This is a genomic window from Xanthomonas sp. NCPPB 3442, from assembly GCF_056725145.1.
Map to the genome: position 1 here is coordinate 3268919 of NZ_CM161514.1, position 57671 is coordinate 3326589.

General features: G+C 64.9%; 47 protein-coding genes (2 of these 47 running past the window's edge). 24 read left to right on the forward strand and 23 right to left on the reverse strand.

The genetic code is table 11. From position 1 onward, the window contains the following. The 3 genes in view from AC1POX_RS14155 to prmB are tightly spaced (at most 10 nt apart) and all read right to left on the reverse strand, a layout consistent with a single transcriptional unit that may run on beyond the window. On the reverse strand, positions 1-815 hold the 5' portion of the coding sequence (locus AC1POX_RS14155; protein ID WP_039417773.1) for a 2-hydroxyacid dehydrogenase. It extends 259 nt beyond the left edge of the window; 815 of the gene's 1074 nt are visible here — the first part of the coding sequence; it begins with the start codon at positions 813-815; its stop codon lies beyond the left edge, outside the window. Continuing rightward, complete coding sequence (aroC, locus tag AC1POX_RS14160; RefSeq protein WP_008577522.1) at positions 808-1911, reverse strand: chorismate synthase; 1104 nt, start codon at positions 1909-1911, stop codon at positions 808-810. The genes AC1POX_RS14155 and aroC overlap by 8 nt, the downstream gene beginning before the upstream one ends. A gap of 10 nt (positions 1912-1921) precedes the next feature. Then, positions 1922-2848, reverse strand: a complete 927-nt coding sequence (gene prmB / locus AC1POX_RS14165) for a 50S ribosomal protein L3 N(5)-glutamine methyltransferase (RefSeq protein ID WP_008577520.1) — start codon at positions 2846-2848, stop codon at positions 1922-1924. An 80-nt stretch (positions 2849-2928) separates the two neighbouring features. Here prmB and AC1POX_RS14170 point away from each other — a divergent pair, with 80 nt between their 5' ends. Next, positions 2929-3579: an SCO family protein gene (locus tag AC1POX_RS14170; RefSeq protein ID WP_008577518.1), complete on the forward strand. Its 651-nt coding sequence runs from the start codon at positions 2929-2931 to the stop codon at positions 3577-3579. Next, the gene (gene asd, locus AC1POX_RS14175; protein WP_046935101.1) at positions 3576-4418 is read left to right on the forward strand and encodes an archaetidylserine decarboxylase; all 843 of its coding nucleotides are present in this window, start codon (positions 3576-3578) and stop codon (positions 4416-4418) included. Before AC1POX_RS14170 ends, asd begins: the two co-directional genes overlap by 4 nt. Positions 4419-4829: 411 nt before the next feature. Here asd and AC1POX_RS14180 read toward each other — a convergent pair whose 3' ends face one another. Continuing rightward, positions 4830-6413, reverse strand: a complete 1584-nt coding sequence (locus AC1POX_RS14180; RefSeq protein ID WP_218505865.1) for a transglycosylase SLT domain-containing protein — start codon at positions 6411-6413, stop codon at positions 4830-4832. A gap of 292 nt (positions 6414-6705) precedes the next feature. Between AC1POX_RS14180 and AC1POX_RS14185 the strand changes: the two genes are divergently transcribed. Next, a complete protein-coding gene (locus AC1POX_RS14185; protein ID WP_209261205.1) occupies positions 6706-8211 on the forward strand; it encodes a helicase HerA-like domain-containing protein in 1506 nt (501 codons plus the stop codon). A gap of 50 nt (positions 8212-8261) precedes the next feature. On the opposite strand, the gene AC1POX_RS14190 is transcribed toward AC1POX_RS14185, so the two are convergent. After that, complete coding sequence (locus tag AC1POX_RS14190) at positions 8262-8882, reverse strand: NUDIX domain-containing protein (RefSeq protein ID WP_057681394.1); 621 nt, start codon at positions 8880-8882, stop codon at positions 8262-8264. 352 nt (positions 8883-9234) lie between these two features. Here AC1POX_RS14190 and AC1POX_RS14195 point away from each other — a divergent pair, with 352 nt between their 5' ends. Further along, complete coding sequence (locus AC1POX_RS14195) at positions 9235-10509, forward strand: hypothetical protein (protein WP_372356301.1); 1275 nt, start codon at positions 9235-9237, stop codon at positions 10507-10509. Positions 10510-10646: 137 nt separating this feature from the next. On the opposite strand, the gene AC1POX_RS14200 is transcribed toward AC1POX_RS14195, so the two are convergent. Next, a complete protein-coding gene (locus tag AC1POX_RS14200; RefSeq protein ID WP_029819763.1) occupies positions 10647-12113 on the reverse strand; it encodes a rhomboid family intramembrane serine protease in 1467 nt (488 codons plus the stop codon). Positions 12114-12224: 111 nt separating this feature from the next. Between AC1POX_RS14200 and greB the strand changes: the two genes are divergently transcribed. Continuing rightward, the gene (gene greB / locus AC1POX_RS14205) at positions 12225-12731 is read left to right on the forward strand and encodes a transcription elongation factor GreB (RefSeq protein ID WP_011347962.1); all 507 of its coding nucleotides are present in this window, start codon (positions 12225-12227) and stop codon (positions 12729-12731) included. 323 nt (positions 12732-13054) lie between these two features. Here the strand turns inward: greB and rimO are convergent, their stop codons facing one another. Then, positions 13055-14431, reverse strand: a complete 1377-nt coding sequence (gene rimO / locus AC1POX_RS14210) for a 30S ribosomal protein S12 methylthiotransferase RimO (RefSeq protein ID WP_011347963.1) — start codon at positions 14429-14431, stop codon at positions 13055-13057. Between the two features lie 180 nt (positions 14432-14611). Here rimO and AC1POX_RS14215 point away from each other — a divergent pair, with 180 nt between their 5' ends. From AC1POX_RS14215 to AC1POX_RS14230, 4 genes are all read left to right on the forward strand, one after another. Beyond that, complete coding sequence (locus AC1POX_RS14215; protein ID WP_011347964.1) at positions 14612-15274, forward strand: dienelactone hydrolase family protein; 663 nt, start codon at positions 14612-14614, stop codon at positions 15272-15274. Beyond that, positions 15271-15705 (forward strand): HIT domain-containing protein, encoded by a 435-nt coding sequence (locus AC1POX_RS14220; protein ID WP_008577500.1) that lies wholly within the window; start codon positions 15271-15273, stop codon positions 15703-15705. Before AC1POX_RS14215 ends, AC1POX_RS14220 begins: the two co-directional genes overlap by 4 nt. Positions 15706-15732: 27 nt before the next feature. Continuing rightward, on the forward strand, positions 15733-15900 hold the full coding sequence (locus tag AC1POX_RS14225; protein ID WP_008577498.1) for a LiaI-LiaF-like domain-containing protein: 168 nt from the start codon (positions 15733-15735) through the stop codon (positions 15898-15900). 410 nt (positions 15901-16310) lie between these two features. Next, positions 16311-16496, forward strand: a complete 186-nt coding sequence (locus tag AC1POX_RS14230) for a LiaI-LiaF-like domain-containing protein (RefSeq protein WP_029819764.1) — start codon at positions 16311-16313, stop codon at positions 16494-16496. A 22-nt stretch (positions 16497-16518) separates the two neighbouring features. Here AC1POX_RS14230 and dcd read toward each other — a convergent pair whose 3' ends face one another. Together dcd and apbC are read right to left on the reverse strand one after the other, a co-directional pair. Beyond that, positions 16519-17088, reverse strand: coding sequence for a dCTP deaminase (dcd, locus tag AC1POX_RS14235; RefSeq protein WP_008577495.1), 570 nt, complete (start codon positions 17086-17088; stop codon positions 16519-16521). Positions 17089-17179: 91 nt separating this feature from the next. Further along, positions 17180-18031: an iron-sulfur cluster carrier protein ApbC gene (gene apbC / locus AC1POX_RS14240; protein WP_372356302.1), complete on the reverse strand. Its 852-nt coding sequence runs from the start codon at positions 18029-18031 to the stop codon at positions 17180-17182. Between the two features lie 335 nt (positions 18032-18366). On the opposite strand from apbC, the gene AC1POX_RS14245 reads away from it, so the two are divergent. The 3 genes from AC1POX_RS14245 (at position 18367) to AC1POX_RS14255 (ending at position 25419) form a co-directional block, all read left to right on the forward strand. Next, positions 18367-21357, forward strand: coding sequence for a TonB-dependent receptor plug domain-containing protein (locus AC1POX_RS14245; RefSeq protein WP_338334138.1), 2991 nt, complete (start codon positions 18367-18369; stop codon positions 21355-21357). Between the two features lie 359 nt (positions 21358-21716). Continuing rightward, the gene (locus tag AC1POX_RS14250) at positions 21717-24803 is read left to right on the forward strand and encodes a TonB-dependent receptor (RefSeq protein WP_184419978.1); all 3087 of its coding nucleotides are present in this window, start codon (positions 21717-21719) and stop codon (positions 24801-24803) included. A gap of 250 nt (positions 24804-25053) precedes the next feature. Further along, positions 25054-25419, forward strand: coding sequence for a DUF6289 family protein (locus AC1POX_RS14255; protein WP_184419977.1), 366 nt, complete (start codon positions 25054-25056; stop codon positions 25417-25419). A 264-nt stretch (positions 25420-25683) separates the two neighbouring features. Here the strand turns inward: AC1POX_RS14255 and AC1POX_RS14260 are convergent, their stop codons facing one another. Further along, complete coding sequence (locus AC1POX_RS14260) at positions 25684-27279, reverse strand: phytoene desaturase family protein (protein WP_338334139.1); 1596 nt, start codon at positions 27277-27279, stop codon at positions 25684-25686. Between the two features lie 448 nt (positions 27280-27727). Here AC1POX_RS14260 and AC1POX_RS14265 point away from each other — a divergent pair, with 448 nt between their 5' ends. From AC1POX_RS14265 to AC1POX_RS14275, 3 genes are all read left to right on the forward strand, one after another. Next, the gene (locus AC1POX_RS14265; protein ID WP_338334353.1) at positions 27728-29830 is read left to right on the forward strand and encodes a M13 family metallopeptidase; all 2103 of its coding nucleotides are present in this window, start codon (positions 27728-27730) and stop codon (positions 29828-29830) included. A gap of 351 nt (positions 29831-30181) precedes the next feature. Continuing rightward, positions 30182-32278: a M13 family metallopeptidase gene (locus tag AC1POX_RS14270; RefSeq protein WP_218555120.1), complete on the forward strand. Its 2097-nt coding sequence runs from the start codon at positions 30182-30184 to the stop codon at positions 32276-32278. Between the two features lie 184 nt (positions 32279-32462). Further along, the gene (locus AC1POX_RS14275; protein WP_014090552.1) at positions 32463-34478 is read left to right on the forward strand and encodes a M13 family metallopeptidase; all 2016 of its coding nucleotides are present in this window, start codon (positions 32463-32465) and stop codon (positions 34476-34478) included. A 208-nt stretch (positions 34479-34686) separates the two neighbouring features. On the opposite strand, the gene AC1POX_RS14280 is transcribed toward AC1POX_RS14275, so the two are convergent. The 6 genes from AC1POX_RS14280 to AC1POX_RS14305 all read right to left on the reverse strand — a co-directional run bounded on the left by AC1POX_RS14280 (position 34687) and on the right by AC1POX_RS14305 (position 40816). Beyond that, entirely contained in the window at positions 34687-35382 is a 696-nt protein-coding gene (locus AC1POX_RS14280) for a rhomboid family intramembrane serine protease (RefSeq protein ID WP_014090553.1), read from the reverse strand. Positions 35383-35422: 40 nt separating this feature from the next. Continuing rightward, positions 35423-35830 (reverse strand): MGMT family protein, encoded by a 408-nt coding sequence (locus tag AC1POX_RS14285; RefSeq protein ID WP_011347973.1) that lies wholly within the window; start codon positions 35828-35830, stop codon positions 35423-35425. Between the two features lie 408 nt (positions 35831-36238). Further along, positions 36239-37609, reverse strand: coding sequence for a glutathione-disulfide reductase (gene gorA, locus AC1POX_RS14290; RefSeq protein WP_029819774.1), 1371 nt, complete (start codon positions 37607-37609; stop codon positions 36239-36241). Next, positions 37606-38886 carry an NAD(P)/FAD-dependent oxidoreductase gene (locus tag AC1POX_RS14295; protein ID WP_029819775.1) on the reverse strand — a complete coding sequence of 427 codons (1281 nt, stop codon included), beginning with the start codon at positions 38884-38886 and terminating at the stop codon, positions 37606-37608. Before AC1POX_RS14295 ends, gorA begins: the two co-directional genes overlap by 4 nt. After that, complete coding sequence (locus AC1POX_RS14300; protein WP_057681403.1) at positions 38864-40108, reverse strand: DUF418 domain-containing protein; 1245 nt, start codon at positions 40106-40108, stop codon at positions 38864-38866. The genes AC1POX_RS14295 and AC1POX_RS14300 overlap by 23 nt, the downstream gene beginning before the upstream one ends. A 228-nt stretch (positions 40109-40336) precedes the next feature. Beyond that, the gene (locus AC1POX_RS14305; protein ID WP_014090558.1) at positions 40337-40816 is read right to left on the reverse strand and encodes an FKBP-type peptidyl-prolyl cis-trans isomerase; all 480 of its coding nucleotides are present in this window, start codon (positions 40814-40816) and stop codon (positions 40337-40339) included. A 109-nt stretch (positions 40817-40925) separates the two neighbouring features. Here AC1POX_RS14305 and AC1POX_RS14310 point away from each other — a divergent pair, with 109 nt between their 5' ends. Both AC1POX_RS14310 and AC1POX_RS14315 read left to right on the forward strand, forming a co-directional pair. After that, complete coding sequence (locus tag AC1POX_RS14310; RefSeq protein WP_011347978.1) at positions 40926-41468, forward strand: C40 family peptidase; 543 nt, start codon at positions 40926-40928, stop codon at positions 41466-41468. Positions 41469-41577: 109 nt separating this feature from the next. Further along, complete coding sequence (locus tag AC1POX_RS14315; protein ID WP_011347979.1) at positions 41578-42327, forward strand: C40 family peptidase; 750 nt, start codon at positions 41578-41580, stop codon at positions 42325-42327. Between the two features lie 198 nt (positions 42328-42525). Here the strand turns inward: AC1POX_RS14315 and AC1POX_RS14320 are convergent, their stop codons facing one another. From AC1POX_RS14320 to AC1POX_RS14330, 3 genes are all read right to left on the reverse strand, one after another. After that, complete coding sequence (locus AC1POX_RS14320; RefSeq protein WP_014090559.1) at positions 42526-43017, reverse strand: acyl-CoA thioesterase; 492 nt, start codon at positions 43015-43017, stop codon at positions 42526-42528. Positions 43018-43265: 248 nt separating this feature from the next. Next, positions 43266-44102 (reverse strand): class I SAM-dependent methyltransferase, encoded by an 837-nt coding sequence (locus AC1POX_RS14325; RefSeq protein ID WP_011347982.1) that lies wholly within the window; start codon positions 44100-44102, stop codon positions 43266-43268. A gap of 9 nt (positions 44103-44111) precedes the next feature. After that, complete coding sequence (locus AC1POX_RS14330; RefSeq protein WP_014090560.1) at positions 44112-45452, reverse strand: dicarboxylate/amino acid:cation symporter; 1341 nt, start codon at positions 45450-45452, stop codon at positions 44112-44114. A gap of 143 nt (positions 45453-45595) precedes the next feature. Here AC1POX_RS14330 and AC1POX_RS14335 point away from each other — a divergent pair, with 143 nt between their 5' ends. From AC1POX_RS14335 to AC1POX_RS14355, 5 genes are all read left to right on the forward strand, one after another. After that, entirely contained in the window at positions 45596-47302 is a 1707-nt protein-coding gene (locus tag AC1POX_RS14335; protein ID WP_071117675.1) for an alkaline phosphatase family protein, read from the forward strand. 369 nt (positions 47303-47671) lie between these two features. After that, positions 47672-48976, forward strand: coding sequence for a tRNA lysidine(34) synthetase TilS (gene tilS, locus AC1POX_RS14340; RefSeq protein WP_372356303.1), 1305 nt, complete (start codon positions 47672-47674; stop codon positions 48974-48976). A 31-nt stretch (positions 48977-49007) separates the two neighbouring features. After that, the gene (locus tag AC1POX_RS14345; protein WP_003486852.1) at positions 49008-49268 is read left to right on the forward strand and encodes an exodeoxyribonuclease VII small subunit; all 261 of its coding nucleotides are present in this window, start codon (positions 49008-49010) and stop codon (positions 49266-49268) included. A gap of 1 nt (position 49269) precedes the next feature. Beyond that, entirely contained in the window at positions 49270-50145 is an 876-nt protein-coding gene (locus AC1POX_RS14350; protein WP_014090564.1) for a polyprenyl synthetase family protein, read from the forward strand. Positions 50146-50606: 461 nt separating this feature from the next. Further along, the gene (locus AC1POX_RS14355) at positions 50607-51695 is read left to right on the forward strand and encodes a M35 family metalloendopeptidase (protein ID WP_372356304.1); all 1089 of its coding nucleotides are present in this window, start codon (positions 50607-50609) and stop codon (positions 51693-51695) included. Between the two features lie 69 nt (positions 51696-51764). Here AC1POX_RS14355 and AC1POX_RS14360 read toward each other — a convergent pair whose 3' ends face one another. Both AC1POX_RS14360 and pmbA read right to left on the reverse strand, forming a co-directional pair. Further along, complete coding sequence (locus AC1POX_RS14360) at positions 51765-52226, reverse strand: DUF4870 domain-containing protein (protein ID WP_031423388.1); 462 nt, start codon at positions 52224-52226, stop codon at positions 51765-51767. A gap of 326 nt (positions 52227-52552) precedes the next feature. Continuing rightward, the gene (gene pmbA, locus AC1POX_RS14365; protein ID WP_218503247.1) at positions 52553-53920 is read right to left on the reverse strand and encodes a metalloprotease PmbA; all 1368 of its coding nucleotides are present in this window, start codon (positions 53918-53920) and stop codon (positions 52553-52555) included. 147 nt (positions 53921-54067) lie between these two features. Between pmbA and yjgA the strand changes: the two genes are divergently transcribed. Then, positions 54068-54649 (forward strand): ribosome biogenesis factor YjgA, encoded by a 582-nt coding sequence (yjgA, locus tag AC1POX_RS14370; protein WP_008573162.1) that lies wholly within the window; start codon positions 54068-54070, stop codon positions 54647-54649. Between the two features lie 256 nt (positions 54650-54905). On the opposite strand, the gene tldD is transcribed toward yjgA, so the two are convergent. Beyond that, a complete protein-coding gene (tldD, locus tag AC1POX_RS14375; protein WP_011347993.1) occupies positions 54906-56351 on the reverse strand; it encodes a metalloprotease TldD in 1446 nt (481 codons plus the stop codon). A gap of 98 nt (positions 56352-56449) precedes the next feature. On the opposite strand from tldD, the gene AC1POX_RS14380 reads away from it, so the two are divergent. Next, positions 56450-57202: a DUF6065 family protein gene (locus tag AC1POX_RS14380; protein ID WP_218504588.1), complete on the forward strand. Its 753-nt coding sequence runs from the start codon at positions 56450-56452 to the stop codon at positions 57200-57202. A gap of 15 nt (positions 57203-57217) precedes the next feature. Here the strand turns inward: AC1POX_RS14380 and AC1POX_RS14385 are convergent, their stop codons facing one another. Continuing rightward, positions 57218-57671, reverse strand: the 3' end of a protein-coding gene (locus AC1POX_RS14385) for a YhdP family protein (RefSeq protein ID WP_372356305.1). It continues 3467 nt past the right edge of the window; 454 of the gene's 3921 nt are visible here — the last part of the coding sequence; its start codon lies off the right edge, out of view; it ends in the stop codon at positions 57218-57220.

Here is a 57671-nt window from a genome sequence, read left to right on the forward strand (position 1 = left end):
TCGCCTTCGTAGACATCCAGGCCGGCACCGGCCAGGCGGCCGTTGGCCAGCGCATCGGCCAATGCCAGCTCATCGACGATGCCACCGCGGGCGATGTTCACCAGCGTGGCGGTGGCGCGCATCTTGCCCAACGCCGCGGCATCGATGATGTGGTGAGAGTCCCTGGTGTACGGCAATACCAGCACCAGGTGATCGGACTGCGCCAGCAATGTCTCGAAATCCACATACCGTGCGCCCAGCGCCTGTTCGGTAGCGGCCGGCAACGGGCTGCGGTTGTGGTACAGCACGCGCATGCCGAAACCGTGCGCACCGCGCCGGGCGATGCCTTGGCCAATGCGGCCCATGCCCAGGATGCCGAGCGTGCTGCCGTGGATATCGGCGCCGAGCATGGTCTTGAACGACCATTGCCCCCACTGCCCGTCGCGCAGCCAGCGCTCGGATTCGGTGATGCGGCGCGCGGTGGCCATCAGCAACGCAAAGCCGAGATCGGCCGTGGTTTCGGTAAGCACGTCCGGCGTGTTGCTGGCCAGGATGCCGGCCGCGCTTAAGGCGTCGATGTCGAGATTGTTGTAGCCCACGCCGACATTGGCGATGGCGCGCAGCTGCGGCGCGGCGGCGATTTCGGCCGCGCCGATGCGCTCGTTGAGGGTGATCAGGGCGCCGTCCAACGGTGCCAGTTGCGCGGCCAGCTCGGCCGGCGAATATGCGCTGACGCGCTGCGTGGTGGTCAGCTCGAAATGCTCGCCCAGCTGCGCGACGACATCGTCGAACAGCGGCTGGCTCACCCACACCCTGGGACGACGTCCGTCAGACATCGACCTGACCGGGAATGCGTGGCGACACCTCGCCCACATCGCCGCACTGCGCACGATGTCGCAACGCCTGGTCCATCAGCACCAGTGCCATCATCGCCTCGGCGATCGGGGTGGCGCGGATGCCCACGCACGGGTCGTGCCGGCCGGTGGTGATGACATCGACCACGCTGCCATCGGCATCCACCGTCGCGCCGGGCAGGCGCAGGCTGGAGGTGGGCTTGAGCACCATCGAGGCGGTGACCGCCTGGCCGGTGGAGATTCCGCCCAGGATGCCGCCGGCATGGTTGCTGAGAAAGCCTTCCGGGGTGATCAGGTCGCGGTGTTCGGTACCCTTCTGCGCCGCGCTGGCGAAGCCGTCGCCGATCTCCACGCCCTTGACCGCATTGATGCTCATCAACGCCGCCGCAAGTTCGGCATCGAGCTTGCCGTAGATCGGCTCGCCCCAGCCTGCCGGAACGCCGCCGGCCACCACGTCCACGCGCGCACCGACCGAGTCGCCGGATTTGCGCAGCGCGTCCATGTAGGTTTCCAGCTCCGGCACCTGCGCCGCATGCGGCCAGAAGAACGGGTTGTCTTCCACCGCATCCCAATCGAAACCAGCGGGACGGATCTGGCCCAGCTGCGACAGGAAACCGCGCACCAGCACGCCATAGCGCTGCTTGAGCCACTTCTTGGCGATCACGCCGGCGGCCACGCGCATGGTGGTTTCGCGCGCCGACGAACGCCCGCCGCCGCGCGGATCGCGAATGCCGTACTTCTGCCAGTAGGTGTAATCGGCATGGCCGGGACGGAACTGCTGGGCGATGTTGCTGTAGTCCTTGCTGCGCTGATCGGTATTGCGGATCAGCAAGCCGATCGGCGTGCCGGTGGTACGGCCTTCGTACACGCCGGACAGGATCTCGATCTCGTCGGCCTCGCGGCGCGCCGAGGTGTGCCGGCTCTTGCCGCTGGCGCGGCGCTGCAGATCGTGGGTGAACTCTTCCGGCGCGAGCTCCAGGCCGGGAGGGCAGCCGTCGACGACGCAACCGATCGCCGGCCCGTGCGACTCGCCGAAGGTGGTGACAGTGAACAGCTTGCCGAACGAATTGGCACTCATGCGCGCAGGCTCATCGCTGCGCGGCCAGCTCGGCGATGCGGGCACCGTGGGCGATCAATTCGCGGCATTCCACCGCGAAGATGCCCATCTGCCCGACCTTGAACTCGACCCAGGCCAGATCCACTTCCGGCAGCAGCTTGACCAGGTGCTGCTCGGACTCGCCCACTTCGCAGATCAGCAAGCCGTCTTCGCTTAGGTGCTGCGGCGCATCGCGCAGGATCTTCAACACCAGGTCCAGGCCATCGTCGCCGGCGCGCAGGCCGAGTTCGGGCTCGTAGGAATACTCCTGCGGCAGCGCGTCGGTTTCCTCGTTGGTGACGTACGGCGGGTTGGTGACGATCAGGTCGTACTGGCGACCGCCCAGACCGTTGAACAGGTCCGACTTGAGCAAGGTGACATTGTCGGCATGCAGGCGCGCCTTGTTTTCGGCGGCCAGCGCCAGCGCATCGTCGCTGATGTCCACGCCATCCACATCCCACTGCGGGTTGTAGTGGCCCATCGCGATGGCAATGCAGCCCGAGCCGGTGCACAGGTCCAGCGCGCGAGTCACTTCGCGCCCGCCCAGCCAGGGCTCGAAGCCGGCTTCGATCAATTCGGCGATCGGCGAACGCGGCACCAGGGCGCGCGCATCGCTCTTGAAACTCAGGCCTGCAAACCAGGCCTCGCCGGTGAGGTAAGCGGCCGGCACGCGCTCGGTGATGCGGCGCTCGAACAGACCAAGCACCTGCTCTTTTTCCGAGCGCAGCAAGCGCGCCTGGCCGTAGGCCGGGCCCAGATCGTGCGGCAGATGCAGGCTGTGCAGGACCAGCTGGGTGGCTTCGTCCAACGCATTGTCGTAGCTGTGGCCGAAGGTCAGACCGGCTGCGTTGAAACGGCTGGTGCCGTAGCGGATCAGGTCGATGATGGTGTGCAGTTCGTCGGCCGCGGCGGCAGTCATGGCAACAACTAAAGAGGAATCGGCCCCCGATTATAGAGGTCGGATCGGTATCATGAGCGTCCGTTGCACTGGAAACCGCCATGTTCAATCGCAATACCGGCATCGTGCTGCTGGTGGCCCTGGCCGCTGGCCTGGGGATGTTGCTGGGCCAGAAGTTCCTTGGCGGCGCGCCCAGTTCGCCATGGCCGCCCACCAAGACCATCACCTTTTATCCGCAGCCGCGCCCGCTGCCGCAATTCAGCCTGCGCCAGTCCGACGGCACCCAGCTGGTGCCCGGCGAACTCAAGGGGCATTGGACGCTGGTGTTTCTGGGCTTCACGTTCTGCCCCGATGTCTGCCCCACCACCTTGACCGATCTGGCAGTGGCGCAACAGCAATGGGAAAGCATTCCCGATGGCCTGCGCCCGCGCGTGCTGTTCGTGTCGGTGGACCCGCAGCGCGATCCGCCCGCGCGCCTGGGCGAGTACGCACATGCCTTCCACAAGGACACCCTGGCCGCCACGGCGGACGTGCCGGCGTTGGAGCGCTTCGCCACCGCGCTGGGCTTCGTGTTCCAGAAGGTCCCGGGCAAAGGCTATGCGCAAAATCCCAACGACTACAGCATGGACCACTCCGCCGGCATTGCCGTGCTCGATCCGCAAGGCCGCCTGGCCGGGCTGATCCGCCCCCCGCTCGATCCGAAGGCGATTGCCGCCGACCTCCAACAGCTGACCAAGGTAACCGCTCCGTGAGTCTTGTCACTTCCCTGACCTACGTGCTGCCGCACCGGTTGCTGTCCTCGCTGGCGCGCGCGCTGGCCTACTCGGATAGACCCGCCACCAAGCAGTGGTTGATCGACACGGTCACACGCAAGTTCGGCGTGGACCTGAGCGAGGCACAGGAGCCGGATCCGCGCGCCTATCCCACCTTCAATGCGTTCTTTACCCGCGCCTTGAAGCCCGGCGCACGCGTGCCGGATGCCGACCCGGCTGCGTTGCTGATGCCCGCCGACGGCCGCATCAGCCAGCTCGGCCCGATCGAGAACGGCCGCATTTTCCAGGCCAAGGGGCAGTCGTTCACTGCTGCAGAATTGCTTGGCGACGAGGCCGCGGCGGCGCCGTTCAACGACGGCCTGTTCGCCACCGTGTATCTGTCGCCCAAGGACTACCACCGCGTGCATATGCCGTGGACCGGCACCCTGCGCGAGACCGTGCACGTGCCAGGGCGGCTGTTCAGCGTGGGCCCGGACGCCGTACGCAACGTGCCGCGCCTGTTCGCGCGCAACGAGCGGCTGGTCTGCCACTTCGACACCGATTTCGGCCCGATGGCCTCGGTGATGGTAGGTGCGCTGCTGGTGTCCGGCGTGGAGACGGTCTGGAGCGGCGTGGAGATTCCGCGCTATGGCGACCGCATCACGCGCAAGGACTACCGCGGCAAGGGCATCGTGCTGGAGAAGTTCGCGGAGATGGCCAGGTTCAATTACGGCTCGACCGTCATCGTGTTGCTGCCGCCGGGTGTGACCACGCTCGATGGCAGACTTGCGGCCGAAACATCGGTTCGTCTTGGCCAGGCACTCGCGCGTCGTCAGTGAAGTGCAACGCTGCCCTCGTAGGAGCGGACCTGGCCGCGACCAGGCGTTTCCGGTGATACGCCGCCCCTACGCGCACGCCATCCTGCTCAGCCTCGGATGAAGAACATCCGGCATAAAACGGGCTGTTTGGATGGTTTGGTTGCGACCGGGTCCGCTCCCACGGCAACCACCAGGCTTGTCGTGCGCTCGCTGCCAACGTAGCAGCGAACCTGGCCGCGACGAGGCCTTCCCCACAAGGCCTCGCACCCCCGCGCACCGTTTTCCAACCTTCGACTGACGACACGCTGCGCGTGCCGGGGCTACCGGAACGGCTTTGGCACAGCCTGGCCTGCCCCACGCCAGCGGGTTCAGGCCGATGCGCACCGCCGTTTGAAGGGTGCGGACATCAGCAACGCTCCACCAGCGCCCGGTTCAGCGATCGCACCCCGCCAACCTGATGCTCTGCCCCGGCTTGAGCGCATACGACGGCGCTTTCAAGCCGTTGGCCTTGGCCAGCTCCTTGATCTCGCATTGGTACTTCTGCGCGACGCGACCGAGCGTGTCGCCCTTGGCGATGGTGTAGCTGCGCACCTGCTTTGCCTTGGGCTTGGCCACTGCCGGCTGTCCGGTGGCGACGGTGGTCGGGACGCCGGCCATCTGGCTGACATCGCCCACCGCCACGCTGGGCACGTACTCGGGCGCGCTGCTGCTGCGCACGATTGCGCTGTTGAGATCGGCAGTGATCAGGGTGCGCGCCAGATCCGCACGCGGGCCATTGACGCAGTAACGGGTGTAGAGGTTGACGATGCGGTTGGTGGCATTGATGACCGTGCCGGCCGGAATCCAGCCATCGGATTCGTAACGTGGGTTGAGATTGCGCAACGCACGCATGTAGCCGTCGCGTGTGCCCATGCTGCCTAGGCAGATGGTGAGTTCGTAGATGGTGGTCGACTTGGCCAGCTTGAGCGTGGCCGGCTGCGCATCGAGCTTGGGAAAGTCCACCCCGTATTGACGCGGGTGCAGGAAGATCCACGCCGCCGCGATCACCATTGGCACGTAGTCCTTGGTTTCGGCCGGGAACTGGTTATAGACGTCCTGGTCCCAGAAGCCGCGCCCGCCGCTCTGCGCGAACACGCGCGCGGCACGGCCTTCGCCACCGTTGTAGGCGGCCAGTGCCAGTTCGATGCTGCGGTTGAGTCCGGCCATGCGTTCGTTGAGGTAGGCGGCGCTGGCTTCGGCGGCGCTGCGTGCATCGAAGCGGGTGTCGAAGCCGGTGCCGTCCGGGCCCAGCCCGAAGCGACGTCCGGTGGCGGGCATGAACTGCATCAACCCGGCGGCACCAGCGCGCGAGCTGGCATGCACCTTGCCGTTGGATTCCTTGGCCATGATGCCGAACAGCAGCGCTTCTGGAAGGCCGCGCTTCTGCCATTCCGGCCACATCACGCCGCGCAGGTTGCTGTAGTTCTCGTAGCTGGTCAGCAGCGCCGGGCGCATATCGGTGAGCCAGCGCCGGATACCGGCCTGCACGGCCGGGTTGTACTGCACCATCTTGTCGAATTCGTGGCGCTGGTCGTTGAGCAGCGTGGCGGCACGCGCGGCCTCGGGCACGCCGTTCGACGCCGGGCCCAGATGGTCCGGGTCGGCTTGCAGCAGCGTGTCGTCGTCTTCCGGATCTTCGGCGGCCGGCGCCTCGGCATCGGCGCGCGCCTTGAGCAGGCGCTTGTAGGTGGCCAACTGATTGGACACCAGGCAACCACGCTGCTTGATGCAGGCGTCGATGATGTCTTCCATGTCCTCCAGCGCAGCATCGCCTTCGGCAGTGCCCTTGGGGTCGGAGTTGTTCACCAGCACCAGCGCATCGCGATAGCGCCTTTCGGCGGCGGCCATGCGCGCATCGAGCGCGGCGGCCTTCTCCGTGTCGCGTTTGGAGATGGCGTGGGCGGCGGGGACGACAGACATCAGCGCCACCACAGCCAGGACAGGCCATGGGCGCAAACCAAAATGAGCGAGCGGCATCGTAGGCAGTACAGCGGAAAGGCAGGCAGGGTAGCTGCCGGGGCAACATCGGGGCAAGGCAGCGAGGCCACCGGGGTCAGTGGGCCGTTAGCTTGGTGGGCGCGGTCGATGCGTGCAGTACCTGCAAACCGGCGCACCGACGCGAACGATCGAGTGCGTCTGCGGCTGCCGCGCGGCGTGCGTGCGTCGCCCGTTCGACCCAGCCTGCCTGCCAGGATCTGCCGCGTTGCCGGTTGGCATTGCCCGCTGGGATTGCCCGCTAGAATCGGCCCTTTCCTACCGGATCAGCGCAATGGCCTCGTTCCTGCTCGGCAAAGGCGTCACCGACGACATCCCTGTAGTGCTGGAAGGACGCTTCGGCAACCGCCACGGGCTGGTGGCCGGCGCCACCGGGACCGGCAAGACCGTGAGCTTGATGACGCTGGCCGAAGGCTTCTCGCGGCTGGGCGTTCCGGTGTTCCTGGCGGACGTGAAAGGCGATGTCGCCGGCCTGGCCGTGGCTGGCGATGGCGCGCCCGGCGTGCTGCAGCGCGCCAACGATTTGGGCATGACCGACTACGCCCCGGCCGCCAACCCGGTGGTGTTCTGGGACCTGTATGGCCAGATGGGGCACCCGGTACGTACGACGGTCAGCGAGATGGGCCCCACCCTGCTCGCCCGGATTCTGGAACTCAACGACACCCAGTCCGGCGTACTCGACATCGTGTTCAAGCTGGCCGACGACCGCGGCTTGCTGCTGCTGGACCTGGACGACCTGCGCGCGCTGCTCGCGCTGGTGGTCGAAGAGCGCAAGGAGCTCTCCACCAGTTACGGACTGGTGTCCAGCCAATCGGTTGCCGCCATCCAGCGCGCCTTGCTGCGTTTGTCCCAGGACGGCGGCGAACAGTTCTTCGGTGAGCCTGCGCTGGAGCTGGCCGAACTGATGCGCGTCGCGCCGGATGGCCGTGGCGTGATCGGCATCCTGGCTGCCAACCAATTGGTGCTCAAGCCGAAGCTGTATTCCACCTTTCTGCTGTGGCTGCTGTCGGAACTGTTCGAACGCTTGCCCGAAGTGGGCGACCTGGAACAACCCAAACTGGTGTTCGTCTTCGACGAGGCGCACCTGCTGTTCGACGATGCGCCGGCGGCGCTGGTGCAGCGCATCGAGCAGGTGGTGCGCCTCATTCGTTCCAAGGGCGTGGGCGTGTATTTCTGCTCGCAGTTTCCCGACGACATTCCCGACAATATCCTTGGCCAGCTCGGCAACCGCGTGCAGCACGCGTTGCGCGCCTACACGCCGCGCGACCAGAAGGCGGTCAAGACTGCCGCGCAGACCTTCGTCGGCAATCCCAAGCTCGATGTCGCCACCGCCATCTCCAGCCTGGGCACCGGCGAGGCGCTGGTGTCGCCGCTGCAGGGCAAGGGCGTGCCGGCGCCGGTACAGCAGACGTTGATCGCACCGCCGCGCTGCCGCATGGGCGCCATCAGCGAAACCGAACGCGCGCAGGTGCGCGCGGCAAGCCCGGTCGGCACCCGCTACGACACCGCGATCAACCGCGAATCGGCTGCCGAACTGCTGGCGCGCCGCGTCGAACAGGCCGCCGAACACAACGCAGCCCCACCTGCCCGCACTCGCGAAGATGACGACGCGCACGACAGCGGCTTCGGTCAGGCGGTCAAGGACGCGGTCTTCGGCACCCGCCGCCGCCAGGGCATGCTGGAAGCGATGGCCAAGCAGACCTCGCGCACGGTGGGCAACAAGATCGGGCAGCAGATCGTGCGCGGCATCTTCGGTAGCATTTTTGGCGGGAAGCGATGATCTGCTTGATCGTCGCTGCCACGTCTCGATGGCACCGTCGCCGTGAAGGGCTACCGCGTGTTGGCGTGAACGGACTCCAACACGCCATGCAACTTGGCGTACTGCAACAGCATGATGGTCTTGGCATCGGCGATCTGCCCTGAGCCGATCATCGCCAGCGCTGCATCCAGTGACAGCTCCAGCACTTCGATCTCTTCGCCGTCTTCTTCGAGTCCGCCGCCGCCGCTGACCTTGTCGCCGTCGACGTATTCGCCGACGAAAAAGTACAGGCGCTCGGTGACCGAGCCAGGACTCATGAAGGCCTCGAATACCTTGCGCACGTTGTCGATCCGGTAGCCGGTTTCCTCTTCGGTTTCCTTGCGGATGCAGGTCAGCGCATCGTCCTGGTCGAGCAGGCCGGCACAGGCTTCGATCAACATGCCATCCGGGTTGCCATTGAGCAGCGTCGGCAGGCGGAACTGGCGGGTGAGCATCACCGTCTGCTTGGCGCGGCTGTACAGCAGAATGGTGGCGCCATTGCCACGATCGTAGGCCTCGCGCGACAAGGTCTGCCAGCGGCCGTCCTTGCGCTGGAAATCGAACGTGACCTTGCGCAGCACATACCAATTGTCCGAGAGCACATCGATGCTGCGGATGCGGACCTGCGGGTTGCCGGTGGCAGAGGGAATCAAGCGACACTCCTTGTGGTGCAAGCGAGCAGTGCCACGGTTGCGGCGCGCACGGTCGCTCGTAGGGCCGCGAGAGTGCGGCGGGCCACCATTTTACCTGTCGCTCAGCTGGCACCTCAGGCAGTCACGCACGCACCGCGTCGGCGGTCTGCCGATGCGCTTAGGGTGATGTCTGACACAGCATGCTTCGATGTAGGGCCGGCACTGACGCACGGCCTGGCCAGCAGTCTCCAGACCATGCCCGCAACATGTCGCCGGTCGCTGGCGATCCGGGTTCGCCGGCTTGCCCTCCCCCAATTGCGCAGCGACACGCGGCCCCGCACAATCCCTTCACATCACACGCCTGGGGAGCGTCATGGAAGACCGTTTTCGCGCACGCAAGGTGGCCGCGCAGGCTGCGCCTGCACCGTTCTGGACCCGCATTCCCGCCATCGCCACCTACCCGCTGCGTGGCTCTGCGCTGTATGCGCTGATCGCATTGACGCTGTGCAGCGCCTTGCTGGTGCTGCCGGGCATCCTGAAACTGATGATTGCCGGTGTGCTGGGCATGGCGACCTATACCTATGCCTTCGACATTCTGCGCCACACCGCCGATGGCCAGACCGATGCGCCACGCCTGGGCTATAACAGCTTCGACAGCGCGGTACTGCGCCTGATCCTGCTGGCCGTCGCGCTGGGCATCGTGATCGGCGTAGGAGCCGTGATCGCCGGCCCGTTCGGCCTGACCATCGCCTATCTGGGCACCATGCTGCTGCTGCCTGGCATGCTGATCTCGCTGGCCATCGACGGCAGCCTGCGCCGCGCGCTCAACCCCGCCGTCTCCATCGACATGGCGCTACGGATCGGCTGGCCGTATCTGGCCGCCTACGGCCTGCTCTACGTGATCCAGGGCAGCGGCACGGCAGCGGTCTTCTTCGCTACCAAATACCTACCGCCGCTCGTGCGCGAAGCGACGGTCATGGTGACCTCGATCTGGACGCTGTTCGCCAGCTTTCACCTGCTGGGGTATCTGGTGTACCAGTACCACGAGGAGCTGGGCTATGTGCCCAGTGGCGCGGATGCGCACGAACGCAGCGACCCGGACCAGCGCCTGCTCGACGAAGCGGAACAGTACGTGCGCGACGGGCATTCCGACGAAGCCTTTCAGGCCCTGCGCGGTGCGGTGCGCTCGCGCGCGGTGAGCCTGGCGGTGCACGAGCTGTATCAGCGCCTGTTGCGCCAACACCATCGCAACGACGAGCTGCGCGAACACACTCGCCAATACATCAATCGCCTGTTGCAGGAAAAGCAGGAACGGCGTGCACTCGTGCTGCAGCGCGAAGCGCTGGACATCGACCCCACGTTTACGCCGCTGACGCCCGAGCAGGCCAACCTGCTGGCCGAGCGCGCAAGGATGGCCGGGCAGTTCCAACTGGTCACCGATGGCCTGCTGGCCGCCATTGCTGCGTGGCCGCGCGACCCGATGCTGCCTGCTTGGTCGCTGGACGCCGGCGTGCTGCTGGCCGAGCGCTTCGGGCGCGATGATCAGGCGCGCGCCGTATTGCAGAACGCAAAGGATCGCTGCGACGACGAAGCACTGCGCGCGAAGCTGGACGCGGCACTGAAAGCGGTGACGATTCAGCCGGCGTGATCGGCTGAGGAACCGTTCTGCAGGTTCCAGGTAGACAGATTCCCATCAAGCTCCGACCCATGCATGCCAGCCAGCGCGACCGGCCCTTGCCCGCCCGGCGCCGCGCGGTCAAAGAGCATGCGTTGGGCAGAAACCGCTCAACCGTTTTCGAGCAAAAAGCGCGCTTTGTTGGCCTGTCCCTGCTCTGGAAACTGATCCAGCAGCTGGCGCAGCAAGCGCGTGCGCTGCGCACCGTCCTGCAGCTCACCGTGACGCAAGGCAAGCACGAACCATTGTTGGGCCAATTCATCGCGCGGCGTACTCAACTCGCTCTCCTTCAATAGACGCTCGGCATCGGCCAACAGGCCGTTACGCATGCATGCAGCGATCAGCGCCATGCGCGCCGTCGGGCTGCAGGCAATCCTGGCCTTACTGAGTTCGGCGGCAACTGCCAGCTGGATGCGTGTCTGTTCGGCGCTATGGGTCTGCAGGGCCAGCAGCGTCTCGGCATGGCGCAGGCTGTCCTGGCTGCGCCCTGCATGACGCGCAGCGCGATAGCGCGCAAGCGCAACCTCCAGATTGTGCGGCTGCTCGCTCGCCAACTCCGCCAGCAAATGTTCGGCCTCGGCGTTTTCCATCCGGCCCAGGTGGCGCTGCGCACGCTCCCAGCGATCGTCCACCGCAACCGCGTCGCCCTCCTGCATAAATTCTGGCCGAGTTTGTCGCAGCACCACCAGCAAGGCGCCCAGCAACGCACCGCTCACCAGTCCGCCGGCATGCGCCTCGAAGGCGACTGCGCCGTCGTCGCTGGATGCCAGGCTATACAACTCCCAGCCCAGCCACAGCGGCAACAGCAGGATCGCAGGCCCGCGCACGTAATTGAAGACGACGAAAAACCAATAGAAAAAACGCACCCTGCGCCTGCCCCAGACCACGCAGAACGCACCCATCAGCGCGGCGATGGCACCGGAGGCACCCAGACCGCCACCGGGCTCGCCCCAGCGCCACCACAAGCTGGCCAGGCTGGCGCCGAATCCGCCGAGCAGATACAGCACCAGGAACCAGCCACTGCCGATGGCGCCTTCCAGCAAGGTACCCAAGGCAAGCAGGAACAGCATGTTGCCCAGCAAATGATCGAAGCTGCCGTGCAGGAACGTGGCAGTCAGCATGCGCGCTGGCGACCATTCGGAACTGCGCTGCACATGGCGCAGCGTAAATATCCTGGACAGCCGCGTGTCGTAAGGCGCACGCAATGCGCGCCACTCGCGCAGACGCGCGTCGTCGTTGAACAACGTGCCGCTGCGCAGGGCGTGTTCGAAGGCGACATCGTGCATCGTCAGGTGCGCCAGATACGCGATGCGTTGCGGTTTAGGCACGCTGTCCAATTTTGCCTGGCGTGCCGCGCGCAACTTGGCGTTGGCGGTCTGCTGCAGGTAGCGCGCATGCGCATCGGCCTCCAGCGCGCCCAAGCCGGAGTGCACGTAGTAGTGCACGGCGCTCTCGACCAGGCTGTCGTCCTTGCGCTGGTAGCCCAGGTAGACCGCCACATTGATCAGCACCAGCAGCAGCGTCACCCAGGGGATGTTCTGTCGCGACCAGGGTTTGTGCAGCGGCATGATCAGCATGACAACATCCGTGTCTTAAGAATGGCGGAAAGCTTCGCTGTGCGGCGGCAGATGCGCAAGCACGTCATGCGCGCTAGCATCGCGACCCCGCCGTTGGAAACTGCCTGCCCCATGAGCCGCTGGCGCCCGCCTGCCGAGAAAAGCACTGCGCTGATCACGCCCGAAGGCCATGCCCGCCTCAAGGCCGAGCTGGACGACTTGTGGCGCGTGCGGCGGCCCGAAGTGGTCCGTGCCCTTGCGGCGGCCGCCGCCGAAGGCGACCGCTCTGAAAATGCGGAATACACCTATCGCAAGAAGCAGCTCGGTGAAATCGATCGGCGTGTACGCTATCTGAGCAAGCGGCTGGAAGCGCTGCGCGTGGTGGACACCGCACCCACCGACGCGAACGCGGTGTTCTTCGGCGCACAGGTGGAACTGGAAGATGCCGACAGCGGCGAGTTGCTGCGCTACCGCATCGTCGGCCCGGACGAAACCGATGCCGGACGCGGCTGGATCAGCATCGATTCGCCGCTGGCGCGCGCACTGCTGAAAAAGCGCGTGGACGACGAATTCGACGCGCACTTGCCGGCCGGCAAGCACACGTTTGTGGTGGTGTCGGTGCAGTACGTGCCGCTGTAAGGGATATACAGCGCGCGAAGCGATTCTGGCGCCGTGTATCGGCAACGGCGGTGATCGAGGCACAGAGAACCGAACACCCAGTGCCCCAGGACTGCCGCGTGACCTGCTGATACGCTCGCGCCCCGGCCACCCTCATGCGGCGATGTCATGCCCACAGGCGATGTTGGTGCGCAGCGCGTCGTGCCGGGGGCGGCTGCGCGTCGCCAGCCTCGTCGCGCTCAGGCACGCTCCTACGGCTTGGCGTGCCCACCGCGGCATGTACGCCGACGGTTCGGCACAGTCGGGAGCGCCGACGCCATCGGCCAGCCGGCATCCTGCTGCGGCTAAACGATCTGCAGGTTCAATGTCCGCCCTGGCTGCTGCACCGCAGGGCCAGACGGCAATGCATCGCCAAACAGATCGTGCTCGTCGCTGTCGGTGATTTCCACATCGACCAGATCGCCCACCTTCAAGCCGAGCTCGCCGCCGTTCTGGATATGCACCAGCCCATCGATTTCCGGCGCATCGGCACGCGAGCGGGCCACCGCGATGTCGTCTTCGATCACATCCACCAGGCACTGCTGCACGCTGCCGATCTTGGATTCCAGGCGCAACGCAGAGATTTGCGCCTGCTTGGCCATGAAGCGCGCCAGGCGCTCGTGTTTCACTTCTTCGGGCACCTGATCCGGCAATGCGTTGGCGCTGGCGCCATCGACCGGCGAATACGCAAACGCACCGACGCGGTCCAGCTGCGCCTGATCCAGGAAGTCCAGCAAGGATTCGAATTCGGCATCGGTTTCGCCGGGGAAACCAACGATGAAGGTCGAGCGCACGGTGATCTCCGGGCACATCGCCTTCCAGCGCTGCACGCGCTCCAGGGTTTTTTCCACCGCGCCCGGGCGCTTCATCAACTTGAGGATGCGCGGGCTGGCGTGCTGGAACGGGATGTCCAGATACGGCAGCAGCCTGCCTTCGGCCATCAGCCCAATCACATCGTCCACGTGCGGATACGGGTACACGTAATGCAGGCGCGTCCACACGCCCAGCTCCGACAACCCCTCGCACAGCGCCTTCATGCGGGTCTGGTACATGCGGTCGCGCCACGGACGCTCGGCGTACTTCAGGTCCACGCCATAGGCCGAGGTGTCCTGCGACACCACCAGCAATTCCTTGACGCCACCGCGCACCAACCGCTCGGCTTCGCGCAGCACCTCATCGACCGGACGCGAGACCAGATCGCCGCGCATCGAGGGAATGATGCAGAAGCTGCACCGGTGATTGCAGCCTTCGGAAATCTTCAAGTAAGCGTAATGGCGCGGGGTCAGCTTGATGCCGTAGTCCGGCACCAGATCCACGAACGGGTCGTGACGCGGCGGCAACGCGGCGTGCACTGCCTCCATGACGCTCTGGTAGTCCTGCGGGCCGGATACTGCCAGCACCTGCGGATACGCCTCACGAATCTGCTCCGGGCGCTTGCCCAGGCAGCCGGTGACGATGACCTTGCCGTTGGCGTTCATCGCTTCGCCGATCGCGTCCAGCGATTCGGTCACTGCCGAATCGATGAAGCCGCAGGTATTGACCACCACCACATCGGCAGCGTCGTAGCTGGGCACGATGTCGTACCCCTCCACGCGCAGCTGGGTGAGGATGCGTTCGGAATCGACGAGCGCCTTCGGGCAGCCAAGGCTGACGAAGCCGACTTTAGGGTTCAGCTGGGACATGGAAGCAGGAGCCTGGGAAGCGGAGCGGCATGGGGCCTGAGCGGGTCAATTATAGCGGCGCGGGGGCGACGCTCTGAACCGCATGCCGCGCAAGCGGGGTCATCTTAGCGGAACCCTCACCTTCGCCCCCGCCGATCCGTTCGATAATGCGCGCCTCCCCGGACTGCAGCAGGAGTTTCCATGGGTCACTGGACCACGCTCGACACCCCCGACGGCCAGGTTGCCGCCTGGCACGCCACACCCGCTTCCAGCCCGCGCGGCGGCCTGGTGGTGATTCAAGAAATCTTCGGCGTCAACGAACATATCCGCGCAGTGGCCGACGACTACGCCGCACGCGGCTATGAGGTGCTGGCACCGGCCTTTTTCGACCTGGAAGAAAAGGACGTGCAGTTGCCGTACGACCAGCAGAGCCTGCAGCGGGGCCTGGCGCTGGCCAACGCGGTCGGCCTGGAGCGCGCCGTGGAGGTGGTGAAATCTGCCGCCACCCTGCTCACCCGCGCCGGCAAGGTCGGTACGGTGGGCTACTGCTGGGGCGGCTCCGTCGCGCTGCTGTCGGCCATTCGCCTGGGGCTGCCGTCGGTCAGCTACTACGGCGGCCGCAACACCCAGCTGCTGGACGAAACCCCCAAGGCGCCGGTGATGTTCCACTTCGGCGAGCGCGATGCCAGCATTCCGCCCGAGGCGATCCAGGCCCATCGCGAGAAGCTGCCGCAGATGGAAACCTTCGTTTACCCGGCCGGGCACGCCTTCAACCGCAGCATCGACCCCACCCACTACGACGCCGACAGTGCCGAGCGCGCACTGGAGCGCACCCTGGGCTTCTTCGCGGCGCACCTGGGATGAGCGACACCGCACCGGACAGGCCTGCGGGCGACTTCCAGCTCGACCCGCGCCTGGCGGCCGATAGTGTGTTCGTGGCCGACGGGCCGCTGTCGCAGGTGCGGCTGATGGACGACACCCGCTTCCCGTGGCTGGTGCTGGTGCCACGGGTGGCCGATGTCAGTGAATGGATCGATCTGGATGGCGGCCAGCAGCGTTTGTTGCTGGCCGAAATCAACCAGCTCTCGCAGTTGCTGCGCGCCGAACCCGGGGTGGGCAAGCTCAATATCGGCGCGCTGGGCAACATCGTGCGGCAGCTGCATGTGCATCTGGTCGGCCGCCACCCCGGCGATGCCGCCTGGCCCGGGCCCGTCTGGGGCAGCGGCAGTGCGCAGCGCTTTGCGGCCGAGGCGTTGCAGCAGCATGTCGCGGCGTGGGCGCAACGGCTACGATAGGCACCTGTCTTTCAACCAGTCTCCCGCATGAAATCCAATGTCGTCGCCGCGCTGATCCTGATCCTCGTCGGCCTGCTGTTTCTGGCCAACAACCTGGGCTGGACCAATCTCAGTATCGGTCGCTTGATCGCCACCTGGTGGCCGGCCGCACTGGTTGCGTGCGGAATTGGCATGCTGTTCGGGCGCGGGAAGTAGGTCGGGCGGGGATTCGGGAGTCGGGATTGGCGAATCGCAGCAGCGGTATCTGGCTGCTAATGGCTCTAACGACCTATCTTCTGCGGTGGCATGCAGCAGCTTCCTTCTCCCCTGGGGACATTGTCCTCCTTTATGGGGGAGAAGGTGCCCCGAAGGGGCGGATGAGGGTACGGGCGAAGCCTCGTGCATTTACCGACGGCTAGTCTGAGCTGGCACTTCCGGCCCCGCCCCACATAACCGAACACTGACAGCCCAGACCCGCGTCGCCTGCCCTGATCACGCATCACCGCACTTGAGGCACTCACTGGCGATGCAACATGACGACTGTCATCCGCAACTGTTGACTTCCGGCACCTGATTGACGGGCGCATCGAGCGCAGCATGGCCTCACACCAACCGAGGATGTCGCCATGAACTACCGTCTGATTCCTGCCCTGTTCCTGATCGTCCTGGGCGCGTTGTTTCTGCTGGACAATCTGGGATTGGCGCATATGGATGTGGGCAACCTGATCGCGACCTGGTGGCCGGTGTTCCTGATCGCCGCCGGTGTGCGCCAATTGCTGCGCTACCGCGAGAAGGCGGCCGCGACCTGCTGAAGGCCACGGCCGCGCCACCTCATCAGGTCCGCGGCAGGGTCACGCCGGTCTGGCCCTGGTACTTGCCGCCGCGGTCCTTGTACGAGGTTTCGCACACTTCGTCGGACTGGAAAAACAGCATCTGCGCCACGCCTTCGTTGGCATAGATGCGCGCCGGCAGCGGCGTGGTATTGCTGAATTCCAGGGTCACGTGGCCTTCCCACTCCGGCTCCAGCGGGGTCACGTTGACGATGATGCCGCAACGTGCGTAGGTGCTCTTGCCCAGGCATACCACCAGCGTGTCGCGCGGGATGCGGAAATATTCCACCGTACGCGCCAGCGCGAAGCTGTTCGGCGGAATGATGCAGACATCCGATTCGATATCGACAAAGCTGCCGGGATCGAAGTGCTTCGGATCGACGATCGTCGAGTTGATGTTGGTAAAGACCTTGAACTCGCGCGAGCAGCGTACGTCGTACCCGTAGCTGGAAGTGCCGAAGCTGACGATGCGCTGCCCGGCAGCATCGTGCTTGACCTGGCCGGGTTCGAACGGCTCGATCATCGCGTGCTGTTCGGCCATGCGCTTGATCCAGCGGTCGCTCTTGATGCTCATGCGTGTTCCTTGAAGACGGAAGGCGGCGGGCCGAGCGGCCCGCGCGAAGACGGCGAATTCTACCAGCGGCCGGCATCGCCGGCCCGATGCGCTACAGCAGGGATGCAGAGATCGGGATGCTGGCGCGTGGGCGCTTGCCCAGTTCCTCGGCAAGCCGCGTCGCCGCCGCTAGGTAGGCCTTGGCTGCCACCGACTCTGGCGCGGCCACCACAACCGGCTGGCCGGCATCGCCTTGCTCACGGATTGCGATCTCCAGCGGCAACGACCCCAGCAACGGCACGCCGTACTGCGCCGCCATGCGCTCACAGCCGCCTTCGCCGAACAGATGCTCGCGGTGGCCGCAGTTGCCGCAGGTATGCACCGCCATGTTCTCGACGATGCCGAGCACCGGCACCTCGACCTTTTCGAACATCTTCAAGGCCTTGCGCGCGTCCAGCGTGGCGATGTCCTGCGGCGTGGTGACGATGACCGCACCGGCCACCGGAATCTTCTGCGACAGGGTCAACTGGATGTCGCCGGTGCCCGGCGGCAGGTCGATCAGCAGATAGTCCAGGTCGTCCCACAGGGTGTCGTTGAACAACTGGGTCAGCGCGGACGTCGCCATCGGCCCGCGCCAGATCATGGGGGTGTCCTGGTCGACCAACAGGCCGATCGACATCGCCTCGATCCCGAACGCACGCAGCGGTTCGATCGACTTATTGTCCGGGCTATCCGGCCGCCCGCTCAGGCCCAGCATTGCCGGCACGCTGGGGCCGTAGATATCGGCATCCAGCACGCCGACGCGCGCGCCCAACCGATGCAGCGCCAGTGCCAGATTCACCGCAGTGGTGGACTTGCCCACGCCGCCCTTGCCCGACCCCACCGCAATCACATTGCGGATGCGCGGATGCGGCGCCAACGTGCCCTGCACCGCGTGCGCGGCGATTCTGCGTTCGCCCGTCATGCGCCAACCGCCTGCGCAACCGCGCGCGTCGCCAAGAAACCACTTTTCGCCATCGTGTTCATCGCCTACCCGGGTTGTCGTGTGCTACCGCGAGCGACTCAAGCATCGCCTTGCGCCGCATCGAAGAGGGCGTGAGTGTACCGGCTCGATCAGACGCAGCCGCCCTGTTTGCCAACGCGACACAGACGCACGTGTAGCTCGCACGTGACATTCACTGGCAAATTTCGCAGAGATGGACACAAGATTAAAGAATTGTTACGGTCGAAAATCGGTTCAGCTGGCGCTCAGCGAACCCAACTGTGCAAGTCGAATCCCAGCAAGGAATCCGCGAAATCATGTCGAGCAGTACCTCGCAACGCACCCGTCGCCATCGCCTCAGCACTGCACTTTTCGGCGTACTAGCCGCCTCTGCGGGCAATGCTGCCGCCCAATCCGAAAATGGCGTCGCGCCTGATACGACCGATCTGGACAAGGTCACCGTCACCGGATCGCGCATTGCGCGTACCGGCTTTGTCACGCCCTCGCCCGTGACGGCCATCAGCGCCGAAGAAATCCGCGCCACCGGTGCGACCACCATCAGCGACCTGATGGCGCGTATGCCGGCACTGGCACCGAGCTACACGCTGGGCAATTCCACCCGCTTCATCGGCACCGCCGGCCTGGGCCTGCTCGACCTGCGCGGCATGGGCGTGGATCGCACGCTGGTGCTGGTCAACGGGCGTCGCCACGTAGGCTCAAGCCCAGGCTCGACTGCGGTGGACGTCAACACCATTCCGGTGGAATGGGTCGAGCGCGTGGAAGTCATCACCGGCGGCGCATCGGCGGTGTATGGCGCCGACGCGGTGGCCGGCGTGGTCAACTTCATCCTCAAGAAATCCTTCACCGGTTTCGAAACGCGCGCGCAGACCGGCCTGGCCGACGAAGGCAACTACAACCGCTCATTTGCCAGCTTTTCTGCCGGTACCGATTTCGCAGGCGGTCGCGGCAACATCGCGGTGTCCGGCGAATACAGCAAACAAGATCGTTTCGGTCGCGGCAACCGCGCCATCGGCCGCGAGTATCTGGTGAGTGTGCCCAACCCCGGTTTCGACCCCACCCGTCCGCCGAGCGAAAGCAATCCGCAAAACGTGCTCAGCGGCCCCGGTGGCAATCATTCGACCTCCTACGGCGGCACCTTCAATCTGGGCACGTTCGATTTCCGTAACCCGGCAAGCTACGGCAACCGCTATCTGTTCAACGACGACGGCAGCTTCCGGCGCAACCGTTACGACGGCACCGTGGTGAGCAACACCTCGTGCGTGGACTGCGATTTCGTCGACCTCAATGCGGTAGCCGACCTGCAGCCGGGCTTCGACCGCAAAAGCGTCAACACCATGATCAACTTCGAGATCAGCGAAAACCATCGCGTGTTCTTCGAAGGCAAGTACAGCGAAACCGATTCGGAATTCTTCGGCCAACCGGCATTCGACAGCTCGCTGCGCGTGCGCCGCCAGAACCCGTACGTCAGCCCCGAGCTCGGCGCCCTGATGGATTCGCGCGGCGCCACGCAGATCCTGATGAACCGCTTCAACGTCGATGCCGGCCGCCGCGGCGAAAACATCGAACGCAAGACCTACCGCGCGGTTCTCGGCGCCGAAGGCAACCTGACCGACAACTGGACCTACGATGTGTCTGCCAATTACGGCAAGACCACGGTGGACCGCCTCAACCTCAACAACCGCATCAATGAACGTTGGCAGGCCGGCATCGACGCCGCACGCGATGCCAGCGGCAACATCGTCTGCCGCACCACGCTGGATCCGACTGCGGTCAACCCCAACACCGGCCGCGTGTACTCGGCGCTGGCCCGCGAAGGTTGCGTGCCCTTCAGTGTCTTCGGTAACGGCGCGGTCACTCCGGAAGCGGCTGCATGGTTCAACACCACCGCGCGCTCGCAAGCCAAGATCCAGCAGACCGTATTCAGCGCCTCGGTGGCCAACAGCAACATGCTGTCGCTGCCGGCGGGCGACATCGGTTTCGCTGGCGGCGTGGAATACCGCAAGGAACAGAGCGAGGAAGTCACCGACCCGTTGGCTGCGTCGGGCGCGACCTTCCTCAACGCCATCCCGAACAGTGGCGGCGACTACAGCGTCAAGGAAGTGTTCGTCGAAAGCACCATCCCGTTGCTGGCCGGCCTGCCGGGCGTGGATCGCTTGGCGCTGGACGTTGCAGGGCGCTATTCGGACTACAGCAGTATCGGCTCGACCAAGACTTGGAATATCGGTCTTGACTGGACCATTATCCCGTCGCTGCGGTTGCGTGGCACGCTGGCACAGGCCGTGCGCGCACCCAGCATTGGCGAGCTGTACGACTCGCAGAGCGAAAACTTCGCCACCATCAACGACCCCTGCAATTACCTGCCCACCAATATCAACCGTCCCGGCACCGCCGGCGATGTGGCGTTGCGTCAGGCCAACTGCAGCGCGCTGGGGATTCCGGTGGGCTGGATCGACACCTTTACCTCCACGCGTCCCGGCGTGAGCGGCGGCAATCCGGAGCTCAAGCCGGAGCGCGCGCGTAGCCTCTCGTACGGTTTGGTGTGGCAGCCGGAATTCTTCGAAGGATTCGGCATGTCGATCGACTATTGGCGCATCGACCTGCGCGATGCCATCGGCACGGTGACCGCCGAAACCAACGCCACCCGTTGCGTGGACAACCCCGGCGGTATCGGCAACAGTTTTTGCGGCTTCGTGCAGCGCGCCCCGCTCGGCGGCTTCACCGACCCGCAGGGCCGCATCTATCCAGAGCACAGCATCATCGGGTGGCAGGCGCTCAACGAAAACCTCGCCCGTTCGCGTCGCGTGGGCGTGGATCTGGAAATGGACTACCGCTTCCAGATCGGCGGAGGCAATACCGTGCTGCGGTTCGTCGGCACCCGCCTGATCCAGTCGCGCGAATGGGTGTTCCAGGACTTCCCGGCCGAATACGACGAGTACGTGACCTACGTGACCGACCCGCGCTGGCGTGCGCAGTTCCAGACCAAGTACAACTGGAACGAGTGGCGCGCGTCGTGGGACATGAACTATGTGGACGGCAACCTGCGGGTGACACCAGAGAGCTATAACAGCAACCCTGGCTCGGCCAGCCCGATCAAGAACGGCTCGTACGTCTATCACAACTTCCAGTTCGGCTATCAATTCCCCGGCTCGAAGATCGACGTATACCTGGGCATCGACAACGCCTTCGACAAGGATCCGCCGCGCAACTACTTCGGCTCGGATTTCACCTCTGCGCTGTACGACAACGTGGGCCGGTTCTTCTACCTGGGCACGACAGTGCGATTCTGATGGCCTCACGCGTGTAGAAAGAGCCCCGCTTGTCGGGGCTTTTTTTGCGGTCTGGCAACGCGATGGATCATCACTCGCTGCGCAGACCACCCAACAACCTTCGAACACGCCGATTACATCAGGCAATCTGTATCGAACGTAACCATTAACTCACAAGCGCCGCTCCAGGTCGTTTGCCTACGTGTGCAATACAACGCCACTTTGTGCCTAATTCCTCATTTCCGATGCGGATTTGGGTTATTTCATTAACAAATCGTGTCAGACGCTTGCACTCGGTAGCAGGCATTCATTACGTTCGGGTTAAGGCCATCTGACTCCCCGATGACCGCCCTATCCCAACTCCAGTTGAAAGGTCCGGAATGAGCAATCAGTTTCGTCGCCAAGTCCTCAAACGCACCGCTCTCGCCGTCGTGCTCGGTGCTTGCCTAACCAACGGCGCGGTCTACGCGCAAAGCACCACCGGCAGCATTTACGGCAGCGCCCCGTCTGAAGCCGGCAGCACGATCGTCGTGCAGAGCGACACCGGGCTCAGCCGCACCATTACGGTGGATGCCAATGGCCGCTACAACCTCGGCTCGCTGCCGGTGGGCGCCTACACCGTCACCCTGAAGCGCGGCGACCAGGTCGTCGACACCCGCAAGAACGTGCAGTTGCGCGTTGGCTCAGGCACTGAAGTGTCCTTCGCCGGCGCGGCCGCATCGGGCAGCAACGCCGATGCAACCACGCTCGGCGCGATCACCGTTACCGCCGCCAACGCACCGAAGATCGATGTCAGCTCGACCAGCTCGCGCTCGGTCATTACCTCCGAGCAGCTGGCCACCTTGCCGCTGGGGCGTAGCGCCGAAGCGATTGCGTTGCTTGCGCCGGGAGCGGTATCGGGCGCAGGCGCATTCAACAATGGCTCGCGCTCGGTGGTGTCTTTCGGTGGCTCGGGCGTCACCGAAAACGCTTACTACATTAACGGTTTCAACGTTAGCAACCCATTGAGCAACCTCGGCGGTGTGAGCTTGCCGTACGGCGCGATCGACCAGCAGGAAACTTATACCGGCGGTTACAGCGCCAAGTACGGCCGCTCGACCGGCGGCGTGATTAACCAGTTGGGCAAACGCGGCACCAACGAATGGCACTTCGGCTTTCAGTCTGTTTGGGAGCCCAAGTCACTATCCAGCTCACGCGGTGATGTCTGGTATCCGGATGCAGCATTGCCGGCTGGATATGAGTACGACACCCCAGACCAGCCTGGAACACTTTATCGCTCAGGCAAAGATAACAAACAAACTCGCACAGTCTATAGCGCCTATGCTGGCGGCCCTCTGATTGAAGACCGCCTTTTCATTTTTGTCGCTGGCGAAGCGGAGAAAGTCGAAGGAATCAACACTAACGCGAGCAACGCGAGTATCCAAGCCCGCAATAACTACGAATACAGCACGCCGAAGTTCTACGGAAAACTCGATTGGAATATCAACGATAGCAATATTTTGGAATACACACGCGTCGAAAACACTGATCGACGCGGGGGATATTACACTGCATTCGATTATGACGGCCTGGTCAGTGGCGATCGAACAGGAACTTACCCAGACACTTTCAAAATCAAAGACAGCTACGACATCTTTAAATACACAGGGTATTTGACGGATGATTTGACGCTGAACGCCACCTGGGGCCGGAGCACACAACATAACCAACAGTTCAATCCATTCATCTCGGACCTCCCATTTCTTGGCAGTGTAACCAGCCAAAATCCCGCTCTGAATGGCGGCACCCCGATTCGTAATAACCAGGCAACGAACCGTGCTAAGGCTGATGATCCAATCAACAAGACACGAAGCCTGCGTCTAGAACTCAACTACCGGTTAGGCGACCACGACGTCACCGCAGGCGTGGACAACATGTATTTCAACGCCTACGACGAAGGGGTTCGCACCACTGGCCCTGGATATCAGTGGATCTATGGACGTGCGCTTACCGAGCAAACACCTGTACGCCCCGGCTTAGGGGTCGGCGCTCCTGGTGCAGGCTCAAATGGATTTTATGCCCAACAACGCATCTTCACCACGACCACGAGTATGGCGGTCGAACAGAAAGCGTACTATCTGGAGGATCGATGGCAGGTCAGCGACAAGTGGCTGCTGACGCTTGGTATCCGAAACGACAAGTTCACGAATTTTAATAGCGATCATGTTCCCTATGTAGATAGTGGCGACCAATGGGCCCCTCGCCTCGGTGCGAGCTGGGATGTATTCGGCGATTCTTCATTGAAAATTTTCGCCAATCTTGGCCGATACTACCTTGCGCTACCCAACAGCGTCGCCATCCGCGGAGCTTCAGCGTCGACATATACAGATCAGTACTTCACCTATACGGGTATCGATGCGAATGGCGAACCGACCGGCTTGACGCCTTTTGGACCGGGGCCGGTGTCTGCCAATGGCGAGTTCGGCCAGGCGCCAAACCCGGGTGCCTTTGCGCCAAGCGACCTGAAATCACAGTATCAGGACGAGTTGATCCTTGGCTTTGAGAAGACGATTGGCGAGAGCTGGAATTCGGGGGCGAAGGCGACTTATCGCCGACTGGAAGCAGCGATCGACGATGTCTGCGACATGCATAATGATGACTACAACGCGCGCGGCGACTTGAAACTTGCCGCACAGGGCATCGACCCAAGAACCATCGACATCCCCTATTGCGTTATTTTCAATCCCGGAAAAACCAACACTTACAATCTGGCAAATCGGGATGGCTCTGGCTTTACGCAACTGCAAATGTCGCAGTCCGATTGGGGTTTTACCGACAAGGCCAAACGCAGTTACATTGCCGTCGATCTTTTCTTGGAGCATCCGTTCGATGAAAAGTGGTACGGCCGCATCGACTACACTTGGTCACACAGCTATGGGAATACAGAAGGCCAAGTAAAATCCGATATTGGTCAGGCCGATGTCTCCAAGACACAGGATTGGGATGCTGCAGCATTGATGTATTACGCTGGCGGCAGCTTGGCGAATGATCGTCGCCATCAACTCAAGGCATTTGGTGCGTACCAAATCACGCCAGAATGGATGGCCTCGGCGACATTGCGTGTCATGTCAGGCACTCCGATTTCTTGCCTTGGGTACTTCAACGATCCCCAAGATCCAGATCCCATCAATTACGGATCGGCCTATCACTATTGTGGTGGTCAGCCCTCGAGACCAGGAGATGCTGGTCGTACACCCTGGATCAAAAACTTGGATCTAGGCGTGACCTATCGTCCTTCTTTTGCTGAGCACAAGCTGGCGTTTGGCTTACAGGTCTTCAACGTACTCAATGATCGGGCGGTCACTCGTGTCGACGGCGTGTACGAAACCGACCCGGGACTAATTTCAAACACATACGGGATCGGCCTGGAAAACTATAGCTACAACACTCCGCGCTACGTGCGCCTATCAGCATCTTACGATTTCTAATCGCACCCACCGGAAGCGTCAGGTCGACGCTTCCGGTATTTTTTATGCTCTTCAGATAGCCTGTCTTGATACCGGCCGCAATGGGTTGCTAGCCGAAAACGCAACGTCAACTCTTTTTTCCTAGACGACAAGACAGCAGATCATTTAGGCAAAAGGGTGTCTTCCAGCTTGCAACCGGACCTACAAATCGATAAGGAGTAAAGAGTGCACCCCCCGCCTCAGGGAATGGGGCAGAACAAGGAGATGGTTGATGAAAGCAGCAATTTGGGCCGCTATCTTTGCGGCGTTTAGTGCAGTTACTGTCGCCCAAGATGCAAGCGCGGCGACTCAATATGGTCGTACCTGGATGTGGTTCGACGCCAACGAAAATCTTGTTGGTCAAAGCATTCTGTACTGCAGCAATCAGACAGAACATCAAGGTACGACATCGACAGAAAAGCGCGTCGTCATCGTTTACGCGTGCGACACACGTGAAGCCACCTCGATCACCTACTCTGGGCTGTCGCCTCAGTTGCGCTCTGACTTCTGCGATACGTGGGGACAGGGCATGTGCGACAGCGGCCCGTGGCCAAACGGCTATTTGACCAGCCCATGGCAGCGCGGCTTGTACAACTAACCACCGCTAGCCTGCAAGGCGGCGCTATCTTATGCGCTTGGAGCGAAACGCTGGCCTGATGATCTTCAAGTGCCTCTGGAGCAGCCTGATGTGGGCGGGCGGTACAATTGAGCAAACTTCGCCGAGCTAGACCATCGGCAAGAGATGCGCTGACTGCAGAGCACTACGATAGCGTTGTTACGAGAAAGTATCAGAATGCTCTCGGGCCCTGACTCCAGGGCCTTTTTTTGTCGCAAGCGCATCGAAAGATACTGTATGCATGGCTCACCCACCCAAAATCACCTGCGCCGCGTTATGCCCAGGCGCACCCGTCACACCTCCACCGGGATGGGTCCCGGATCCACACAGATACAACCCCGGCACCGCGCCGCGATAGGCACCCTGCCCCAGTAGGGGGCGTGCGCTGAACAGCTGATTGAGGCTGAGGGCGCCGTGAAAGATATCGCCTCCAACCAGGCCGAAAATGCGTTCCAGATCGAGCGGGCTGAGGATCTGCCGGCCCAGGACCGATGCCGCGAATCCGGGCGCGTAGCGCTCGACCGTTGCGATCATCAGATCGGCCACCTCGTCGCGATAATCGTCCCACTGCCCGCCATCGGGCAGTTGCGGTGCCACGTGCTGGCAGAACAGGCTGGCGACATGCTGACCAGGCGGCGCAAGGGTGTCGTCCAGGGTGCTGGGAATGAGCAGTTCGACCACGGGCTCACGCGACCATCCCAACGCGCGCGCGTCGTGCCAGGCGCGGTCCATGTAGTCCAGGCTCGGTGCCAGGATGATGCCGGCGGTCAGGTGATCGCCGTCGCCGGGCAACGCGGTGAAGTCCGGCAGGCGCGAGAGTGCGACATTCATGCGGAAGGTGCCCGACCCGCAGCGGTAATGGGCAATACGTTCGCGCGTTGTCGCAGGCACGTCGCCTGGCCGCATCAGGCGCTGATACAGCAGTTTCGGGTTGACGTTGGCCACGATCGCGCGGGCGTGGATCGTCTCACCGCCGGTCGTGACGACACCGACTGCACGCCCCTGCTCCACCAACACGCGCTCCACCACGCAGCCGGTACGGATTTGCACGCCGTGTTCGCGCGCGCTGGCGGCCATGGCTTGGGTGATCGCACCCATGCCACCGATGGCGTGGCCCCATGCCCCCTTGACCCCGTTGCTCTGCCCGAACACGTGGTGCAACAACACGTATGCGGTACCCGGCGTGTGGGGACTGGCGTAATTGCCGACAATGCCATCGAAGCCGAACAAGGCCTTGATCGGCGCGCTTTCGAACCAGCGATCCAGATATTCGGCCGCTGAAATCGTAAACAGGTCCAACAGCTCCTGGCGCAGTGTCAGCGGCAGGCCCTGCAACTGCAGCCCGAGCTTGCCTGCCCGCCATAGCTGCGGCAATGCCTGTAGCCAGCCGCCATCGGTGACATCAGGCGGTGGCTGCAAGGCCAGCGCACGCAATACGTCGGCCAACTGCTCCAACCGCGCTTCGTAGGCGGGCAATGCGGCCGCATCCCGCGCTGAAAACCTGGCAACTTCCTGTGCCGTGCGCCCTGCCCCGGCAAGCAAATAGTCACCGTTCGGCAACGGCAGAAAATTGTTGAGACGTCGCGGCACCACGTGCAGGCCATGGCGCTCCAGTGCGAGATCGGCGATGACCTTGGGTTGCAGCAACGACACCGTGTACGCCGCCACCGAATTGCGGAAACCTGGATGAAACTCCTCGGTCACCGCCGCACCGCCAACCACGTCGCGCGCTTCCAACACCAGCACCCTTTTACCAGCCTTGGCCAGATAGGCAGCGCACACCAGCCCGTTGTGGCCGGCGCCGATGATCAGTGCATCCAGGGGTTCAGAGGCGACGGGCATGCACTGGTATATAGCACCGCTCATCTGCGCCCACCATCTGTCAACGGCAGCGTATGAGCCTGCCCGCCGCTAACAATGCAGCACTGCGGCGGCGCGCGCAGGTGGTAGGCGAAGAACGGTCGCTGCACAGTGCCGCTAGTGGTTGCCAGCAAGTGCCCCGCTGGGTGATTCGGGGGTGACCACGCCGACACCTCCAGCCGACAGCTGCAGGTTGTGTGACATCGACAATACCGCCGTTGCCTACTGGCCATGGCGGGCCGGCTCACAGGATGTTCGGCACTCCCGCGCTCCAAAAGCTGGTGCCTCCCCCGGCCCTCTACACCCCGCACCCATGACCTTCGACACCATGCCATCCGGCTGGCGAGGCGTAGAGTGCCGGCCACGGCCCCGGCGACGGGGCTTCCCATCGATGCTTCCGGAGTCCTTCGTGATTCGTACACCTCATTTATTGACGCTGACCCTGGCCGTGGCCACCGCCCTGAGCGGTTGCAAGAAGTCCGAAGACACCGCACCTGCGGCCCCTGCGGGCGACACCGCGGCCACTACCCCGGCAGCGCCCAAGACGCTGACCCTGGACCAGAGCAAGCTGCCGGCAGTGAACCAGTTCACCGCGGCCGACCTGGACCCCAACAGCAACGCCTGTACCGATCTGAACGCCTACGCCAATGCCAAGTTCCTGGCCGCCAACCCGGTGCCGAGCGACCGCACCAGCTGGGGCGCGTTCGAGATGCTCGACGAGCGCTCCAATGCGATCCAGCGGCAGTTGGTGGAACAGGCCGCAGCCGACAGCAAGGCCACCGGTGTGGAAAAGATCGTCGGCAACCTGTGGTCGACCGGCATGGACGAAGCCAAGATCAACGCGCAGGGCATCGAGCCGCTGAAGCCGGAACTGGCCGCCATCGACGCGATTAGGGACCAAGCCAAGCTGGTGGACTACCTGCGCAGCAGCGCGGCCAAGGGCAACAACGTCCTTTTCGGCTTCGGCGCCGAAGCGGACTTCAAGAAGTCCAGCCAGAACATCGCCTATGCCATGCAGGGAGGCCTGGGCCTGCCGGACCCGGAGTACTACACCAGCCCCGCCAACAAGGCCAAGCTGGAGGCCTACCAGGCGCACATCGCCAAGGTGCTGGAGCTGTCGGGCGTGGCCGCGGCCGATGCCGCCGCGCAGGCCAAGCAAGTGGTCGCGTTCGAAACCCGCCTGGCCAAGGTGTCCAAGACCAGCACCGAGCTGTCGCGCGACGCCTCGCTGGCCTACAACCCGATCTCCCCCGCCGAGGCCGACAAGCTGACCCCGAACTGGTCGTGGACCGAGTTCTTCAAGTCGCAGGGCGTGGCCACGCCGGAGATGTTCTCGCTGGCGATCCCCGCCTTCCATCAGGAAGTGAGCAAGATGATCGCCGATACCGACCCGACGATCTGGCGCGCGTACCTGCGCTTCCACACCGTCGATGGCGCTTCGCCGTTCCTGAGCCAGCCGTTCGTCGATGAGAACTTCGCGTTCTACAACAAGACAATGCGCGGCCAGAAGGAAATCAAGCCGCGTTGGAAGCGCGTGCTGGCCACCATCAACGGCCAGGCCGGCGAAGCGCTGGGCCAGCTGTACGTCAAGGTTGCCTTCCCGGCCGATTCCAAGGCCAAGATGGAAACCCTGGTGACCAATCTGCGTACCGCGCTCAAGGCCCGCATCGAAAAGCTGGACTGGATGAGCCCGGAGACCAAGACCAAGGCCATCGCCAAGTGGGAAAGCTTCACGCCCAAGATCGGCTACCCGGAAAAGTGGCGTGAGTGGAACGGCCTGAGCACCGGCCGCGACAGCTACCTGGGCAACGTGATGGCCGCGCAGGAATTCAACTACAAGTGGAACCTGTCCAAGATCGGCAAGCCGGTGGACAAGACCGAATGGAGCATGAGCCCGCAGACGGTCAACGCCTACTACAACCCGCTGCAAAACGAGATTGTGTTCCCGGCCGCCATCCTGCAGCCGCCGTTCTTCGACCCGAATGCGCCGGAGGAAATGAACTACGGCGGCATCGGTGCAGTGATCGGCCATGAGATGACCCACGGTTACGACGACCAGGGCAGCCGCTTCGGCGCCGATGGCAACTTCATCCCCGATCCGGGTTGGTGGACGCAGAAGGACCTGGACGCGTTCAAGGCACGCACCGGCAAGCTGGTGGCGCAGTTCGACGGCTACCGCACGCCGGCCGGCGACAAGGTCAAGGGCGACCTGACCCTGGGCGAAAACATCGCCGACCTGGGTGGCCTGAACACCGCCTACGACGCCATGAAGGCCGCCACTGCCGGCAAGGACGACCCCAAGACCGACGGCATCACCCGCGACCAGCGCTTCTTCCTCAACTGGGCCACGGTATGGCGTCGCAACTTCACCCCGGAAGAACTGGCCGTGCGCCTGAAGACCGACCCGCATGCACCGGCGAACTTCCGCGCCATCGGCGCACCGTCGAACATGCCGGCCTTCGCCGCCGCGTTCTCGTGCAAGGCGGGCGATGCGATGGTGCGTCAGGGCGACAAGCAGGTCGTGATCTGGTAATTGCGCAAGCGCGATAAAGCACGGGCGGCCATCGAAAGATGGCCGCCCGTTTTCGTTGTGCACCCGGTATTTGCCGCAGCGTCTTTCTCCAAATCCGCCAGCCGGCACCAACGACCGAGGCAGGCCATGCTCCTGCACTGGATGATCTTTCCTGCACGCACGCGCTGCCAGACCGATGCCGACCAACGGGTAGAACGCGCATCCTGCTGCGACGCAAGACCCGCAAACACCAGCTGCAATGCGGTGCGATCTGCAATCGCGCCTGCATGCAAGCCTCAACAAAACTCAACGCACGCGCCCCCTGGTGATGGGTCCGCTTATGCTCGGCGTTTATCCCAGCCACTGGCGCCCATGTCACACACCAAGACCTCCACGCTTGCCCTTGCCCTGCTGGTCGCCCTGGCAGGCTGCCAACGCGAAGCGCAAACCAGCAGCACGCCGGAAAAAACCGCGACCTCGGCACCTGCAGCGACAGCGGCCGCGAAACCTGCATTCGACATCGGCGAACTGGATGCAGCTACCAACGCGTGCCAGAACCTGGACGATTTCGTCAATGGCCGTTGGAAAAAAGCCAATCCCATCCCGGCCGACCGCACCAGTTGGGGGGTCTCCGACGTGCTCGTGGAGAACAGCCTGACCACCCAACGCCAGATTGCCGAAGACGCCGCAAGGCAGGCGGACACCCAAACCAATCCTGTCGCCCACAAGATCGGCATGCTGTATGCCTCGGGCATGGATGAAGCGGCCATCGAAGCGGCCGGCGACCGGCCGATCAAGCCACAGCTCGACGCCATCGCCGCGCTGACCTCAGGCAAGGAGGTTGCCGACTACATCACGCATCGTTTTGCCGAAGGCGATGCGCAGGTGTTCGATTTCGGCGCACGTGCGGACTTCAAACATGCCGACAGGCAGATCGGGTTCGCGCAGGAAGGTGGACTGGGCCTGCCGACCAAGGAGTACTACACCTCTCCCGAATACGCGCCTATTCGCGAGGCATATCTGGCTTACATCGCCAAATCCTTCGAGCTCACCGGCAGCACCGCAGACGCCGCCAAGGCACAGGCGAGCGAGGTCCTGGCGCTCGAAACACGGCTGGCCGCGGCCTCACTCACACGCACCGAGGCGCGTGACCCCAGGAACCAGTATCACTTCGTCAGCACGGCCGAGGCCGACAAACTCACGCCGCACTTTGCATGGAGCAATTTCTTCGCCGTGCAAGGCATCGACAGCGGTACCGGCTTTTCCCTGTCGCAGCCGCGGTTCTTCGCCGAATTCGATCGTCAGCTGGCGAACGCGCCGATCGCACAATGGCAGGCCTATCTGCGCTTCCACACCATCGACGACGCCTCCAAGCAGCTCAGCAAGGCCTTCGTCGACAACAACTTCGCGTTCTATGGCAAAACGCTGTCCGGGCAACCCGAACAGCAGCCGCGTTGGAAGCGCGTATTACGCACGGTCAACGGCGCAATGGGCGAAGGGCTGGGGCAGCTCTACGTCGCCAAGGTGTTCACGCCGGAAGCCAAACAGCGTGCCAGCGACTTGGTGGACAACGTGCGTGTTGCGCTCAAGGCGCGCATCGAGAACGTCGACTGGATGAGCCCGGAAACCAAGGCCAAGGCCATCGCCAAGTGGCAAACATTCCTGCCCAAAATCGGCTATCCCGACACCTGGCGCGACTGGTCGGGGCTGGAGATCGTGCCTGGCGCGTATTACCGCAACCTGCAGGCAGCAGCGAAATTCAATTATCACTACGACATCGCCCAGATCGGTAAGCCCACCGACCGGATGCGCTGGCAGATGACCCCGCAGACGGTCAATGCGTATTACGACCCCAGCACCAATTCCATCAATTTCCCTGCCGGAATTCTGCAGCCGCCGTTCTTCGACGCCAGTGCGGACGACGCCTTGAACTACGGCGGCATCGGCGCAGTGATCGGGCACGAAGCCACGCACGGCTTCGACGATGAGGGCCGCCAGTTCGACGGCGCCGGGAACAATGTCGACTGGTGGACACCGCAGGATCGCAAGGCCTTCGAGCAACGTGCCGAGCGACTGGTCAAACAGTTCGATGCCTACGTGCCGCTGCCCGACCACCCCACGGTGCACGTCAATGGCAGGCTCAGCCTGGGCGAAAACATCGCCGACCTGGGCGGTACCAACGTCGCCTACGATGCGTTGCAGGCAGATCTGCGCGCGCATCCGGAACGCGCCGTCGCGATCGACGGCTACAGCCCGGATCAACGCTTCTTCCTGAACTATGCACGCAGCTGGCGTGGGCAGACGCGCGAACAGCAGCAGCTGGTCTACCTGGCAAGCGACCCCCATGCGCCCGACAACCTGCGCGCCATTGCCCCGCCCTCGAACATGCCCTCCTTCGCCAAGGCATTTTCCTGCAAGGCCGGCGATGCGATGGTGCGGCCAGAAAAAGACCGTGTGGTGATCTGGTAAGCCTGCACAGGCGACGGCTGCAAGCGCTTCCAACACGGTGGCACCCGGTACAGGCCCGCACGCGGGGGCCTGTCGCATTCATGCAAGCGGCCGGCACCGAACACGAACCGGCGCGCGCGCCTGCCTGCGCGGCACGCAGCCTTGCTAAACTCCGCCGACTTCAATCTGGCCACCCTTCTTCTCGATGCCCACCATTCGTCCGCTTGCCCTCGCTCTTGGCTTCAGTCTGATCTCGCTGCTGTCCGCCCCCGACGCCGACGCCGCTCGCAAGAAGAAGGCCGCAGCGCCCAAGGCTCCGGCCGTCTCGGCGGCCTGCACCAATTTCTACGACTACGCCAACGCCAGCTGGCTCAAGGCCAACCCCGTGCCGCAGGCCGGCGCCGTCACCGCGCTGGGTCAATTGTCCGAGCGCGCCCTGCAGCAGCAGCGCGAGTTGCTCGATGCATCGATGAAGTCCCCGCAGGGCAACGTGCAGAAGCTGCTCGGCGATTTCTGGGCCAGCGGCCTGGACGAAGCGGCTGTGGAGAAGGACGGCTCCAATCCGATCGCCCCCCTGCTCTCGCGCATCGACGCGATCAAGAAGGCCAAGGATGTGCCCGCTTCCATCGCCGCGTTGCATCAGGTCGGTATTCCGGTCGGCTTCAATTTCGGCCCGGACGTGGACCTGAAGGCGCTCGATCGCCATATCGGCTACTTCATGCAGGGCGGCATGGGCCTGCCCGACCCGGCCTTCTACACCCGCACCGACGCCGACACCCAGGCGCTGATGGGCCGCTACCGCGCGTACGTCAAGCAGATCCTGGCGCTGACCGGCACCGCTGCCGACAAGCTCGACGCCGACGCCGCCTCCGTGCTGCAGATCGAAACCGCGCTGGCGCGTAGCGCGCAGTCGGTGCAGGGCATCAATAACCCGTTCAACAACTACGCACCGATCGCCACCAAGGAACTGGGCAAGCAGTACAAGAACCTGCGCCTGGCCGACTTTCTGGAGGCGCAGGGCGTCAAGGACGACCTGGTGTCGATGGCCGACCCGGCCATGTTCAAGCAACTCGACAGCATGATCGTCAGCATCAAGCCGGACCAATGGAAGGCCTACCTGCGCTGGCGCGTGGGCGATGCGATGGCGCCGTACCTGTCCAAGAGCTTCCACGATGCCGAATACCAGTTCCGTGGCCGTCTGCTGCGTGGCGATGCGGTGCCGCCGCAGCGTTGGCAGCAGGTACTGGACGCGATCAACGTGGCCGCCGGCCCGATGCTCGGCCGCGAGTACGTGGCGCGTTATCTGAGCAGCGACACCCGTCGCCAGGCCGAAGCCATCGCAGACCAGGTGCGCGATGCACAGCTGGCCGCGCTGGAGCGCACCGGTTGGGGCAACGGCGAGGTGGTGGCCGAAGCCAAGGCCAAGCTGGCCGCGATGAAGATCGAAGTCGGCGCGCCGCGACGCGACCTGGATTACACCGTGCAGCCGATGGGGCGCGGCAGCTTCGGCGGCAACATGCTGATCGCCTCGACCTGGCGCCACCGCGAAGAGATGAAGCGCATCGGCAAGGGCAACGCCGACCGTCGCTGGGACGTGCTGCCGCAACAGCCGGCGGTGGCCTACGACATTGCGCAGAACCGCCTGATCGTCACTGCCGCCGTGTTGCAGGCGCCGGTGTTGACCACCGGCGGCACCCAGGCCGCGCAGTACGGTGCCTACGGTGCGCTGGTCGCACACGAGATCACCCGTGCGATCGATGCCAAGGGCTCGCTGGTCGATGCCAAGGGCGAATTGCGCAGCTGGTGGACGCCGGCCGAAAAGGCGAGCTGGACCATGCTGACCAACAAGGTCGCCGCGCAGTTCTCCGCCTACCCGTACCCGGGCGTGCCCAACGCCAAGGTCAATGGTGCGCAGACCGCCGAAGAGAACCTGGCCGATCTGGCCGGCGTCGAATTGGCCTGGCAGGCGTTCAGCAAGGCGCAGCCGGCAGCCACCGAGGCCGACAAGCAGGCCTTCTTCACCGCCTGGGCCGGGCTGTGGGCACAGCAGTTGTCGCCCAACGAGGCGGTGCAGCGCGCAAGCGCCGACATCCGCGCACCGGGCCAGTGGCGCACCAATGGCCCGCTCTCGAACCTGCCCGAGTTCGGTGCAGCGTTCAGCTGCAAGGCCGGCCAGCCGATGCAGCGCGTGGATGCCGAGCAGTTGAAGATCTGGCGCTGAGTCAGGCGCCAGCAAGTCGCTGGCAATCAGCACGCAGTGGCAGGCAATAAAGAAGAGCGCGGACTCCGCGCTCTTTTTTTGTGCCTGGCATTTCGCCCATCCGTTGCTTACCTCAACGCGCTCTTCGTAGGGGCGGCCCGGCCGAGATGAAGCCTTGCCGGTAAAACCCCATCGCGGCCAGGGTCGCTCCTACGGAGCAGCGTGGATCTCAACGCACCACGCGCAACGGCGGCTTGCGCTTCCCGCCGCCCTTCCTTCCGCCGCTGCCGCCGAATGGCGACTGGCCGCGCCAGTAGCGGATCATCAGCCAGCCGAACAGCATGCCGCCCAGATGCGCGAAGTGGGCCACGCCAGGCTGCCAACCGGTCGCCCCGAGCAGTAACTCGATCGCGCCGAACACGATCACGAAGGTCCGCGCCTTCATTGGAATCGGCGGGAACAGCAGCATCACGCGCTGATTGGGGAACAGCATTCCGTAAGCCAGCAGCAAACCGAACACGCCGCCCGATGCGCCGACGACCGGCGCACCGCTTTGCGTGAACCAGGCCATCAGCAACTGGCACAGGCCGGCGCCGGCGACGCACACGAGGTAGTAGGTGAGAAAGCGCTTCTGGCCCCAGGTCTGTTCCAACGGCGCGCCGAACATGAAGAGCGCCAGCATGTTGAAAAATAGATGGTTGAAGCCGCCATGCAGGAATGCGTAGGTCAGCAGCTGCCAGGGCATGAAGCTGGCACCCGGCGAAAACGCATCGAAGCCGTTGGACAGCGGCCACAACATCAGCCACGACAACACGCTGTCCGATGGCAACACGCCAGCGCCCAGGTCGCCCACCGCCCATTGCAGCAGGAACAAGCCGATGTTGGCGATCAGTAATGCTTTGGTGACGGGCGGCAATTGAGGCATGGCGGCTTCCTTCGGAATGCTGCCGATGATAACGGCAGGCTTATGAAGGTCCCCACACGGCCGCATCCAGCCGCTGCGCGGCGCTGGCCCGGCGCACACGGCCACGTTCCACCTGGACGCCCTCGTCGCGCAGGCGCTGGCATTGCTCGCGGTAGCCTGCCGAGCCTTCGGGCAAGGCAATCCGGCCGTCGCTGCGCAATACGCGGTGCCAGGGCAGCTGCGGGTCGTCGTTGCCGCTGAGCACGCGTGCCACCAGTCGCGCACGGCCCGGCAGGCCCGCGCGCCGGGCAACTTCCCCATAACCGGCGACCTCGCCCACGGGAATTGCGCCGATCGCCTGAAGAATCCGCAGCCGCGCCTGCTCGCCGGACAGTGACGCGCTCTTGGAGCCTGCGCGCGCAGGTGGGCTGGCGGTGCCGCGCGGTGTTGGATGGCGAGATGTGGGCATCGCACAAGCATGCCAGCTGATGAGCGTGCGTGTGCGGATCGCCCTGCACGCGAGGGGAAGGTTGCAAGCCCTCTGCTCCCGGGAGAGGGCTTGAGGTGCGGGCGCAGCAGAGCAAACCGCCGGGGACACGCAATCAGTCGTCGTTTGTTCGTGGATAAAGGTACAACCAACCTTGAACATCAGGTCGCGTTGGATCGATGCGTCGCTTGTACCAGACCCTCACCCCAACCCTCTCCCACAGGGACAGAAGCTCGGTCCATTCTTCCATCGAGACACTGGGGGACCAGGTGGCGCGCAGCGCCGGATGAGGCTACGGCTGCCACTGGCTATCCCAGTCTGGCATTGATCAAGGCATCGCCTCATGCGCCGCCACGCGGCAACCCACCGTCGATGGCGACAGCGCCCCCCTCAATGCATCAACACAATCTCTTCAGACGAAGTGGGATGAATCGCCACGGTCTCCTCGAAGTCCCGCTTGGTCGCGCCCATCTTCACCGCCACCGCAAAGCCTTGCAGCATTTCGTCGGCGCTCTCACCCAGCAGATGGACACCGACCACACGTTCTTCCTCGCCCACGCACACCAGCTTGAACAGACTGCGCTGCGGCGCGTCGGCCAGCGCGTGCAGCATCGGGCGGAAATTGCTGCGGTACACGCGCACCGCACCGTTGTACCGTGCACGCGCCTGTTCTTCGGTGAGCCCGACATTGCCAAGCGGCGGGTGCGAAAACACCACGCTGGGCACGTTTTCGTAGTCCATGCGCGCATCCGGCTGATGACCGAACAGGCGATCCATCAGCTTGCGCCCTGCCGCAATCGCCACCGGCGTCAGTCCGACCTTGCCGCCCACATCGCCGATGGCGTGAATATTCGGCACGTTGGTGGTCTGCCCGTCGTCCACCACCACTTCGCCCTTGTCGCCAAGCGCAACGCCCACCGCCTCCAGACCCAGCCCGGCGGTATTGGCGCGGCGACCCACCGCAAAAAACACCTTGTCGAAGACGTCGTTGCCCTGCTCGCGCGGATGCACGCAATGACCATGCACGCGCAACGCACCATGCAGATCGCGCTCCAATGCGGTGGTGGTGAAACCGAAGTGCAGCCGCACGCCCAGATGGCGCAGGTTGTCGGCCAACTGCAAGGTCAGCTCCGCATCGAAGCGCTCCAGCAAACGCTCGCCCTGCACGAACAGATGCACGCGGCTTCCCAGGGCCTGCAGCAGCCCGGCGATTTCCACCGCGATATAGCCACCGCCGACAATCGCGACCCGCTCGGGCGCATGGCAGAGATTGAAGAAATCGTCGGAGACTTCGCCATGTTCTGCGCCCTCCACGTCCGGGCGTAACGGGTGTGCGCCGGTGGCGATCACGATGTGCTCGGCGGTCACCGGTACGCCGTCGCTGCCCATGACGGTATGGCGGTCCTGCAATACGCCGCGTTGCGGGATCAGGACCACGCCATCTTCGTTGAGGCGGCGTCGATAGCTGGCGTGGATGTTGGAGATGTACCCCTGCCGATGCGTGACCAGCTCCTGCCAGGCCAGCGTCGGGCGCGGCACCTCGAATCCCAGCGCGCTGGCCACCTCGATCTTGCCGGCCAGATCGGCTGCCAGCCACATCGCCTTCTTCGGCACGCAACCGAGATTGACGCAGGTGCCGCCCAGTTCGTCGGGCTCCATGATCGCCACGCGCGCGCCATGTCTTGCTGCGCGAAATCCAGCCGCGAGGCCGCCGGAGCCGCCCCCCAGAATCACCACGTCGTAGTCGTAACGCGCACTCATGCGAAACGCTCCGCCCGGTAAGGATGCGGGTCCAGCGCGGGTGCGCGGCCCGTGATCAGGTCGGCCATCAATTGTCCGCTTGCAGTGCTCATGCTGATGCCGAGCATGCCATGCCCGGCTGCGAGCCAGACGTGAGGATGGCCCGGCACCGCGCCCAGGACCGGCACGTCGTCCCAGGTCATCGGTCGCCATCCGTACCAGCGATCGATCACCGCAGGCCCGCATGGCGCCTGCAGATATTCGGCCGCTGCACGCTCCAACGCAGCCAGGCGTGTGGCATTGAGCTGCGTATCGCGCCCGGAAAACTCCATCGTGCTGCCGATGCGCAGGCGGTCGCGCCACGGCACCACGAACACCCAGCGGTCCTTCAACACCACCGGGCGGCGCGGCATCAGATGCGGCGCGCTGTAGGTAATCGAATAGCCCTTGCCGGCCTGCACCGGCAGGCGCAAACCAAGTTGCGCCGCCAGCACCGGCGACCATGGCCCGGTTGCGATCACCACTTCGCGCGCAGGGCGCTTGCCGTGCTCGGTCTGCACGCAGCTGCCAGCTCCATCGGGCACGATTGCCTGCACGCGGCAGTGCGCATCGATCACCACGCCACGTGCGCGCAGCACCCTCGCAAGCTCCGCGGTGTACTGCTCCGGGCGCAGATGGGCATCGCCCGGGAAGTGGATCGCACCGGCGATCCCATCGCGAAATGCGGGATCCTGGCGTACGTAGTCCGCACCATCGATGACCTCTGCCCGGATCCCCCACTGCGCCAGCAGCGCGCATTCGTCGCGGTATTGCGCAAAGCGGCGCGCATCGCCGAACACGTAATCCAGCCCGTCGTTACGAAACTCGCACTCCAACCCGTACCGCGCCACCCACGCGTCGAAGCGCTGCCGCGCGTCGTGCAACAACGCCGCGCGCGCCTGTGCACTGGCCTGCCAATCGCGTGGATTGCAGCGCCGCGCGAAACGCAGCAGCCAGCGCCACAACCCCGGATCCAGACGTGGCGGGATATACAGCGGCGCGTCCGGGGTGAACATCCATTTCAGTGCCTGCGCAATCATGCCGGGCGCCGCCAGCGGCGGTGCATGGCTTGGCGTGATGGTGCCGCAATTACCGTAGGAGGTCGCCGCGCCGGGCGCACCGGCATCGAGCACGCGCACCTGCCGGCCCGCTTCGACCAGTGCCAGCGCGGTGGCCAGGCCAATCGCGCCCGCACCGATCACCACCACATCATCGCGGCTGCCGTGCATGCAGGCGCTACCCGGCGCGCCCAGCGCCACGCCACATCGGCGGCACCTGCAGATAGGTCGCGCTGCGCCATAGCCATTCCATCGGCCCGAAGCGGAACCAGTGCAGCCAGCACCGGCTCAGTTGCACCTGCAGCGCGAACAGTGCCAGCGCGAACGGCAGTTGCCACACCCGCGGCAGCTGTTCGAAATAGCCCAGCCCGTAGCCGTAGAAGATGCCGGTGCAGACCAGCGATTGCAGCAGGTAATTGCTCAATGCCATCCGCCCCGCCGGCGCAAGCCATGCCAGACGCGGTGCCAGGCGCACCACCCATGCGGCGTAGCCCAGGCACATCAACGGCCCTGCAATCAGCGACAGCGCGAAGGCGCCGGACAGGCGCAGGTCCAGCCGCGCCGGATCGATCCACGGTTCCAATGCATAACTTGCCAGCATCACGCCCAGCCCGAGCGGCAACACGCCATGGCGCAGCGTCGCAAACAAACGGGGGAAGCGCTCGGGCGCGGCGATCGCACCGCTGCGCACGAACCAGCTACCGAACAGGAACATGCCGAGCATGGCCGGGCCATTGATGCTGAGCCCGGTCATCGCCTGCTGAAAGTCATGCCAGCGCTGCACCGTCGCCTGCAGGTAGGTGCCGCTGCCGAATGCGGCGCGCTGCGCCTGCACATTCGCCAGCGCCTGCTGCGCGGCGTCGGCCATCGCCGCTTTCCACTGCACCGTCGCGGCAGGATCGGCCTGCGCCAACTCGCCTGCCACCCCATACAGCAGGGTCAGCCCGGGTGCGCACAGGTACACCAACGCAGCGAACCACGGCAGCGTCACGGTCGGCACGTTGCGCGCACTGAGCAGCAGCAACGCCAGCAGGGCATAGGTCACCAGGACATCGCCGGACCACACCAGCAGCGCGTGGGCAAGCCCGATCGCCAACAGCCCGAGGGTGCGGCGCAGATACAGGCCGAAGAACGCGCGCCCGGCCTGCGCGGCGCGCTGCGCCATCACCGCAAAGCCCATGCCGAACAACAGCGAAAACAGCGTGTAGAACTTGCCTTGCACGAACACGTAGACCAGCGCATCGGCAACCCGGTCGGCGCCATGCCAATGCGGCTCCACGCCGGTCATGGCCAGATCGAGTGGCCCGACAAAGGCTTCGATGTTCATCAGCAGGATGCCCAGCAGCGCCACGCCGCGCAGGACATCCAGCACGACGATGCGCTCGGTCGCAGCAATGGGAAGCAGCACGTCGCGGGATGTCATCACGGCTCAGGCAACCAGATACGGCGGCACGCGCCGCAGAATGCAAACGGCCCGCCGATGGGGCGGGCCGTCAGGAACAGCAATCATGCACGCGCCGCGGCAAACCGCACGGATGGGCCGACATGCGCGTGGACTGCATGCGCCAGCGCAGCGCCGGATGACCGGCCTACGTCAGTGGCGCGCAGGCGTCCCACCCGTCCAACCGCCATGCGAGCGCGTGCCCCACCCTTAGTGGTGATGACCGCCGTCGCCGTGCACATGGCCGTGGTCGCGTTCTTCTGCGGTGGCTTCACGCACTTCGACGATCTCCACGTCGAAATGCAGATCCTTGCCGGCCATGGGGTGATTGAGGTCCACATCGACCACGCTCATGCCGACTTTCTGCACCGTCACTGCGCGCGGGCCAAAGTTGGTCTGCAGCACGACCTGGGTGCCGGGCACCAGCTTGGTGGCGCCGAAATGCTTCTTGGGCACGCGCTGGCTCAGGCCTTCGCGGTATTCGCCGTAGGCGTCGGCGGCCTTGACGTCCACGCCGAAGCTCTCGCCGGCCTCCTTCCCCATCATGGCCGCTTCCAGGCCCGGGATGATGTTGCCGTGGCCGATCATGATCGCCAACGGGTCACGCTCCTTGGAGCTCTCGATCGGCTCCTGGCCGATCTCCGAAACGGTGTAATGGAAGCGGACGACGCTGTCTTTTTCGATCTTCATGCCTGGCTCTGAATGGGCTGCCCGGTGGCAGACGGTTGAGGACGGCTTGTCGGCCGCCGGGTGCGCCGCCATCATGGCGACCTTTCGAACCGCCCATTATCCCGGCTCCATGCATATCACGCCAGTTTTCGCCGCCCGCGCCCGTTGCGCCGCGGCCAGCCTGTTGCTGGGCCTGCTGCTCCTGGGGGGCTGTTCGTCGCACACGCCGGTTCAGCGCCCGGCCGCGCCACCGCCGACAACGCGCGTGTGGCCGCAGGTAACGCCGGCCGACCCGGCCGCCGCCAACAACATCCTGATGCGCGCGCTGGGGTTGGTGGGCACCCCATACCGGTTCGGCGGCAACACGCCGGAGACCGGGTTCGACTGCAGCGGGCTGGTCACCTATGTCTACCGGGATGTATTGGCGCTGGCGCTACCGCGCACCTCCCGCGAACTGGCCGCAATTCAGGGCCCGCGCATTCCGCCCGAGCGACTTGCCACCGGCGATCTGGTGTTTTTCGGCTCCGGCGGCAACGTGACCCACGTTGGCATTTATGTCGGTGAAGGCCGCTTCGTGCATGCCCCTACCACGGGCGGTACGGTCCGCCTGGATTTCCTTGATGGAGCTTACTGGCGTGACCATTATTCAGGTTCGAAGCGGGTTTTGCACTGAAATGCGACGTAGATCACAAGTCATAAAACGGAAAGTTAACTTTTTTTGAACGTAACGATTCTTTCACCAGGGCATCATCTCGCATCGACAGCAGAACTGTGATTCCCGCGTGACGAACGACGAACAGATCAAAACTGGCGCCGCACCGCTTCCGCCCCGGAAACCGCTCCGCCTGCTATGCGCCACCGCTCTCTTGATTGCAGCACTTCCCGCATTCGCGCAGACCGCCAGCAGCACGCCATCCGCTTCGCAGACGACCACGCCTGACAGCGCCGTCGCCGCCGAGAAAGCCGCAACCCGTAGTCGCGCCGACGCCGCTGCCACTGCAACACTGGCCGCCCTGCTTCCGCACCTGGCTGCCAACGACGCCATTCCGCTGATGGACCGCTCGGCAATGTTCGCCGGCGATCTCAGCCGCCTGCTTGCCAACTACGACGTGTCGCAGAGCGCAGCCAATGCGGCCCAGAACGCCGTGGCCGACAGCCGCGTGCAGGTGATCCTGCAGCGCGCCATGGCCCTGCTCGGCACTCCGTATGTCTGGGGCGGCGAGTCCACCGAAGGGTTCGATTGCAGCGGCCTGGTCGGCTATGTGTTCAAGACTGCGCTCGGCATCGACCTGCCGCGCGTCTCGCGCGACATCGCCCGCGACGAATCGGCCGAACTGATCAAGGACCCGAGCGCGCTGAAGGCTGGCGACCTGGTGTTCTTCGGCAAGCGCGGTCGTATCGACCATGTCGGCCTGGTGGTCGGCGACGGCAAGTTCCTGCACGCGCCCAGCCGCGGCAAGGACGTGCGCGTGGATTCGCTGGCGAGCGGCTACTGGAGCGAGAAGTTCATCCAGGCGCGTCGCGTGCTGTAACGCTCGGTTGCCCGGACTCAGTCAAGCAAGGCCGCGACGATCTCGCGGCCTTTTTGTTGTGCGGAACCCGGCCGCGACGTCCGTGTGCGACTGCGCAGGCTCTCGGCGCCTACCGGCCCACGTGCCAGGCGCACCAGAAGCCACGCCGCCCGCGCCGCATACGCTGTCATCGGGCCAGACGACCTACCCGTACGCGGCTTACTGCGACGTGTCGGCCTTGTACCGCGCCATGGTGTCCTCGATGCCCTTGCTCAACTCCATCACCTTGAGCGCATATTCGGCCAGGCGCTGATCTTCCGGGGTGTCGGGCCGCCAGGACGGCACTTCGACCGGGGTGACCCCGTCCGGGTCCATCGCCACGAACACGATGATGCAATGCGTGCACAGGCGCGAATCGCCTCCCATCGGACTGCGCGCGCGTACGTCAATGGCCAAATGCATGCTGCTGCGGCCGGTGTAGACCAGCTTGGCCGACACCGCCACCAGATCGCCGATGCGCACCGGCGCCACGAACCGGATGCCGCCCACCGCCACGGTGACGCAGTAATGCCCGCTCCAACCGCTGGCGGCGGCAAAACCAACCTGGTCGATCCACTTCATCACCACGCCGCCATGCACCTTGCCGCCGAAGTTGACGTCGCTGGGCTCGGCCAGAAAACGAAATGTCAGATCACGCTGTTGGCCAATCACCGCCCGCCCTCGTCAATGGATGAGCTGGAAGTGTGCCATGTGGTTGAAGCTCGTCGTACCCGCGACGCGATGGCCGTACCGGTCGACGTGAGCGCCTACGAACATCGGCCGGCACACCCCTCGTTGCCATTGCTGTCCATCAGCGAGTGCCGGATGCCTTGAAATTCACATGCGAGCGTGAGCAGCGTCATCGCCAGATCGCCCGACGCACACTGCCCGGCGTCATCAGACAACACCCACAAGCACACTCAACCGCCAAGCACCCCAGGGTTGTCCCGCTTGCGCAGACACAGCCATGGGAAATGTGGCTGCGACACGCTGAGCGCCTTTCGCGCACAGGCACTCCAACAACGCGGGTCGAACAACCACTGCACCGCAAAGCGCTCGAACGTCGCGTAGGTATGCTGGTGGTAATGCGCGGCCAGCTCCGGGACGCCCAGCTCGGTGAAGTAGCGCAGGCTGCGTGCGGCACTCTCCTGGCCGCGTTGCGGCGTGGCGTAGAGCGGGCTATCGAGAATATGCAGCTCGCCATCCTCGCGCAGATGCGCGAGCAAACGCTCGATCAACGCGCCAGGATCAGCAAAATATTGCACGCAGGCGGGTAGCACGATGATGTCGAATACGTCGCGCGGCAGTGCCACGGTCTGGATGTCGCCAGCGATGAAACTCAGGCGCGCCGCATGGCCGAATACGCGTGCGGCCTGGGTGAGCTCGGTGCGATTGACGTCGATGCCGCAGACCTCGCGTTGCAGCGACTGCGCCAGCAAGTGCGATAGCCAGCCATTGCCGCAACCGAGTTCGAGGATGGCGCCCTCGCCGGCATGCGTGTCCAGGTGCTGCACCAGCAAACTGCTCGACAGCGCGCGCACGCGCCATTCCAGCGTTGCCGCCAGTTTTCCGCCCGGACGCGGCAGGCTGCGCACCTGCGCATCGGTGTACAGCCGGCCTTCCTTGCGCCGGATCTCCAGATAGCGCGTCTCGAAGGGGTCGTCGGCCAAGCCGCGCTGCACGAACACGCCATCCATGCGCTGCAGCTCGGGCAGCTGCTGCAGCCGTTCGCGCAGGAGTGGAGATCCGGCACGCATCAAGCCGCCTCAGCGCAGTGGTCTGGCGCTGTCGGCCGGCGGTTCTTCCAGCCCCACATTGGTGGAGGCGGAGTCGTAGATGCGCTTGTCGAGCAGTCCGGTCTCCTTGGCCACCAGCACCGGCACCAGCATCTGCCCGGTGACATTGGTCATGGTGCGCATCATGTCCAGGATGCGGTCGATCGCATACAGGTAGCCGATCACTTCCAGCGGCAGATTGGCCGCACTCAGCACCACCGTCGCCATGATGACGGCCGTGCCCGGTACGCCGGCCGTGCCGAAGCTGCCGAGCACCGAGGCGATCAGCACCACGAAATACTGGTTGGCGGTCAGCGGCACGCCGGTGTATTGCGCGATGAACACCGCGCATAACGCCGGAAAGATCGCGCCGCAGCCATCCATCTTGATGCTGGCGCCCAGCGGTACCGCGAATGCGGCGTAATCCTTGCTGACCCCCAGGTTATGCGTGATCGAACGCATTGCCACCGGCATTGCCGCAAAGCTCGACGAACTGACGAACGCCACCTGCATGCCAGGCGCGGCACCGCGGAAAAACTTCCACGGGTTCAGCCCATGTGCGAGCAACAGGCTGCTGTAGACCACCACAATGTGGATCGCGCAGGCCACATACAGCGCCAGGACGAAATTGCCGAACGGCAGCAGTTTCGAAAAGCCGTAGCTGCCGACCAGGCCAGCGATCAGGCCAAAGGTGCCGAGCGGAGTCATTTCCAGCACGAAGCGCGTCACCTGAATCATGATGTCGCTCATCTGCCCGGTGAGCTTGCGCGCCTCGGCCACCCGCTCGCCGAGCTTGACCATTGCAAAGCCCAGCAACGCGGCGAAGAAGATCACCGGCAGGATCGAGCCACGCCCCGCCGCCAGCACCGTTTCGCCGGCCGCGTTGGTCTTGGTGCCGATGCCGGTCAGTGCGTAGAACGGATTGGACGGCACCACATCCAGCAGCACCTGGACCGGGCTTGGCACATCGCGCGGCTTCCAGGCCGAATCCACGCTCAGACTGAAATGGCCGGCGCCCGGCTGCATGATCGTGCCGACCGCCAGGCCCACGCCCACCGCCAATGCTGCGGTGATGACAAACCATAAAAACGTGCGTCCACCGAGTGCGGCAACCGACTTTTGCCCGTGCAAGGACGAGATCGCATTGATCACCGCGAAGAACACCAGCGGGATGGCGATCATCTTGATCAGCGTGACGTACAGGTCACCCAGGGGACCGAACCACACATCGGCCGCCGGGCCCATGGCCCAGCCGACCAGCGCGCCGAGGACGAAGCCGGCCACCACGCGTTGCCAGAACGGAATGCGCAACCACGCCGCAACCAGTTTCATGTCGTCGAATCTTCCGGGGGGAAAGTGCATGCACCATAGCCCAGGGCTGCCCTGCCCGCGAGACCACCGCTGGAACAGCGCTGTGTCATCGGTGTGACACCACCCAGCGCGGCATAATGGGGATTGATTCAGCCACGAGTTCGATGCCGATGCGTTACCGCCTGCCTACCCTCGCCGCCCTGACCACGCTGTGCGTCGCCGCCTGCGCCTCCACGACCGGCAGCAGCACCTCCGCACCCGCGTCGGTCCGCGTGGAGGTACCGCCGGTGGCGCACCCGGCGGGCGAAACCCCGCAGTGGTGGTACCGCTCGGGCGCCGCCCGTGCCGCCGGCAACGGCGCCATGGCCGGCAAGGCGCGCAACGTGATCCTGTTCCTGGGCGATGGCATGAGCCTGACCACGGTCGCCGCCGCCCGCATCCTGGACGGCCAGCGCAAGGGCGGGCCGGGCGAAGAAAACCTGTTGTCGTGGGAACAATTCCCCGCCACCGCTTTCAGCAAGACCTACAACACCGACTCGCAGACGCCGGATTCGGCCGGCACCATGACCGCGATCACCACCGGCGTGAAGTCGCACATGGGCGCGATCGGGGTCAGCAGCGGCAACCGCAGCGACTGTGCCGACAGCTTGAACAAGGGCCTGCTGAGCTGGCTGCAGCTGGCCGACAGCGCCGGCATGGCCACCGGCATCGTCACCACCACGCGCCTGACCCACGCCACGCCGGCGGCAACCTATGCGCATTCGCCGGACCGCAATTGGGAAAACGACACCGACCTTCCCGAATCGGCCCGTGCTGCCGGCTGCCAGGACATCGCCCAGCAATTGCTCTCCACCGCCCGCTACGGCCGAGGCCCGCAAGTGGTACTGGGCGGAGGACGCAGCCAGTTCCAGAGCGTGCAGGAGCGCGACCCGGAATACGACGACAAGGTGGGCCTGCGCCTGGACGGCCGCGATCTGGTGTCCGAATGGAAACAGGCGCACCCGCAGGGCGCTTATGTCTGGAACGAGCAGCAGTTGCAGGCAGCGTCCGGTGCACCGGCGCTGCTGGGCTTGTTCGAGCCGGACCACATGCAGTTCGACCACGACCGCAACCGCACCCCGCAGGGCGAGCCCAGCCTGACCGAAATGACCCGCACCGCGATCCAGTCGCTGTCGCGCGACCCGAATGGCTTCGTCCTGATGGTCGAAGGCGGCCGTATCGATCACGCCAACCACGCCGGCAATGCCTACCGCGCACTCGACGAAACCGTGTCGCTGTCCGATGCCGTACGCGCTGCCGTGCAGACTGCGCCAGCGGACACGCTGATCATCGTGACTGCCGACCATTCGCACACGCTCAACTTTGTTGGCTACCCGGTGCGCGGCAACCCGATCCTGGGCAAGGTGCGCGGCACCGGCGGCGAAGAAGGCGACCGCAGCCAGCTGGCCACCGACCTGGCCGGCCAGCCATACACCACGCTCAGCTACGCCAACGGTCCCGGCTACACCGGTGCCAGCAATGCGCAGCCGGCCGGCCCCAAGAAATATCCGCACGAACCCAGCAGCAGCGAGCCGGCCGCCGGCCGCCCGGACCTGACCCACGTCGACACCGAGGCCCCCAGCTACATGCAGGAAGCGCTGGTGCCGACCAAATCCGAAAGCCACGGCGGCGAAGATGTCGGCATCTGGGCCACCGGCCCCGGCAGCGCGGCATTCCGCGGCACGCTGGAAGAGAACGTGATCTACCACGTCATCGTCCAGGCCACCCCGCGCTTGCGCGAGCGCCTGTGCAAGGCAGGCACCTGCGATGCCGCCGGCGTGCCGGTGGAATTGCCCAGGCCGGCCACCTTCGAGGCTGCGGTCAAGCGCTGATGCGCGGGCGGCGCTGCGGCGATGGCGGGCGAGCTGGCGCGTGATGCGGTTGCCGCATCGCCGCTCGACCTGCCCGCCTGGCGTCGCCACCGCCATGTGCAATCGCGCCTGCGAACAGCCGCAGTCCCCAGCCGTTGGTGTGGTGCTCGGATGGGCCGTAGCGGAACGATGCGGTGACCGCGCACGGCAGCACGTTGCAGCCCAGACTGCAGCTGCGCACGGTTGTTCGCGCTACGGGGCGCCGGGAACGACGGAATCGTCGATGGGTCCCAAGCAGAGAACACCCCGGGCAGGCGGCCGACACGCAATCACGCAGCAGGGATGGCATCTGCTCGCCGAGCGCGCAGGAGCCGCTGCGAGATTGCGCCTATGCTGACCGGCACCCCGCTCCTGTTGCCAGCCACCCCGCCCGGCCCGGTGCTGCTGGCCTATAGCGGCGGGATGGATTCCAGCGTGCTGCTGCATCTGCTGGCGGCGACGCCACGCTATCGGCACGCAGGATTTCGCGCGCTGCATGTGCATCATGGGCTGCATGCCGATGCCGATGCCTGGGCCGCGCATTGCCAACGCACCTGCGACACGCTGCAGGTGCCGTTGCAGATCGTGCGGGTGCAGGTGGCACGCGACAGCGGTCTTGGGTTGGAAGCGGCAGCACGCCACGCGCGCCATGCGGCGTTCGCGCAGGCGCTCACTGCTGGCGAATGGCTGGCGCTGGCGCACCATCGCGACGACCAGGCGGAAACCTTCCTGCTGCGTGCGCTGCGTGCGTCCGGCCCCGAAGGCCTGGCGGCGATGCGGCCGCAGCGCCCATTCGCCAGCGGCACGCTGTGGCGCCCGATGCTGGCGCACGCCCGCGCCGATCTGCTCGCCTACGCGCATGCGCAAGGGTTGCGCTGGATCGAAGATCCCAGCAATGCCGACCCACGCCATGACCGCAACTTCCTGCGCAGCCAGGTCGTGCCGTTGCTGCAGCAACGCTGGCCGCAAGCACCCGACGCGTTGGCGCGCAGTGCGCAACTGAGCGCCGATGCCAGCGCATTACTGCTGCAGCAGGACATGGCGTTGTTGCCGAGCGTGCGGACCGCAAGCGGCGCGCTGGATCTGCAGGCATTGCGCGCGCAACCGGTGGAACGAAGGGCACGGCTGTTGCGCGCCTGGGTGAGTGCGGCGCACGCGCCGCCGCTGCCTGCGCAAGGCGTGGCCGCGCTGGAACGGGAAATCGACAATCACGCTGCAGATCGGCAGGCCTGCTTTGCGTGGCAACAGGTAGAAGTACGCCGCTGGCGCCAGTGCCTGTTTCTGCACCGCCCCGCTGCGGCCTGGCCGTCGGACTGGCACGCGCAGTGGGACGGCGCAGCGCCCCTGCACCTGCCCGACGGTGCGCAGTTGCGGTTGCTCGGCGCACCCGGGCTGCGCTTTGCGCAACCGCTGCTGGTGCGCGCACGCCGGGGCGGCGAGCGCATCGTGCTGCCGCAGCGCACGCACTCACACCAACTCAAACACCTGCTGCAGGCGCTGGATCTACCGCCGTGGGAGCGCGGGCGCCTGCCGATCCTGTGGGACGGCACGCAGGTGCTCGCCGCCGGCGACTGCATCATTTCCGCCACCTTGGACGCATGGTTGCAGACCAATGCCGCCGCGTTGCAATGGCGCGCGGCTGCCGACGCGAATTGACCCGCCTGCGCGCGCGCCGCACACTTTAGCGATGGCCAAGAAGTCTTTGAACGAAACGTCCCCGGTTGCCCGCTTCGAACAGTCGCTGGAAGAACTCGAGCAACTGGTGCAGAAGATGGAAGTCGGCGATCTGAGCCTGGAGCAATCGCTCACGGCCTACGAGCGCGGCATCGGGTTGTACCGTGATTGCCAGCAGGCGCTGGAACAGGCCGAACTGCGCGTGCGCTTGTTGACCGACCCCGCCCGCCCCGAGCTTGCCGAAGCCTTCGAACCGCCGTCGCTGGACGGCTGAGATGAGCTCGGCGCTGTTCGACCACTGGATCGCCCGCACCGAACGCAGCCTGGAGGCCGGCCTGCCGCGCGCCACGCATGCGCCGCAGCGCCTGCATGCAGCGATGCGCCATGCCGTGCTGGGCGGGGGCAAGCGCATGCGTCCGCTGCTGGTCTACGCAAGCGGCGCTTTGTTCGGCGCTGCTGAGGATCAGCTCGACACGCCCGCGGTGGCGGTAGAGCTGATTCACGCCTATTCGCTGGTGCACGACGACTTGCCGGCGATGGACGACGACGCGCTGCGGCGCGGCCAGCCCACCGTGCATATCGCCTTCGATGAGGCCACCGCGATTCTGGCCGGCGACGCCTTGCAGACACGCGCGTTCGAATTACTCGCCACTGCCTCTGCCAGCGCCGAACTGCGCGTCAGCTGGATGCAGAGCCTGGCCACTGCTGCGGGCGCGGCCGGCATGTGCGGCGGCCAGGCGCTGGATATCGATGCGACCGGGCAACTGCAGTCGCTGCAGGATCTGCAACGTATGCATGCGCTCAAGACCGGCGCGTTGATCCGTGCGGCGGTCCGGATGGGCGCACTCACCGGAGGCGCCGCGGCAGCCGACCAGCAGCGTCTGGACGAATTTGCCGACGCCTTGGGCCTGGCCTTCCAGGTACGCGACGACATCCTGGATGTGGAATCGAGCTCGGCGCAGCTGGGCAAGACCGCCGGCAAGGACGCGGCGCAAGCCAAATCCACCTACCCCGCCCTGCTGGGGATGGATGGCGCCAAGGCGAAGCTGGCCGAGCTGGCCGCGCGCATGCACGACGTCCTGCAGCCCTATGGGCAACCAGGCGAGACGTTGGCCACCTTGGGCCGGTTTGCGGTGAACCGCGCGCACTAGGCGCAGTTGCCAACGCCGCTACACCGCAGCGAGCGGGAACGGCCGATGCCCGAATCGATCTGAAGTTTCCCGCGTGCCGCAATGGCGCGCTGGTGGCTCGCGCAGCCACATCTGGACGATTTGCGACATAGAGCGGACGCGCCGGACACGATTTGCGCACTCCGTGCGCCAGCGCACGGTCAACGTCTGCATCGGGGGCGTGCAAGCGGCGAACTGGGTCACACATTGCAACTTTTCTTGGCTGCGTTTGTGTCATGCGTTGACACATTCGGAGTTGCAGCACATGACCGATCGCACATTTTAAAGCTGAATTGTCGACATTCGTGCTATTTCAGCGGCGTTCATAAGTTCGCTACGAACAAAAATATTCGCAATTGAATAACTTGTCGCGTCCGCTCGTCCTGCCTAGGTTTGGCTTGCCCGCATCCGCGGACATCCCCCGATCACACGGAGAGTCACTGGTGAAGAACGTTTTTCTCGCATCGTTTGCAGCAGGCACGCTGGCCGTTGTTGGCGTCCTCGGATCGGCCCAGGCGCAGTCCGTGCGCGGTCCGCTTCCGTTGACCATCGAACTGTCGCCAGTGGCCGACCAGGCTGGGCGTCATCAGGGCAAGATCGCCGTCACCGTCACCAATAACGGCAGCCAGACCGCACGCGTGCCGACGTACCAGCTGCCGCTGAAGTCGCTGGATAACGGCATTCTGGAAGTGAGCCGTGACGGCAAGCCGGTGGACTACACCGGGCGCCTGGTCAAGCGCGGCCTGCCCAAGGCCGCCGATTTCACCATCCTGCAGCCAGGCCAGAGCGTGAAGGGCGAGGTCGATCTGGCCGGCGCCTACGATCTGTCCACCAGCGGCAACTACACCATCCAGGTGCGCTCGGCGCTGCAGTACGCCTCCTTTTCCGACGGCAGCCTGATGAAAGCCGCCAGCGGCGAGCCGGCCGTGGCCACCAGCACCCCGCTCACCGTGTGGCTGGACGGCGTCAACCGTGGCGTACAGCGCCAGCTCGCAGTCGGCCCGACCGCCGTGGTCAACGGCATCAATTACCTCAACTGCAGCACCACCCGCACCAGCCAGGCCGGCAGCGCGGTGACTGCCGCGCGCAACTACTCGCAGAACGCGCGCAACTACCTCAATGCCGGCAGCACCGGCGCGCGCTACACCACCTGGTTTGGTGCCTATAACGCCTCGCGCTACAGCCGGGTCAGCTCCAACTTCGTCAACATCGACAATGCGCTGGACCAGAACAACGGCCAGATCACCATCAATTGCGGTTGCACCGACAGTGCCTTCGCGTACGTCTACGCCAATGCACCTTACGAAATCTATGTCTGCAATGCGTTCTGGAGTGCATCGACCACCGGCACCGACTCCAAGGCCGGCACGCTGGTACACGAGATGAGTCACTTCACGGTCGTTGCCGGCACCCAGGATCGCGTCTATGGCCAGTCCGGCGCGCGCAGCCTGGCGATCAGCAACCCGGCGCAGGCCATCACCAACGCCGACAGCCATGAGTATTTCGCCGAAAACACCCCGGCGCAGAACTGATCGCTCCATCGCCTGATACGACAAAGGCCCGGCATCGCTGCCGGGCCTTTGTCGCTTCCACCGCGCCGGTTACTTGATCAGGCGCAGCGCGAACGGGTAACGGTAATGCTCGCCGTTGTTGGCCTTGACAGCGGCCAGGATGCACAGCACCAGGTTGGCAATCCACACCAGCGTCGGCAAGAAGAACAGGATGCCGAACGAGACAATGGTCAGAATGATCGCTGCCACGGTGGCAATGAGCACGGTGATCTGGAAATTCAGCGCTTCCTTGGCTTGATCGGTCGCGAACGGCTTGGACGGGCTGGCGTCCTTGCTGATCAACCAGATCACCAACGCACCGACGAACGAGGTCACGATGCCGAGCAGATGCGCGGCCAGCGCGAGCGTACGCTCCTCCGACGGACTGGTGCTGACCGGTGGCGGTGGCGGTGCGGCGTGCGATTCGAATTCGCTCATCATGTCTCCCCGTGCATGGTTGTGGTGCGGCGGACTATAGCAACGATTCAGCCAGCCACCAGTGCGGAAAGACATGGGTGCGCGGCCCGGCCATGGCTGCAATCGGCCGCGCCATGGCGAAAAAGACCACCCTGCCTTAGTGCGAGCGGGTGCCGCCCACAAGACGCAGAGGGCTTATTCACGCGCGTCGCAAGGTGCGTAGGTAGCGGTCGCACGTCGCGCGCGCCGCCGCAAGATCCATACCCCATTGCGCATATCGCATCGGAGACAGCGGCGGTGACCGTGACCTGCCCGCTTCGGCGTTACGCAGATGCATCGTCAGGTGCGAGCGGCGGCTCGTGAGGCGTGCGCCTACACGACAAGCCGCCCGGAAACCGGGGAAGCCGACACAGCGGTACCGCTCAGCTGTCGCCTGCCACCGTCATGCGGTTGATCAGCACCGAGCCGATCTTGACGTGCGAGCGCGGGTCGACATCGCTGCCCACCGCTTCGATGCCGGCGAACATGTCGCGCAGATTGCCGGCGATGGTCAGGCCATCGACCGGGTAGGCAATCACGCCGTTTTCGATCCAGAAGCCGCCGGCCCCGCGCGAATAGTCGCCGGTGACGGGATTGACGCCGTTGCCCATCAGTTCGGTGACCAGCAGGCCGCGCGACATGCCGGCAATCATCGACGCCAGATCGCCCGCATTGGCGGTGACCTGCAGGTTGTGGACGCCACCGGCGTTGGCGGTGGTCTGCAGGCCCAGCTTGCGCGCCGAATAGCTGCCCAGCACATAGCGCTGCAGCACACCGTCGCTGATCAGCGCCGAACGCCGCGTCGCCACGCCTTCGCCGTCGAAGGCGGCCGAGCGCAAACCGCGGCGCAGGTGCGGCAGCTCTTCGATGTTGAACCAGTCCGGGAACAACGTGCTGCCGACGCTGTCGAGCAGGAAGCTGGCACGGCGATACAGCGCGCCGCCGGACACCGCGCCGAGCAGGTGGCCGACCAGCGAGCGCGCCACTTCCGGAGCGAACAGCACCGGCAACTGACCGGTGGGCAGCGAACGCGGCTGCAAGCGCGCCACGGTACGCGCGGCGGCATGGCGGCCGATGGCGTCGGGCGCTTCCAGGTCTTCGCGTGCCAGTGCACTGCTGTACCAGCCGTCGCGCTGCATGCCGTCGCCCTGCCCGGCGATCAGCGCGCAGCTGATCGAATGATGGGTACCGCGCTCGCGGCCGATGAAGCCATGCGAATTGGCGTACACCGACAGGCTCAGCCCGGTGCTGGCCGAGGCGCCGTCGGAGTTGCTGATGCGCGCGTCGGCGTCGCGGCCGGCGGTTTCGCAGGCCAGCGCCAGATCCACGGCGGTATCGGCGTCCAGCGCCCACGGATGCCAGCTGTCCAGCTCGGGGAACTCGCGCGCCATCAACTCCGGGTCGGCCAGGCCGGCGGCCACGTCGTCTTCGGTGAAGCGGGCGATCGCGCAGGCCTGCGCCACGGTGGATTCCAGGCTTGAATCCTGCAGGTCGGCAGTGCTGGCACTGCCCTTGCGCTTGCCGAAGTAGACCGTGACCGCAATGCCACGATCGCGCGTGGATTCGACCGTCTCTACAGCGCCCAGCCGCACATTGACGTCCAAGCCGCGCTCTTCGCTGCAGCTGACTTCGGCCTGCGTGGCGCCGGCGGCGCGCGCGCGCTCGAGCAGGCGCTGGGAGATGTCGGTGAGCGCATCCAGGCGCTGCAGGCTGTCGTCGGTGACGCGGATTTCGGAGGAGAGTGCGTTCAATGCTTTATCCTTGGAAACGCGGATCCGTCCGCGAAAGCCCGGCCATCCATGACCGGAATGTTTGAATTCGGTGCGGAGTTGTTCCGCCGACGCCCGGCCGTTCGAGGCCGCAGATGTTTATCAACCAAGTTTCGGGATGTGGTGGCAATGCGCGGACGCGATGAAGAGACCGGTGAATTTCGTGGCGCCAGCCGCAGCCAGCAGCGGCGCGAGGCGCTGGAGATTTTCGACCTGGGCGAAAAGCTGGTGGCGCTGACCCCGGCGCAGCTGGCCAAGTTGCCGGTGCCCGAATCGCTGATCCCGCATATCGAAGAGAGCAAGCGCATCACCTCGCATATTGCGCACAAGCGGCAGCTGGCGTTTCTGGCCAAGCACATGCGCCGCGAGGACGAGCAGACCCTGGCCGCGATCCGCGATGCGCTGGACGCCAACAGCGATACCGCGCGCCGCGAAGTGGCGGCGATCCACCGGGTCGAACGCTGGCGCGAACGCCTGCTGGCCGAAGGCGACGTGGCGCTGGCCGAACTGCTGGAAGCCTACCCGGCCGCCGATCGCCAGCAACTGCGTCAACTGGTGCGCAACGCGATCCACGAACGTGCCAAGAACAAGCCCCCGCGCGCCTACCGCGAACTGTTCCAGGTGCTGCGGGAGCTGTCTCAAGAGCAGGGATTGGAGCGTGGGGATTCGGGATTGGAAGACGACGAGTCGGCGGCGGAAGGCGACGAGTAAGGATTCACGGAAGCGGCGGCGCAGTCGCCCGGCAGTGATCGCAGACCGGCCCGACTTCCACCGCCAATTCCTGCTGCGACGCATCGAGGTCGACGCGCCGTAAGCGCCAGACACACGGCAACGGACTGCCGCTGCGACGACCTCCAAATCCCGATGCCGCAAGCGCATCGGGACCAGTGCATCGCAAAGGCCTGACGCACTGCTTTGCGCTCCTGCCGCTACGATTCCCAAATCCCGATTCCCGATTCCCCGCATCTCAAGCCTGCGTTCCGCCAACCGTGATGCCGTCGATCAGCAGCGACGGCTGGCCGACGCCGACCGGCACGCTCTGCCCGTCCTTGCCGCACACGCCCACGCCTTCGTCCAGCGCCAGGTCGTTGCCGATCATGCGCACCTTCTGCATGGTTTCCGGGCCGTTGCCGATCAGGGTGGCGCCCTTGACCGGTGCGGTGACCTTGCCGTCTTCGATCAGGTAGGCCTCGGTGGCCGAAAATACGTATTTGCCGCTGGTGATGTCGACCTGGCCGCCACCGAAGTTCACCGCGTAGATGCCCTTCTTGACCGAGCGGATCATCTCTTCCGGGTCGTGCTGGCCGGCGCGCATGTAGGTGTTGGTCATGCGCGGCATGGTCAGGTGCGCGAACGATTCGCGGCGGCCATTGCCGGTGGGCGCCACGCCCATCAGGCGCGCGTTGTGGCTGTCCTGCATGTAGCCCACCAGCACGCCGTCTTCGATCAGCGTGGTGCACTGGCTGGGCGTGCCTTCGTCGTCGATATTGAGCGAGCCGCGGCGCCCGTCAAGGGTGCCGTCATCGACGATGGTCACGCCCGGCGAGGCCACGCGCTCGCCGATGCGGCCGGCGTAGACGCTGGTGCCCTTGCGGTTGAAGTCGCCTTCCAGGCCGTGCCCCACCGCCTCGTGCAACAGCACGCCGGGCCAGCCCGGGCCAAGCACCACCGGCATCACCCCGGCCGGCGCCGGGATCGCGTCCAGATTCACCAGCGCCTGGCGCAGCGCTTCGCGCGCAAACCCTTCCGGGCGGCCGTCGGCGAACAGTTCGGCATAGCCATAGCGGCCGCCGCCGCCGGAATAACCGGATTCGCGCCGGCCGCCTTGTTCGACGATCACCTGCACGTTCAAGCGCACCAGCGGCCGCACGTCTGCTGCCAGCACGCCGTCGCTGCGGGCGATCAGCACCGTGTCCACGCCGCCGGACAGGCTCACCATCACCTGCTTGACGCGCGGGTCGGCAGCGCGCAGGAACTGGTCGATCCGGCGCAGCAGGTCCACCTTGGTGGCGCTGTCCATGTCGTCGATGGGATCGGTGGCCGGGTACAGCGCACGGCCATTGCCGCGTACCAGCGCGCGGGTGGATTGCGCCCCGCCCTCGCGCGAGATCGCGCGCGCGGATTGTGCCGCTTCGAGCAGGGCATCGCGGTGGATGTCGTCGGAATAGGCGAAGCCGGTTTTTTCGCCGGCGATTGCGCGCACACCCACGCCTTGTTCGATGGAATGCGCGCCGTCCTTGACGATGCCGTCTTCCACGCTCCAGCTCTCGCGCCGCGAATGCTGGAAATACAGATCGCCGAAGTCGATGCCCGGGCCCAGCAGGGCGCCGAAGGTGCGGTCGAGATGGCCGGCGTCCAGGCCGGAAGGAAGCAGCAGCCGGGTTTCGGCCAGAGTGAGAGCGTTATCGGTCATGTGGTCAGGATGGGGCCCGCGCGCCGGGGAGACAAGTCGTTCGGCTGAACATGCGCGCGGCTATCATCGCTGGCCAGTTCTTCACCGATCGCCCGCGCATGAAGCTCATCGCCTACGTCCTGGATGGCCATACGCTGGACATCCGCCCTGCCCCGCACGAGCGCGCGTGGATGGATGCCACCGACCAGCGCTACGCCTACCGCTGCCTGCCGCTGGCGATCGCCAATGCGCATGGCTGGGAGCTGCTGTGCCAGTCCGGTTTCGAGGCCAGTTGGGACGGCAGCGACGCACTGGCGGCGATCAGCATCAGCGCCGATGCCGACACGCAGGCACCGGCGATCAGCCACTTCGGCTATGGCGTGCTGACCTTCCACGTACCGTGCCTGTTCCGCACCGACACCGGCATCGACCTGTTCGTCACCGGTCCATTGAACCGGCCCAAGGACGGCATCGGCGCGCTGAGCGGCATGGTAGAAACCGACTGGAGCCCGCACACCTTCACCATGAACTGGCGCTTCACCCGGCCCGGGCGGGTGCGCTTCGAGGCGGGCGAACCGTTCTGTCATCTGTTCCCGCTGCAGCGGCAGTTGATCGAGCAGGTGCAGCCGCAGTGGAAGCCGCTTTCCGAAGCGCCGCAGCTGGCGCAGCAACACGCCGACTGGACATCCAGCCGCACGCGCTTCCTGGACGAACTGCCCGATGCGCAATCGGCGGCGGCACGCGAGAAATGGCAGCGTGGCTATTTTCTTGGTGTGGCCGCACCTGGGCAGCCGCCAGTGCCGGGACATCGGTCGCGACTGCGCCTGCCGATGTTTACCCGTGCCGGCAGCGAGGACGCGCCCGCAGAGTGAGGCCGACGGAGTCCGTCAGCGCTGCGTCGGATCTGCCTTGCCGGACCTGCCGGAGGGGGCGGCCGGTTTGCTCGGCGCCCGCTCGCGCGCCTCGCGCTCCACCACGTCCACCTGCGGGTCTTTCCATGGCCCGGTGACGTGATAGGTCTTGGCACCGATCGCACCCAGCGGTTTGCCGAGCACCGCGTTGGCCGCTGCGCCGACGGCGGCCCCCACCGGGCCGCCGGCCACTGCGCCGACCACGGTCAGCAGGTTGCCGGCCTTGGGGTTCACGTCCACGGTCTGGTCGAAGGTCTGCGCGCGCAGGTCGGTCTGGCCTCGGATCGCGATGTCGGCAGCCGGGCCTTCGATGCGGATGGCATCGGTCCGCGCGAAGCCCTCGCCGAAGCGCACCTCGCCGGCCAGCTTGTTGAAGGCCAGCCCCTTGGAGAAGAAATCGCGGAAGTCGAACATCAACCGGCGTGGCAGC

Bases quoted from the DNA above. Each gene is read 5' to 3' on its own strand.
- aroC (WP_008577522.1), bottom strand. From the start codon at position 1,911: ATGAGTGCCAATTCGTTCGGCAAGCTGTTCACTGTCACCACCTTCGGC.
- prmB (WP_008577520.1), bottom strand. From the start codon at position 2,848: ATGACTGCCGCCGCGGCCGACGAACTGCACACCATCATCGACCTGATC.
- AC1POX_RS14170 (WP_008577518.1), top strand. From the start codon at position 2,929: ATGTTCAATCGCAATACCGGCATCGTGCTGCTGGTGGCCCTGGCCGCT.
- AC1POX_RS14180 (WP_218505865.1), bottom strand. From the start codon at position 6,413: ATGCCGCTCGCTCATTTTGGTTTGCGCCCATGGCCTGTCCTGGCTGTG.
- AC1POX_RS14185 (WP_209261205.1), top strand. From the start codon at position 6,706: ATGGCCTCGTTCCTGCTCGGCAAAGGCGTCACCGACGACATCCCTGTA.
- AC1POX_RS14195 (WP_372356301.1), top strand. From the start codon at position 9,235: ATGGAAGACCGTTTTCGCGCACGCAAGGTGGCCGCGCAGGCTGCGCCT.
- AC1POX_RS14200 (WP_029819763.1), bottom strand. From the start codon at position 12,113: ATGCTGATCATGCCGCTGCACAAACCCTGGTCGCGACAGAACATCCCC.
- greB (WP_011347962.1), top strand. From the start codon at position 12,225: ATGAGCCGCTGGCGCCCGCCTGCCGAGAAAAGCACTGCGCTGATCACG.
- rimO (WP_011347963.1), bottom strand. From the start codon at position 14,431: ATGTCCCAGCTGAACCCTAAAGTCGGCTTCGTCAGCCTTGGCTGCCCG.
- AC1POX_RS14215 (WP_011347964.1), top strand. From the start codon at position 14,612: ATGGGTCACTGGACCACGCTCGACACCCCCGACGGCCAGGTTGCCGCC.
- AC1POX_RS14220 (WP_008577500.1), top strand. From the start codon at position 15,271: ATGAGCGACACCGCACCGGACAGGCCTGCGGGCGACTTCCAGCTCGAC.
- AC1POX_RS14225 (WP_008577498.1), top strand. From the start codon at position 15,733: ATGAAATCCAATGTCGTCGCCGCGCTGATCCTGATCCTCGTCGGCCTG.
- AC1POX_RS14230 (WP_029819764.1), top strand. From the start codon at position 16,311: ATGAACTACCGTCTGATTCCTGCCCTGTTCCTGATCGTCCTGGGCGCG.
- dcd (WP_008577495.1), bottom strand. From the start codon at position 17,088: ATGAGCATCAAGAGCGACCGCTGGATCAAGCGCATGGCCGAACAGCAC.
- apbC (WP_372356302.1), bottom strand. From the start codon at position 18,031: ATGACGGGCGAACGCAGAATCGCCGCGCACGCGGTGCAGGGCACGTTG.
- AC1POX_RS14245 (WP_338334138.1), top strand. From the start codon at position 18,367: ATGTCGAGCAGTACCTCGCAACGCACCCGTCGCCATCGCCTCAGCACT.
- AC1POX_RS14250 (WP_184419978.1), top strand. From the start codon at position 21,717: ATGAGCAATCAGTTTCGTCGCCAAGTCCTCAAACGCACCGCTCTCGCC.
- AC1POX_RS14255 (WP_184419977.1), top strand. From the start codon at position 25,054: ATGAAAGCAGCAATTTGGGCCGCTATCTTTGCGGCGTTTAGTGCAGTT.
- AC1POX_RS14260 (WP_338334139.1), bottom strand. From the start codon at position 27,279: ATGCCCGTCGCCTCTGAACCCCTGGATGCACTGATCATCGGCGCCGGC.
- AC1POX_RS14270 (WP_218555120.1), top strand. From the start codon at position 30,182: ATGTCACACACCAAGACCTCCACGCTTGCCCTTGCCCTGCTGGTCGCC.
- AC1POX_RS14275 (WP_014090552.1), top strand. From the start codon at position 32,463: ATGCCCACCATTCGTCCGCTTGCCCTCGCTCTTGGCTTCAGTCTGATC.
- AC1POX_RS14280 (WP_014090553.1), bottom strand. From the start codon at position 35,382: ATGCCTCAATTGCCGCCCGTCACCAAAGCATTACTGATCGCCAACATC.
- AC1POX_RS14285 (WP_011347973.1), bottom strand. From the start codon at position 35,830: ATGCCCACATCTCGCCATCCAACACCGCGCGGCACCGCCAGCCCACCT.
- gorA (WP_029819774.1), bottom strand. From the start codon at position 37,609: ATGAGTGCGCGTTACGACTACGACGTGGTGATTCTGGGGGGCGGCTCC.
- AC1POX_RS14300 (WP_057681403.1), bottom strand. From the start codon at position 40,108: ATGACATCCCGCGACGTGCTGCTTCCCATTGCTGCGACCGAGCGCATC.
- AC1POX_RS14305 (WP_014090558.1), bottom strand. From the start codon at position 40,816: ATGAAGATCGAAAAAGACAGCGTCGTCCGCTTCCATTACACCGTTTCG.
- AC1POX_RS14310 (WP_011347978.1), top strand. From the start codon at position 40,926: ATGCATATCACGCCAGTTTTCGCCGCCCGCGCCCGTTGCGCCGCGGCC.
- AC1POX_RS14325 (WP_011347982.1), bottom strand. From the start codon at position 44,102: ATGCGTGCCGGATCTCCACTCCTGCGCGAACGGCTGCAGCAGCTGCCC.
- AC1POX_RS14330 (WP_014090560.1), bottom strand. From the start codon at position 45,452: ATGAAACTGGTTGCGGCGTGGTTGCGCATTCCGTTCTGGCAACGCGTG.
- AC1POX_RS14335 (WP_071117675.1), top strand. From the start codon at position 45,596: ATGCCGATGCGTTACCGCCTGCCTACCCTCGCCGCCCTGACCACGCTG.
- tilS (WP_372356303.1), top strand. From the start codon at position 47,672: ATGCTGACCGGCACCCCGCTCCTGTTGCCAGCCACCCCGCCCGGCCCG.
- AC1POX_RS14345 (WP_003486852.1), top strand. From the start codon at position 49,008: ATGGCCAAGAAGTCTTTGAACGAAACGTCCCCGGTTGCCCGCTTCGAA.
- AC1POX_RS14350 (WP_014090564.1), top strand. From the start codon at position 49,270: ATGAGCTCGGCGCTGTTCGACCACTGGATCGCCCGCACCGAACGCAGC.
- AC1POX_RS14360 (WP_031423388.1), bottom strand. From the start codon at position 52,226: ATGTCTTTCCGCACTGGTGGCTGGCTGAATCGTTGCTATAGTCCGCCG.
- yjgA (WP_008573162.1), top strand. From the start codon at position 54,068: ATGCGCGGACGCGATGAAGAGACCGGTGAATTTCGTGGCGCCAGCCGC.
- tldD (WP_011347993.1), bottom strand. From the start codon at position 56,351: ATGACCGATAACGCTCTCACTCTGGCCGAAACCCGGCTGCTGCTTCCT.
- AC1POX_RS14380 (WP_218504588.1), top strand. From the start codon at position 56,450: ATGAAGCTCATCGCCTACGTCCTGGATGGCCATACGCTGGACATCCGC.